The 56,236-nt window shown below is 70.6% G+C and carries 51 protein-coding genes (1 of these 51 cut by a window edge); 24 read left to right on the forward strand and 27 right to left on the reverse strand.

What is annotated here, in order from left to right:
* Positions 1-172: 172 nt before the first annotated feature.
* Positions 173-778 carry a mismatch-specific DNA-glycosylase gene (locus ACYQ1K_RS18685; RefSeq protein WP_459984765.1) on the forward strand — a complete coding sequence of 202 codons (606 nt, stop codon included), beginning with the start codon at positions 173-175 and terminating at the stop codon, positions 776-778.
* A gap of 72 nt (positions 779-850) precedes the next feature.
* Here the strand turns inward: ACYQ1K_RS18685 and glgC are convergent, their stop codons facing one another.
* Positions 851-2,074, reverse strand: coding sequence for a glucose-1-phosphate adenylyltransferase (gene glgC / locus ACYQ1K_RS18690; RefSeq protein ID WP_459984766.1), 1,224 nt, complete (start codon positions 2,072-2,074; stop codon positions 851-853).
* 56 nt (positions 2,075-2,130) lie between these two features.
* Between glgC and glgA the strand changes: the two genes are divergently transcribed.
* A complete protein-coding gene (glgA, locus tag ACYQ1K_RS18695; protein WP_459984767.1) occupies positions 2,131-3,321 on the forward strand; it encodes a glycogen synthase in 1,191 nt (396 codons plus the stop codon).
* 69 nt (positions 3,322-3,390) lie between these two features.
* Complete coding sequence (locus ACYQ1K_RS18700; RefSeq protein ID WP_459984768.1) at positions 3,391-3,756, forward strand: hypothetical protein; 366 nt, start codon at positions 3,391-3,393, stop codon at positions 3,754-3,756.
* A 17-nt stretch (positions 3,757-3,773) separates the two neighbouring features.
* Here the strand turns inward: ACYQ1K_RS18700 and ACYQ1K_RS18705 are convergent, their stop codons facing one another.
* Together ACYQ1K_RS18705 and ACYQ1K_RS18710 are read right to left on the reverse strand one after the other, a co-directional pair.
* Complete coding sequence (locus ACYQ1K_RS18705; protein WP_459984769.1) at positions 3,774-4,229, reverse strand: HNH endonuclease; 456 nt, start codon at positions 4,227-4,229, stop codon at positions 3,774-3,776.
* 122 nt (positions 4,230-4,351) lie between these two features.
* The gene (locus ACYQ1K_RS18710; protein WP_459984770.1) at positions 4,352-4,891 is read right to left on the reverse strand and encodes a hypothetical protein; all 540 of its coding nucleotides are present in this window, start codon (positions 4,889-4,891) and stop codon (positions 4,352-4,354) included.
* 133 nt (positions 4,892-5,024) lie between these two features.
* Between ACYQ1K_RS18710 and ACYQ1K_RS18715 the strand changes: the two genes are divergently transcribed.
* Entirely contained in the window at positions 5,025-5,969 is a 945-nt protein-coding gene (locus tag ACYQ1K_RS18715) for an alpha/beta hydrolase (protein ID WP_459984771.1), read from the forward strand.
* A gap of 174 nt (positions 5,970-6,143) precedes the next feature.
* Positions 6,144-8,447, forward strand: a complete 2,304-nt coding sequence (locus ACYQ1K_RS18720) for a putative bifunctional diguanylate cyclase/phosphodiesterase (RefSeq protein WP_459984772.1) — start codon at positions 6,144-6,146, stop codon at positions 8,445-8,447.
* Between the two features lie 44 nt (positions 8,448-8,491).
* On the opposite strand, the gene ACYQ1K_RS18725 is transcribed toward ACYQ1K_RS18720, so the two are convergent.
* Together ACYQ1K_RS18725 and ACYQ1K_RS18730 are read right to left on the reverse strand one after the other, a co-directional pair.
* Positions 8,492-8,770: an excalibur calcium-binding domain-containing protein gene (locus ACYQ1K_RS18725; RefSeq protein ID WP_459984773.1), complete on the reverse strand. Its 279-nt coding sequence runs from the start codon at positions 8,768-8,770 to the stop codon at positions 8,492-8,494.
* 303 nt (positions 8,771-9,073) lie between these two features.
* Positions 9,074-9,739, reverse strand: coding sequence for a SprT-like domain-containing protein (locus ACYQ1K_RS18730; protein ID WP_459984774.1), 666 nt, complete (start codon positions 9,737-9,739; stop codon positions 9,074-9,076).
* Positions 9,740-9,831: 92 nt separating this feature from the next.
* On the opposite strand from ACYQ1K_RS18730, the gene ACYQ1K_RS18735 reads away from it, so the two are divergent.
* Positions 9,832-11,193: an NAD(P)-binding protein gene (locus ACYQ1K_RS18735; protein ID WP_459984775.1), complete on the forward strand. Its 1,362-nt coding sequence runs from the start codon at positions 9,832-9,834 to the stop codon at positions 11,191-11,193.
* A 123-nt stretch (positions 11,194-11,316) separates the two neighbouring features.
* On the opposite strand, the gene ACYQ1K_RS18740 is transcribed toward ACYQ1K_RS18735, so the two are convergent.
* Entirely contained in the window at positions 11,317-12,144 is an 828-nt protein-coding gene (locus tag ACYQ1K_RS18740; RefSeq protein WP_459984776.1) for a class II glutamine amidotransferase, read from the reverse strand.
* Positions 12,145-12,371: 227 nt separating this feature from the next.
* On the opposite strand from ACYQ1K_RS18740, the gene ACYQ1K_RS18745 reads away from it, so the two are divergent.
* From ACYQ1K_RS18745 to ACYQ1K_RS18755, 3 genes are read left to right on the forward strand one after another with little or no spacing between them, the layout of a single operon-like run.
* On the forward strand, positions 12,372-12,521 hold the full coding sequence (locus tag ACYQ1K_RS18745) for a hypothetical protein (protein ID WP_459984777.1): 150 nt from the start codon (positions 12,372-12,374) through the stop codon (positions 12,519-12,521).
* On the forward strand, positions 12,518-13,156 hold the full coding sequence (locus ACYQ1K_RS18750) for a cytochrome b N-terminal domain-containing protein (protein ID WP_459984778.1): 639 nt from the start codon (positions 12,518-12,520) through the stop codon (positions 13,154-13,156). Before ACYQ1K_RS18745 ends, ACYQ1K_RS18750 begins: the two co-directional genes overlap by 4 nt.
* 5 nt (positions 13,157-13,161) lie before the next feature.
* Positions 13,162-14,127, forward strand: coding sequence for a hypothetical protein (locus ACYQ1K_RS18755; RefSeq protein WP_459984779.1), 966 nt, complete (start codon positions 13,162-13,164; stop codon positions 14,125-14,127).
* A gap of 117 nt (positions 14,128-14,244) precedes the next feature.
* On the opposite strand, the gene ACYQ1K_RS18760 is transcribed toward ACYQ1K_RS18755, so the two are convergent.
* From ACYQ1K_RS18760 to nrdR, 4 genes are all read right to left on the reverse strand, one after another.
* Complete coding sequence (locus ACYQ1K_RS18760) at positions 14,245-15,777, reverse strand: Ig-like domain-containing protein (protein ID WP_459984780.1); 1,533 nt, start codon at positions 15,775-15,777, stop codon at positions 14,245-14,247.
* Positions 15,778-15,788: 11 nt separating this feature from the next.
* On the reverse strand, positions 15,789-17,411 hold the full coding sequence (locus ACYQ1K_RS18765; protein WP_459984781.1) for an AfsR/SARP family transcriptional regulator: 1,623 nt from the start codon (positions 17,409-17,411) through the stop codon (positions 15,789-15,791).
* 409 nt (positions 17,412-17,820) lie between these two features.
* Positions 17,821-20,694, reverse strand: a complete 2,874-nt coding sequence (locus ACYQ1K_RS18770; RefSeq protein ID WP_459984782.1) for a vitamin B12-dependent ribonucleotide reductase — start codon at positions 20,692-20,694, stop codon at positions 17,821-17,823.
* 182 nt (positions 20,695-20,876) lie between these two features.
* The gene (gene nrdR, locus ACYQ1K_RS18775) at positions 20,877-21,383 is read right to left on the reverse strand and encodes a transcriptional regulator NrdR (RefSeq protein ID WP_459984783.1); all 507 of its coding nucleotides are present in this window, start codon (positions 21,381-21,383) and stop codon (positions 20,877-20,879) included.
* Positions 21,384-21,726: 343 nt separating this feature from the next.
* On the opposite strand from nrdR, the gene ACYQ1K_RS18780 reads away from it, so the two are divergent.
* Positions 21,727-22,083, forward strand: coding sequence for a hypothetical protein (locus tag ACYQ1K_RS18780; protein WP_459984784.1), 357 nt, complete (start codon positions 21,727-21,729; stop codon positions 22,081-22,083).
* 67 nt (positions 22,084-22,150) lie between these two features.
* On the forward strand, positions 22,151-22,744 hold the full coding sequence (locus ACYQ1K_RS18785) for a phage tail protein (RefSeq protein ID WP_459984785.1): 594 nt from the start codon (positions 22,151-22,153) through the stop codon (positions 22,742-22,744).
* Positions 22,745-22,811: 67 nt separating this feature from the next.
* Here ACYQ1K_RS18785 and ACYQ1K_RS18790 read toward each other — a convergent pair whose 3' ends face one another.
* Positions 22,812-23,636 carry a sigma-70 family RNA polymerase sigma factor gene (locus tag ACYQ1K_RS18790; RefSeq protein WP_459984786.1) on the reverse strand — a complete coding sequence of 275 codons (825 nt, stop codon included), beginning with the start codon at positions 23,634-23,636 and terminating at the stop codon, positions 22,812-22,814.
* 209 nt (positions 23,637-23,845) lie between these two features.
* On the opposite strand from ACYQ1K_RS18790, the gene ACYQ1K_RS18795 reads away from it, so the two are divergent.
* From ACYQ1K_RS18795 to ACYQ1K_RS18820, 6 genes are read left to right on the forward strand one after another with little or no spacing between them, the layout of a single operon-like run.
* Positions 23,846-24,703 carry an STAS domain-containing protein gene (locus tag ACYQ1K_RS18795; RefSeq protein WP_459984787.1) on the forward strand — a complete coding sequence of 286 codons (858 nt, stop codon included), beginning with the start codon at positions 23,846-23,848 and terminating at the stop codon, positions 24,701-24,703.
* Positions 24,703-25,098 (forward strand): STAS domain-containing protein, encoded by a 396-nt coding sequence (locus tag ACYQ1K_RS18800; RefSeq protein WP_459984788.1) that lies wholly within the window; start codon positions 24,703-24,705, stop codon positions 25,096-25,098. Before ACYQ1K_RS18795 ends, ACYQ1K_RS18800 begins: the two co-directional genes overlap by 1 nt.
* Positions 25,079-25,501, forward strand: coding sequence for an anti-sigma regulatory factor (locus ACYQ1K_RS18805; protein ID WP_459984789.1), 423 nt, complete (start codon positions 25,079-25,081; stop codon positions 25,499-25,501). Before ACYQ1K_RS18800 ends, ACYQ1K_RS18805 begins: the two co-directional genes overlap by 20 nt.
* A 3-nt stretch (positions 25,502-25,504) precedes the next feature.
* Positions 25,505-26,527 (forward strand): ATP-binding protein, encoded by a 1,023-nt coding sequence (locus ACYQ1K_RS18810; RefSeq protein ID WP_459984790.1) that lies wholly within the window; start codon positions 25,505-25,507, stop codon positions 26,525-26,527.
* Positions 26,524-27,843, forward strand: a complete 1,320-nt coding sequence (locus ACYQ1K_RS18815; protein WP_459984791.1) for an ATP-binding protein — start codon at positions 26,524-26,526, stop codon at positions 27,841-27,843. The genes ACYQ1K_RS18810 and ACYQ1K_RS18815 overlap by 4 nt, the downstream gene beginning before the upstream one ends.
* Complete coding sequence (locus ACYQ1K_RS18820) at positions 27,840-29,390, forward strand: SpoIIE family protein phosphatase (RefSeq protein WP_459984792.1); 1,551 nt, start codon at positions 27,840-27,842, stop codon at positions 29,388-29,390. The genes ACYQ1K_RS18815 and ACYQ1K_RS18820 overlap by 4 nt, the downstream gene beginning before the upstream one ends.
* A gap of 185 nt (positions 29,391-29,575) precedes the next feature.
* On the opposite strand, the gene ACYQ1K_RS18825 is transcribed toward ACYQ1K_RS18820, so the two are convergent.
* Positions 29,576-29,926, reverse strand: coding sequence for a LysM peptidoglycan-binding domain-containing protein (locus ACYQ1K_RS18825; protein ID WP_459984793.1), 351 nt, complete (start codon positions 29,924-29,926; stop codon positions 29,576-29,578).
* A gap of 226 nt (positions 29,927-30,152) precedes the next feature.
* Here ACYQ1K_RS18825 and lexA point away from each other — a divergent pair, with 226 nt between their 5' ends.
* From lexA to ACYQ1K_RS18840, 3 genes are all read left to right on the forward strand, one after another.
* Entirely contained in the window at positions 30,153-30,905 is a 753-nt protein-coding gene (gene lexA, locus ACYQ1K_RS18830) for a transcriptional repressor LexA (RefSeq protein WP_459984794.1), read from the forward strand.
* A gap of 138 nt (positions 30,906-31,043) precedes the next feature.
* Complete coding sequence (locus ACYQ1K_RS18835) at positions 31,044-31,901, forward strand: phosphatase PAP2 family protein (protein WP_459984795.1); 858 nt, start codon at positions 31,044-31,046, stop codon at positions 31,899-31,901.
* Positions 31,819-33,561, forward strand: coding sequence for an MXAN_6640 family putative metalloprotease (locus ACYQ1K_RS18840; protein ID WP_459984796.1), 1,743 nt, complete (start codon positions 31,819-31,821; stop codon positions 33,559-33,561). Before ACYQ1K_RS18835 ends, ACYQ1K_RS18840 begins: the two co-directional genes overlap by 83 nt.
* Before the next feature lie 60 nt (positions 33,562-33,621).
* On the opposite strand, the gene ACYQ1K_RS18845 is transcribed toward ACYQ1K_RS18840, so the two are convergent.
* From ACYQ1K_RS18845 to hflX, 3 genes are all read right to left on the reverse strand, one after another.
* Positions 33,622-35,604 carry an ATP-dependent DNA helicase gene (locus ACYQ1K_RS18845; protein ID WP_459984797.1) on the reverse strand — a complete coding sequence of 661 codons (1,983 nt, stop codon included), beginning with the start codon at positions 35,602-35,604 and terminating at the stop codon, positions 33,622-33,624.
* A 67-nt stretch (positions 35,605-35,671) separates the two neighbouring features.
* Positions 35,672-36,409 (reverse strand): SGNH/GDSL hydrolase family protein, encoded by a 738-nt coding sequence (locus ACYQ1K_RS18850; RefSeq protein ID WP_459984798.1) that lies wholly within the window; start codon positions 36,407-36,409, stop codon positions 35,672-35,674.
* A gap of 24 nt (positions 36,410-36,433) precedes the next feature.
* Positions 36,434-37,927, reverse strand: coding sequence for a GTPase HflX (gene hflX, locus ACYQ1K_RS18855; protein ID WP_459984799.1), 1,494 nt, complete (start codon positions 37,925-37,927; stop codon positions 36,434-36,436).
* A gap of 212 nt (positions 37,928-38,139) precedes the next feature.
* Between hflX and ACYQ1K_RS18860 the strand changes: the two genes are divergently transcribed.
* The gene (locus ACYQ1K_RS18860; protein ID WP_459984800.1) at positions 38,140-41,331 is read left to right on the forward strand and encodes a patatin-like phospholipase family protein; all 3,192 of its coding nucleotides are present in this window, start codon (positions 38,140-38,142) and stop codon (positions 41,329-41,331) included.
* Positions 41,332-41,358: 27 nt separating this feature from the next.
* Here the strand turns inward: ACYQ1K_RS18860 and ACYQ1K_RS18865 are convergent, their stop codons facing one another.
* Positions 41,359-42,135 (reverse strand): SDR family oxidoreductase, encoded by a 777-nt coding sequence (locus ACYQ1K_RS18865; protein WP_459984801.1) that lies wholly within the window; start codon positions 42,133-42,135, stop codon positions 41,359-41,361.
* Positions 42,136-42,213: 78 nt separating this feature from the next.
* On the opposite strand from ACYQ1K_RS18865, the gene ACYQ1K_RS18870 reads away from it, so the two are divergent.
* Complete coding sequence (locus ACYQ1K_RS18870; RefSeq protein ID WP_459984802.1) at positions 42,214-43,329, forward strand: alkaline phosphatase family protein; 1,116 nt, start codon at positions 42,214-42,216, stop codon at positions 43,327-43,329.
* Between the two features lie 79 nt (positions 43,330-43,408).
* Here ACYQ1K_RS18870 and ACYQ1K_RS18875 read toward each other — a convergent pair whose 3' ends face one another.
* From ACYQ1K_RS18875 to miaA, 5 genes are all read right to left on the reverse strand, one after another.
* Positions 43,409-45,610: an EAL domain-containing protein gene (locus ACYQ1K_RS18875; protein ID WP_459984803.1), complete on the reverse strand. Its 2,202-nt coding sequence runs from the start codon at positions 45,608-45,610 to the stop codon at positions 43,409-43,411.
* A gap of 154 nt (positions 45,611-45,764) precedes the next feature.
* Positions 45,765-46,586 carry a diaminopimelate epimerase gene (gene dapF / locus ACYQ1K_RS18880; RefSeq protein WP_459984804.1) on the reverse strand — a complete coding sequence of 274 codons (822 nt, stop codon included), beginning with the start codon at positions 46,584-46,586 and terminating at the stop codon, positions 45,765-45,767.
* Entirely contained in the window at positions 46,586-47,218 is a 633-nt protein-coding gene (locus tag ACYQ1K_RS18885) for a pyridoxamine 5'-phosphate oxidase family protein (protein ID WP_459984805.1), read from the reverse strand. The genes dapF and ACYQ1K_RS18885 overlap by 1 nt, the downstream gene beginning before the upstream one ends.
* Before the next feature lie 23 nt (positions 47,219-47,241).
* Positions 47,242-47,775 (reverse strand): dihydrofolate reductase family protein, encoded by a 534-nt coding sequence (locus ACYQ1K_RS18890; protein ID WP_459984806.1) that lies wholly within the window; start codon positions 47,773-47,775, stop codon positions 47,242-47,244.
* Between the two features lie 40 nt (positions 47,776-47,815).
* Positions 47,816-48,772: a tRNA (adenosine(37)-N6)-dimethylallyltransferase MiaA gene (gene miaA, locus ACYQ1K_RS18895; protein ID WP_459984807.1), complete on the reverse strand. Its 957-nt coding sequence runs from the start codon at positions 48,770-48,772 to the stop codon at positions 47,816-47,818.
* 65 nt (positions 48,773-48,837) lie between these two features.
* On the opposite strand from miaA, the gene ACYQ1K_RS18900 reads away from it, so the two are divergent.
* Positions 48,838-49,041: an antitoxin gene (locus tag ACYQ1K_RS18900; protein ID WP_459984808.1), complete on the forward strand. Its 204-nt coding sequence runs from the start codon at positions 48,838-48,840 to the stop codon at positions 49,039-49,041.
* Positions 49,042-49,105: 64 nt separating this feature from the next.
* Complete coding sequence (locus tag ACYQ1K_RS18905) at positions 49,106-49,465, forward strand: hypothetical protein (RefSeq protein WP_459984809.1); 360 nt, start codon at positions 49,106-49,108, stop codon at positions 49,463-49,465.
* 1 nt (position 49,466) lies between these two features.
* Here ACYQ1K_RS18905 and miaB read toward each other — a convergent pair whose 3' ends face one another.
* From miaB to ACYQ1K_RS18935, 6 genes are all read right to left on the reverse strand, one after another.
* Positions 49,467-50,966: a tRNA (N6-isopentenyl adenosine(37)-C2)-methylthiotransferase MiaB gene (gene miaB, locus ACYQ1K_RS18910; protein WP_459984810.1), complete on the reverse strand. Its 1,500-nt coding sequence runs from the start codon at positions 50,964-50,966 to the stop codon at positions 49,467-49,469.
* 103 nt (positions 50,967-51,069) lie between these two features.
* Positions 51,070-52,005 (reverse strand): phosphate ABC transporter ATP-binding protein, encoded by a 936-nt coding sequence (locus ACYQ1K_RS18915; RefSeq protein ID WP_459984811.1) that lies wholly within the window; start codon positions 52,003-52,005, stop codon positions 51,070-51,072.
* Positions 52,006-52,084: 79 nt separating this feature from the next.
* On the reverse strand, positions 52,085-53,551 hold the full coding sequence (locus ACYQ1K_RS18920) for an Ig-like domain repeat protein (RefSeq protein WP_459984812.1): 1,467 nt from the start codon (positions 53,549-53,551) through the stop codon (positions 52,085-52,087).
* A gap of 47 nt (positions 53,552-53,598) precedes the next feature.
* Positions 53,599-54,198, reverse strand: a complete 600-nt coding sequence (locus ACYQ1K_RS18925) for a hypothetical protein (RefSeq protein WP_459984813.1) — start codon at positions 54,196-54,198, stop codon at positions 53,599-53,601.
* A gap of 104 nt (positions 54,199-54,302) precedes the next feature.
* On the reverse strand, positions 54,303-55,586 hold the full coding sequence (locus tag ACYQ1K_RS18930) for a substrate-binding domain-containing protein (RefSeq protein WP_459984814.1): 1,284 nt from the start codon (positions 55,584-55,586) through the stop codon (positions 54,303-54,305).
* Between the two features lie 109 nt (positions 55,587-55,695).
* Positions 55,696-56,236, reverse strand: partial view of a class E sortase gene (locus ACYQ1K_RS18935; protein WP_459984815.1) — the 3' portion only. It continues 353 nt past the right edge of the window; the window shows 541 of its 894 coding nt (coding positions 354-894); the start codon falls outside the window, past its right edge — the gene reads right to left on this strand; it ends in the stop codon at positions 55,696-55,698.

The raw sequence follows: 56,236 nt of genomic DNA on the forward strand, positions 1-56,236 counted from the left end.
CCCGAGACGACGAGAGCAGTCAGCCGGATCATGACGATGAGACGGTAACCCAGCATGTCTGGTTCCCGGTTGCTCCTGGCGGCCGGTCCCGACGCCTGATCCCGAGGCCCGGTTCCCGCCCGGTTCCCGCCCGGTCTCCGGGCCGCCGGGGCACGCGTGGCAGGGTGGCGCCGTGACCGCCCGTCGACGCACCTTCACCCGCGCCGAGCTGGAGTCGTTCCGCGATGCCACCGTGCCCGACCTGATCGGCCCCGGTCTGCGGCTGCTCTTCGTCGGCATCAACCCGGGCCTGTGGACGGCCGCGACCCAGACGCACTTCGCGCACCCGGTCAACCGGTTCTACCCCGCGCTGTATGCCGCCGGCATCATCACGCAGCCCATCGACCCAGCGGCCGGGATGACCGACGACGACCGCGCGCACCTGGTCGCCCGGGGCGTCGGGATCTCCAACGTCGTGCATCGCGCCACCGCCCGCGCCGACGAGCTGTCCAAGGCGGAGCTCATCGAGGGTGGTCTCCGCCTGCAGGAGCTGGTCCGCCGCGAGCGCCCGCGCGTCGTGGCGGTGGCCGGCATCACGGCGTACCGCTCCGCCTTCGGTCGGCCCCGCTCAGTCGCCGGGCGGCAGCCGCGCGACGATGCCGCGGCGTCGGCGTGGGGAGACGCCGAGGTCTGGGTCGTGCCCAATCCCAGCGGGCTCAACGCGCACGAGACGGTCGCCTCACTCGCCGTCGCCTACGCGGAGCCGGCCCGGGCCGCAGGAGTCCTCCCCGAGGCGTGAGTGCCGCCGGAGGCGTGCGTGTCTCGACCACTGATGGGTGGTCGAGACACTCACGGCTGGAAGGAGGCGCGCCTAGTCATACGGCTGGTCCTTGCCGGCCACGGTGAGCCCGTCCTGCACGACGAACCCGCGGGCAAGGTCCTCCTCGGGGTCGACTCCGACGCGAGCGCCGGGCGGGATGATGACGTTCTTGTCGATGATGGCGTTGCGGACCACGGCGCCCTCACCGATCCGGACGTCGTTCATGAGGACCGAGCCGGTCACCTCCGCCCCTTGGACGTAGACGCCGGGCGAGAACACCGAGCGGACCGCCTCTCCGCCGCTGACCACGACGCCGGGCGAGAGCAGCACCTCATCGACGTTGGAGTGGACCACCTTGGCCGGCGGGTAGGGCCCGTGCGAGGTGAAGATGGGCCACTCGTAGTTGTAGAGGTTGAAGACGGGGAGCGGCGAGACGACGTCCATGTGAGCGTCGTAGTAGGACTGCAGCGTCCCGACGTCGCGCCAGTAGCCGCGGTCACGGGTGGTCGACCCCGGGACGTCGTTGTCCTTGTAGTCGTAGACGGCGGCCTGGTTGCGGCGTACGAAGGCGGGCACGATGTCCCCGCCCATGTCGTGCTTGGACCCGATCTCGTCCGCGTCCCGCGTGACCGCCTCGACGAGCGCCTCGGCGTCGAAGACGTAGTTGCCCATGGAGGCGAGGACCTCGCCGGGGCTGTCGGGCAGGCCGACCGGGTTCTTGGGCTTCTCGAGAAACTCGCGGATCCGCCGCGGGTCGTCGGGGTCGACGTCGATGACGCCGAACTGGTCGGCGAGCTCGATCGGCTGTCGGATGGCCGCCACCGTGCACGGCGCCCCGGAGGAGCAGTGAGCGTCGATCATCTGGGAGAAGTCCATGCGGTAGACGTGGTCGGCGCCGACCACGACGACGATCTCGGGCTTCTCGTCGCCGATGAGGTTGAGGGACTGGTAGATCGCGTCGGCACTGCCGAGATACCAGTTCTTGCCCACACGCTGCTGCGCCGGCACGGAGGCCACATAGTTGCCGAGCATCGTCGACATCCGCCACGTCTGGCTGATGTGCCGGTCGAGGGAGTGGGACTTGTACTGCGTCAGCACGACCACCTGCCGGTAGCCCGAGTTGACGACGTTGGACAGCGCGTAGTCGATCAGCCGGTAGATCCCGGCGAACGGCACGGCCGGCTTGGCCCGGTCGGCGGTGAGGGGCATGAGCCTCTTCCCCTCCCCGCCGGCGAGCACGATCGCGAGCACCTTCGTGCGAGGAGGAACCGCCATGCTCGGAGACTAGCGCTGCACACCCGATCGTGGCGGCGACGCAGTAGGTTGCCTGTGTGCGCGTCGACATCCTCAGCAAGGAGTACCCACCCGAGGTCTACGGCGGCGCGGGCGTCCACGTCGCCGAGCTGGTGAGAGCGCTGCGCGCCACCGGCGATGTCGAGACCGTCGTCCGGGCCTTCGGCGCGCCGCGCGAGGAGAAGGACACCTTCTCCTACGCGGACCTCGAACCGCTCGCCGGCACCAACCCGGCCCTCCGCACCTTCGGGGTCGACCTCGCCATCGCCGACGACTGCGCCGGCGCGGACCTGGTCCACTCCCACACCTGGTACGCCAACATGGCCGGCCACCTGGCCTCCCTGCTGCACGGCGTCCCGCATGTTCTGACGGCCCACTCGCTCGAGCCGCTGCGCCCTTGGAAGGCCGAGCAGCTGGGCGGCGGCTATGCACTGAGCAGCTGGGCCGAGCGTACGGCGTACGAGGCCGCTGCCGCCGTCATCGCCGTCTCGAGCGCGATGCGAGATGACGTCCTGCGTGCCTACCCGGCCGTCGACCCGGCCCGCGTCCACACCGTGCACAACGGCATCGACACCGACCTGTGGCACCCGGGGGAGGACCCCGACCGGGTGCGCGTGCTCGGCGTCGACCCCGACCGGCCGTCGGTGGTCTTCGTCGGCCGGATCACGCGCCAGAAGGGGCTGCCGTACTTCCTGCGCGCGGTCGCCTCGCTTCCCGACGACGTGCAGATCGTGCTGTGTGCCGGCGCACCGGACACCAAGGAGATCGAGGCCGAGGTCGTCGGCCTCGTCGAGGACCTGCGCCGGCAGCGGGGAGCCGGCGTCGTCTGGATCGCCGAGATGCTGCCACGCCCCGATGTCGTCGCGCTGCTCTCGGCCGCCACCGTCTTCGCGTGTCCTTCGGTCTACGAGCCGCTCGGCATCGTCAACCTCGAGGCGATGGCGTGCGAGGCGGCAGTCGTGGCCACCGCCACGGGCGGCATCCCGGAGGTCGTCCAGCATGGGTCGACGGGCCTGCTCGTGCCGATCGAGCAGCTGACCGACGGCTCCGGCACCCCGGTGGACCCCGATGGCTACGTGGCGGACTTCGCGGCCGCACTCAACGAGCTCGTCGCCGAGCCAGCTCGCGCGGCCGAGATGGGGCGAGCGGGTCGCAAGCGGGCGATCGAGGCCTTCAGCTGGGAGGCGATCGCCGGGAAGACGGTGGAGATCTACCGCTCGCTGGTCTGAGCTCCGGCCCACCTGGGTACCGTCCGGCTTGCCGGCAAGACCGGCAGAGCCTCACGAAGGGGAGGAGCCATGACGGTCACGACGTTCCAGGACCTGCCGCTGGCCTCTCGCGACCGCGAGTGGGACGGTGCCGCGGCCGAGAAGCGCGTCCGGGCGTGGACGGGAGCCGAGGAGGAGCCGAACGAGAGGTATCGCGACGCCCACCTGTGGTACGACTCCGACCGCGCCGGCAACTTCACGGCCTACAAGCTGCTCTACGCCGACGTCGTCGATGGGAAGCTCCAGGCCGTGCCCCGCGGGATCATGGCAGCCGCCGGCGTGCTCGACGGCGCTCGCGGCGGCGTCGACATCCCGAAGGGCGACATCGACCGCGTCAAGAGCCACGTGAAGCGCTACTACCGCAAGATGGGCGACGAGGTGCCCTGGGAGGAATAGCCCGACCAGCGGGGGCGCTAGGCGTGATCGAGGGCGGCGAGCTGCGCCCGGGTCGGCACGTACGGCTGGAACCGCAGCGTCATGCCGGCCTCCGGCGGCGTGCGGTTCGCCTTGCGCCCGTTGCACAGACGGCAGGCGGCCACGGTGTTGAGCCACGTCCAACCGCCGCCGCGTGACGCCGGGAGCACGTGGTCGACCGTGCTGGCGTGATGACCGCAGTAGGCGCAGCGCCGTCCGTCGCGGCGCAGCACGGCCTCGCGGCTGTAGGCGGCAGGCCGGTACATCCACTGCATGCGTATGTAGCGCACGAGACGGATGACACGCGGCCACGGGTGCGGCCCGATCATCCTGTCGTCGTGCGCCTCCTCGACGGTCGCGACCTGGCGGAACAGCATGCGAACGGCATGCTGGAACGTCACCTTGCCCAGCGGCTCGTAGGAGGCGTTGAGAAGCGCCACGCTCGTCGCGGCCATGGCACACACCTCCCTCACCCCTCACGGTAGGTGCGTGCCGTCCGAACAGACAAGCGATTTGGTCGAGGCGTCACACGGAGTTCACAAGCGTCGGGACCGCCTCGACCGCTCTCGCTGTGCGCCTACCCGCGCAGCCAGCGTCGCCGCGGGGGCGTCGAGCGCCGCGACGAGCGCATGGAGACGTCGAGGTCGAGGGTGACGAGCTGGCGGAGCCCGGCGTCGAGAACGGGCAAGCCGCTGGTCAGGATCGCGAGCAGGTTGCGGCTGGAGCAGATGACGACGTCGCCGGCGACGACCGGCGCGACCTCGCGTCCGACGAAGCACACGACCGCCACGACATGCCTGGCCTCGACGAGCCCGGTGCGAGCCGCGACCGCCCCGGCGGCCCGGGCCGCTCCGACGACGACGTCCTGACGGACCCCACCGGGGCGCAGCTCGTCACGGGCGCTGACCCACGGACGCTGGCGAGACTCGACCACGAACACGCCCTGCGGTCCGACGGCGACCTGGACCGGCGTACGCCGCCCGGAGAGCCGCACCGGCTCGAAGACCGTCCACTCGCTGCTCGGCAACGCGCCGAGGATCGCAGACGTGGCTCCCTCACCGTTGGTGCGTGGGCCTGCGAGGGCCTTGGTCGGCCACTCGCGCGAGTCGTTCGTCATGTGCGTGTCCCTGCTTCCGCGTGAGGGATGACCGTAAGCCGGGACGGTCCCGGACGGGAGCCCTTTCGGCGAAATGTCCTCCCATCGGACTACGGGTCACCGGCGCATCCGGGTCATACGGCAGGCTTCACCCATGAGCCCCCGCCTCGCGCCGCGCACACGCGCCTTCGGAGCGATCCTCCGGCTGATGGGGTCGGAGCCGGCGACCCCGGAGCGGATGGTCGAGCTGCGGGCGAAGCGCGAGCAGCTGCGTCGTACCGCGGTGGGGCGGTTCGTGTTCGGCCGCCCGGCGTCGGGCGTCGCGACGACCGACGTCGAGATCGAGACCGGCTCTCGGCTCCACGTCCACCGGCCGACGGGCGTCGCCGGACCGCTGCCGATCGTCGTCAACTTCCACGGCGGCGGGTGGTGTCAGGGCACACCCGAGCAGTCGGACTGGCTGGCCAGCCACGTCGCCGAGCAGGCACGCTGCCTGGTCGTCTCGCCGACCTACCGCCTGGCGCCGGAGCACCCCTATCCCGCCGCCGTCAAGGACGCCTGGGCCGTGCTGGAGTGGATCGAGAAGCACGCCGGCGAGCTCGACGGCGACCCCGCCCGGATCGCGGTCATGGGGGACAGCGCCGGCGGCAACCTGGCGGCGGTCACCGCCCTCATGGCACGCGACAGGGGCGGCCCGGACCTCCGGGCACAGGTGCTGGTCTACCCGGCCGTCGAGATGTATGAGCGCTATCCGTCCGAGGACGCGAACGCCGACGCGCTCGTGCTGACCTCGCGGGGAATGCATGCCTTCGCCCACCTGTACATGGGTGAGGCCTACGGGGTCGAGGACTGGGAGGCCTCCCCCGTCCGCGCGACCTCGCACGCAGACCTCCCACCGGCGCTGATCCTCACCGCGTTCCACGACCCCCTGCGCGACCACGGCAGGACGTACGCCGAGAGGCTGCGGGCCGCGGGCTCGGCGGCTGAGCTGCGCGACTACGGCCCCGGCATCCACGGGTTCGTGTCACTGCCGGGCGTGGTGCCGGTGGCCCGAGAGGCGCTGCGCGACGTGGTGAGGTTCCTGCGGGAGGCGCTGTGACGAGGCCGTGACTCGGACGTGTCAGGACCGACCAGGACCGACCAGGACCAGATGACCAGGGACCCTAGTCCCGTCCTCAGCCGATCTCGTGTGTGCCGAGGATCGGTCGGGGATATTGGGCGGAGCGGTCGACCATCGAGCGGGGGGGGCTCGTGCATGTCCAGCGTGACCAGTGTGGGTGAGAGGTGGAGGTGGCGATACCACCTCGCCCTCCTCGCCATCGGCCTCGGCGTGTTCGCCGTGGCCGCGGTCGACGTGGTCCGCGACGGGATCGACTGGCAGCCCGCCCTCGCGATCGTCGTCAGCATGCCGCTCATCGCGGTCGTCGCCCGATTCCCCATGCTGCTCGACAGCGGGTCGGGCGCCATCGAGGTGGGCTTCGACTCCAGCATCCTGATGTTCCTGCTGTGCACCCTCGACCCCTCGGACGCGCTCGTCACCTGGTCGCTCGGCGTCGTCGTCACCCAGGTGACGACGCACAAGCCCCGTGACGTCAAGTGCTTCAACATCGGCCTGGGCATCGTGGCGGGCGGGCTGGCGGCTGCGGTCTACGCCATCGGGACCGACGGAGCCGTCGGCACGCCCCGCGAGCTGGTCGCCGTCGCACTCGCCGCGGCGACGTACTTCGTCACCGACTATGTGCTCTCTGCTCTGTCGGTCGCGATCGGCGCGGGCTCCCGGCTCCGTCACGAGCTGATGCAGCGCGGAACGCTGCTGGCGATCGCCTGCTTCGTGCCGTTGGACTCGCTCGGCTACCTCGGTGCCGTCGTGCAGCGCGCGACCCCGTGGTGGACCCTCAGCCTGCTGGCCGTGCCGCTGGTGACCCTGCTGATCGCCACCCGCGCCGTCACGCGAGGCCAGGAGAACGCTCGTCGTCTGACGGTGCTCTTCTCGGCCGCCGTGCGGGCGCAGGCGTTGGTGGACCGCGAGGCCGTGGTCGACGCTCTGCTGCGCGATGCGCGCCAGCTGCTCAAGCTGAGCGACGTCCTGCTCCGCGACACTCCCCCGCTCGACGGCACCATCGCGGTGCCCGTGCAGCTCGGCGAGGACAGCCGCTGGCTGGTGGCGCGGGCGCAGAACCGGGCCCGCGCCACCATCGCCGGCGACGAGCAGGCGCTGCGGGCACTCGCCGCCGTCGCCTCGGACGCGGTCTCACGGCTGGAGCTGACCGACGAGATGGTGCACGTCGCGCGGCACGACCCGCTGACCGACCTGCCCAACCGCGGCATCCTGCTGGACCGGCTCACGCAGGCGCTGGCCCGACAGAGGACCGACCCCGTCGCACTGCTGTTCATCGACCTCGACGGCTTCAAGCCGGTCAACGACCGCTATGGGCACGCAGTCGGCGACGACGTGCTCGTCAGGCTCGCAACCCGGCTGCGCACCTGCGTCCGCTCGACCGACACGGTGGCCCGGCTGGGCGGGGACGAGTTCGCGATCCTCTTCGAGGACGTCGACCGCATCCTCATGCCGTTGATGTGCGACCGGATCCTCCATGCCGTGGGCGAGAGCATCGACATCGGCGGCCAGCCGGTGCGGCTGGGAGCGAGCGTCGGCCTGGCGTACGGCGTCGCCGGAGACAGCGCCGCCGCTCTGCTCCGCAATGCCGACCTGGCGATGTATGAGGCGAAGACCCGCGGCAAGGGCCGGTATGTCGAGTACCAGCCGTCGATGGGCGCGGTGCGACTGGAGCGCCTGGAGCTGGTCGACGACCTCCGGCACGCGGTCGACGACCGGGCGATCGACGTGGTCTATCAGCCTGTCGTCGAGGTCGCGACCGGGCGGATCGTCGGCGCCGAGGCCCTCGCCCGCTGGCGACGCAACGGCGCGCCCGTGGCGCCCGACGTCTTCATCAGCGTCGCGGAGGAGACGGGCCTCATCATGGCGCTCGGCGACGTCGTCCTCGACAAGGTCGCCGCCGACGCACCCGCGCTTCTGGCCGCCTCCGACGGCGAGTCACTCTCGATCAACGTCAACATCTCCGCTGCCCAGCTGCGGGAGCCGCCGTTCATCGCGAGCGTCGCGCGCACGGTCTCGGCGATGCGGGGCACCTCGCTCGTCCTGGAGATCACCGAGCGGCAGGGCGTCGACCTCGACGACGGCATCCTCGAGGCGATGCGCGCGATCGAGAGCATGGGCGTGGTCTTCGCGATCGACGACTTCGGCGTCGGCTTCTCCTCGATCAGCTACCTGCACGACCTGCCCGCGCAGATCATCAAGGCCGACGCCGCGCTGTCGGAGGACATCGACGAGGATCCGCGCTCGCGCGCCCTGCTGCGCTCGGTGGTGCTGATGGGCCGCTCGCTCGGCTTCGGCGTGGTCGTCGAGGGCATCGAGCGGGAGACCCAGCTGGCCGTCCTCGGCGAGGACGCGCCGGAGGCGCTCGCGCAGGGCTACCTGATGCACCGTCCGATGCCGCTCGCGGACCTGCTCAACGTCATGCAGCGCGACCGCGCCGAGCGCCGGGTGCGAGGCTGAGGACGCTGCCCGGGCGGCCGCTTCGCGATCGTGAGCTGAGGCGCTCAGTGCTTCTCGCAGGCGACCTTGTCGTGGTCGCGGTCGAGGCCCTTGTTGTAGCGCATGGCCTCGTTGTAGAGGGTCGTCGAGTGCTTGAAGTTCGTCACCGGCGTGCCGCTCGTCACGTGGTCGTGGGCGTTGGTCCGACCGACGCCGTGGGGGAACTTCTTGTGCAGCGCGGTGCAGTTCGTGGTCCACGCCGGCCTCGCATCGGCCGCGGGGCTGGCCACCAGAAGCAGTCCGGCGGCCGCGACGGCGGCCGCACCGAGACGAAGAGTCCTCATGGGACCAAGGTAAAGCGATGTGCGTCGCCGGCCACATGGTTCCGGCCGGATCGGGACCTTTGTCCCCCGGCGTGCCGGAGTGTCGGCGGCATCCGTCATCGTGGGGCCGTGCTGAAGCGGATGCTGCCCGGGGTCGTCGCCCTGCTGGCTCTCTCGGCATGCGCGTGAGCCGACCCCGCCTCGCCACCGCGGTGGCATCTCGGCGTCGACGCCAGTGAGCGCACGGCGTTGACGCAGATGCTCGGCTACTGCTGACCCCGATCTGTCCGGTGGTCGTGCCCGACCACAGCGGCTCGGCGGGCATCACGCCGGCTCGACTCCGGCGTGGAGCACCATCAGCACGCCTTCGCGGACCTTCACGTGATATCTCGTCCGCCCCGTCTTGACGACCGTCCCGACCCGACCCTTGAAGTCGCCGGGCGCAATGATCCGAGCCCGGGACCCGACCGCGAGCCGCACAAGCCGACGGCCCTCCAGGATGCCGCGGAGCTCCGCGACGTAGTTGGGATGCAGCGGCGCCGGCCGGCCGCGGTGGAACCACTCGAAGACGCGCTCGCCGGTCGGCCGCGTGCTGCACCGCGCGCAGAGCAGGACCCGCTCGGGCCGACGGTGGCGGTCGACCTCGTGGCCCTCCTGGCAGATCCCGACCCAGGCGCCGGGCACGGCAGGAGCATCCTCCGACACGCACCGCTCGGCCGAGCAGCCGATCCGGCGGGCCGTCGCCACCCAGGTGGGCCCGTGCCCCGCCCGCGGCCCGGCGAGGGCATGCGCGATCTCGTGCAGGATGGTGTCGCGCACCTCGGTCTCCGGATGGAGCTTGGTGATCGGCGCCGACAGTCCGATCACCTTGTCGCGGTGCCGACAGATCCCGGCACGTCGCTTGGCACGGTCGAGCTCGAGGCGCCAGCCGCTCAGTCCGTGCTGGTCCATCAGCTGGCGAGCCAGGGTGCTGGCGTCCTCGAGATCCACGTGGAAGAGGCTAAGTCCCGGCTCCGACATTCACGGGGCGGGCGCTCCGAGGTTGTGGACGCGCGGGCCACACCGGTGTCACCGTTGTCTCCGTGACGCGCACGATCGAGGCCGACTACCTGGTCGTGGGCGCCGGTGCCACCGGGATGGCGTTCGCCGACGCCCTGACCGACCACGCCGAGGTACGCGTCGCGCTCGTGGACCGTCGCCACGCCGCCGGCGGCCACTGGCTCGAGGCCTATCCATTCGTGCGCCTCCACCAGTCATCGGTCTTCTACGGCGTCGCGTCCACCGTGCTCGGTGGCCACGTCCAGCAGGAGGGGCCGGAGAAGGGCCTGCACGAGAGAGCGTCGCAGCCCGAGATCTGCGAGTACTACGAGCACGTGCTCGACCGGATGGTGCGGTCGGGGAAGGCGGAGCTGTTCGGCAACAGCGAGTTCGTCGACGGCAGCGTCGTCTCGCATGTGTCGGGCGAGCGGATGGCCGTCCGGGACGGCTGCCGGATCGTGGATGCCCATCACCTCTCCCCGACGATCCCCGCAGAGACGCCACCACCGTTCGAGGTCGGCTCCGACGTGGCCGTCATCCCCGTCAACGACCTCGTGCGTCTCGAGGATGCCCCGAGCCAGTACGTCGTCGTCGGCTCGGGCAAGACCGCGACCGACGCGATCGTCTGGCTGATGGGTCGCGGCGTGGATCCCGACGCCGTCTGCTGGGTGCGGCCGCGCGACCCGTGGATGCTCAACCGCGCGGTCGTGCAGCCCGACCCCGTCGTCTTCCTCGGCATGGCGGCCGCGATCATGGAGTCCGCGGCCGCCGCGGCGTCGCTGGACGACCTCTTCCTCCGGCTGGAGGACGCCGGCGTCATGATGCGGATCGACCGTGGCGTCACACCCACCATGGCGAAGGCGCCGACGCTCGGCGCGTGGGAGCTCGACCTGTTGCGCAATGTCGAGAACGTCGTACGGCGGGGTCACCTCGAGTCCGTCTCGCGTGGCAAGCTCGCCTTCGCCGACGGGATCGTGTCCGTCGCCGACGACGCCGTCGTCGTGCACTGTGCGGCCGACGGCCTTCCCCGAGCACCGCGCGTCCCGGTGTGGCGGCCGGACGCCATCACGCTGCAGCCGATCCGCGCCGGCTTCCCCTGTTTCGGCGCCGCACTGGTGGGCTACGTCGAGGCGACCCGCTCCGACGACGACGTCAAGAACCGCCTGTGCCCGCCGTCGAGCTATGGCAACACGCTGGCCGACTGGGCGCGGATGAACCTCCTCGGCACGCGGGCGTCGCAGTCGTTCCTCGCCGAGCCCGACATCAAGGAGTGGGCCGACGGGGTCGCGCTCAATCCGGCTCGAGTGCCGGCGGGCTACCCGCCGTCCGACTCTCTCGATGCCGTGCGCGAGCGGCTCGCGACCGCCACACCTCTCGCGCTCGTGCGGCTGGCGGAGCTCACGTGAGCGTCACACCCGCCACACTTCACGGTCCTCGATGGCCAAGTCAGCGGCCGACTGCTCGGGACGTCATGCGGACAGTGCAAGCGCTTGCTCCGTCCGCATGACGTCTTCTGCAGACGACGCCGATCAGGCGACGGGGCGGAAGGGCAGCAGCTCGTCGGCGCCGGGCTGGATGATGCCCACCGAGGACTCGGGGACCTCGTTCCAGGCTCCTGGTAGATCCCGGATCGGCTCGGAGACCACCAGCCGGGTCTCCTCGCCGGCGCGTGCGACGGCCTCGATGTCGGGGTAGAGCGCCTTGAGCCTGCTCACCTCTGAGGAGTAGAACAGCGTGCGCGACTTCCCTTCGCTCGAGTAGCGGAAGATCCAGATCGACTGCCCGTTGGCCGTGGCCACGGTCATCTGGACGGGATGGATGATCCCGTGGTCGGCCGCCACCTTCTCCACGAGCCCGACGGCACGCTCGACCGCCGCCACCGGCTCGTCGGTGAGACCGAAGGAGAGGGCGAGGAAGAACAGCATCTCCGAGTCAGTCGACCCCTCCATGTCGGCATAGATCGTCGGGTCGACGTGGAGCATGAGGTCGCGCTTGATGTCGTGGAACCCGTTGAGGACACCGTTGTGCATCCACAGCCACCGGCCCCACCGGAACGGGTGGCAGTTGCTGCGCTGCACGGCGGTCCCCGTCGAGGCGCGGACATGGGCGAACAACAGAGGTGACCGGACCTGCCGAGCGATCTCGTGGAGGTTCGCATCGTTCCAGGCCGGGTTGATGTTCTTGTAGATCGCCGGCTCGGGTCCCTCGCCGTACCACCCGATCCCGAAGCCGTCGCCGTTCGTCGTCGTCGCTCCCATCTGGGAGTGGAGACTCTGGTCGATGATCGAGTGCATCGGGCGGAAGAGAAGGTCATCCGCCAGGATCGGGTCGCCGTAGTACGCCATCCACCTACACATGCCGGCCAGCGAATCACTGCCCCGCGGCTCGGCGTCTCACCTAGAAGGGGTGAGAAGGGCGATCGCAGGAGCGGACAGGTCTCGGCCCTCGCAGCGTGAGTGAGACGAAGTGCCCTAGCCGCACGGGCACTTCGGCTCTCGCGCCGGCACCTGCGTCGGGCTGACCGTCGAGGAGTCGATGACGAACGTGGCGGTGTCCATCCGCCTCGCACATCGAGGGGGTGCCCATGTCGACACTGTTCACGAGCCCTCACCCGGGCTCGTATCTGCACTGGGGCGTCATCAGCGTCAGCTATACGAACCTCGCGATCATCGCGGTGATGGTGATCGTGTTCGTGCTGGCGCTGCTCGTGCCGTTCGGACGGTCCCGGCGATGACCGCCGACACGCCGGCCACCCGCCTGCCGGAACGCAACTGGACGACTCGCCTGCGCGAGTCGCTCTCGAGGATGGTGCCGCCGGGCCAGCTTCTGCCCGACCGCCAGCCTGTGTACGTCGCCTCGTGGATCTACATCTTCGGCGTGCTGACAGTCACCGCCCTCATCGTCGTCGTGGCGTCGGGGGTCGTCCTGGCGATCGGCGGCGTGGCCTGGTGGCACGTCTCCGAGGTCGGCCACTTCGTCAACTCGGTCCACCTCTGGAGCGTGCAGCTGTTCTTCATGTTCATGGTGCTGCACCTGTGGGGGCAGTTCTGGATGGCTGCCTGGCGTGGACGCAGGGTGCTGACGTGGGTCACCGGCGTGGTGTCCTTCCTGGCCTCCATCGGCACAGCGTTCACGGGCTATTTGGCACAGTCGAACTTCGACTCGCAGTGGATCAGCGCGGAGGCCAAGGACGGTCTCAACTCGATCGGGCTGGGGGCCTGGTTCAACGTGCTCAACCCCGGCCAGATGCTGCTGTGGCACGTGGTCCTGATGCCGGCCGTCGTGGGCATGCTCGTCGTCGTCCACGTCATCCTGGTTCGCCGGCGCGGCGTCGTGCCTCCCATCGATGCGGAGGGCCGGGAACGATGAACGCCGTGACCTATCACCGCCGGCAGCCCCGGGGCCGGACGAAGCGCATCATCCGTGAGTCGACCGACTTCCCAACCCGCAGCTATGACCTCGTCAAGGAGTTCGTGTTCGCGCTGATCTTCGTCACCGTGCTGACGCTCCTCCTGGCCGGAGTGTTCTCCTCCCCGGACATGCGACCGATCACCATGGCGCGATGGGCGCAGGCCGCGCCCAACGACGTCGTAGCCACAGCTGCCAGCGAGCTGGGCGGCACCTCCGCGAGCGCGACGTACGGGGCGCCGTACAACCACGCGGCCGAGGGGCAGACGCTGCTCGGAGTCCCGCTGCAGAAATGGGGAGGCGTCCGGCTGCCGGTCGACTCTGCCCGCCTCGTCCTGGACCCGTTGAGCAGTGGCCAGCCGACACCTGCACTCACGGCCGCGCTCGCGGCGTGGAAGGCGGCGACGCCCGAGCAGCGGACCGCGTGGGCGAACAGCTACGCCGACGCGCTGGCGAAGGCACCTGACGGCAGTCCTGCGTCTGTGGCGGCTGGCGACTACGGGCCGGTTCCGGCCCTGTCCACTGCCTTCCTGTCACTCGCCCGCTCCGGTGGACTCGAAGGCGCGCTGACGTCGTCCGGCGACTTCTACGGCGGCGACCAGACCCGCAGCCTCCTGCTGCTCTCCGACGGCGCCTACCTCGAGGACCAGGCGCGAGCGCTCAACCTCGGCGGAGACCAGTGGGGCATGATGAACGAGACAGGCAACTATCCCGGGCAGCCGTGGATGTGGCTCTACACCTTCTGGTATCAGGTCAAGCCGTTCTCGACCTCGGCCAATGCGGATGCGCAGGTCTGGGCGCTCATGATGGTGCTGACGCTGGGACTCATCCTGCTTCCGCTCATCCCGGGGCTGCGCGACATCCCGCGCTGGATCCCCGTGCACCGGCTCATCTGGAAGGACTACTACCGCAACGACACGCATCGCACGTGAGTAACGCCGCGATTCCGAGTCATCACACGTGACTCAGAAGTTCGACACAACGGGCCGAGGCCATCGAGCCAGCAGACGCCCGTTGCGTCCGTAGCGCGTCCGCCTTTCGGACGTGTCTCAGGAGACGTGCAGCTCGGTGCCGGGGTCCGCACAGGTGGACTGCGCACCGAAGCTGAGATCTGTCGATGAGACCGTCGCCTGCAGCGCGTACCAACCTCCCTGCTCGATGTAGGAGCTGAAGGGCAGTGTGGTGCCGCCGTTCATCTTGTGGCTCGGCGAGTCGAGGATCGTCCCCTTGCAGGCTGCGTCCCTCAAAGCCTGCTCCGTGGCGTACGGACCGTACACATTCAGCGTCACGTCGGCAGCCGGTGTCCCGGACCACCCGGAGAGAGTGACGTCGGCCGTGGCGTTGTCGGGCGCCTTCAGCGTCGTCGGTTTCTGCGCGGTCACGGAAACCGACGCCACCGCCTTGACCGTGGTGGCCGCGTCACACGCCGAGACGGGAAGTGCCGTGGGAGTGCCGGCGACGGCCACACGCCAGATGTAGTAACCGGGGGCGTCGGGCTTCAGGGACGGGAAGGTGTAGTCACCGTTGGCCTTCACCGTCGTGCTCACGGTCCCGACCGCCGGACCCGAGCAGTGCGCCGCTGACTGCGACGTGAACGGTCCGTAGAGGGTCCCCGTGGCGGACCGCGTCGCACCGTCACCGGTCACGCGGGCGATGACCTGGGCCGCCGAACCAACGCGGAGGGGGGTCAGGGTGGCCGTCAGGACCAGCGTCTGTGGACCCCGTACGGCGGCCCGGGTGCTGACCACGAGCGTCCGCCGAACACCTCCTTCGGCCGCTGCCGCCTGAGTGGATCGGATCGGCAGTCTCAGCAGAAGGCGGTGCTCGGGCACCTGCCGCACGGTGGCGGTGATGCTGTGCCAGCCGGGCTGGGAGGCCGCGAAGCGCGCGACCGCCCTGCCGTTGTCACCGGTCACGGCCGGAACCGCCGTGGCGCCCGTCGCGGCGACGCTGACCGGCAGCCCGCCGACCGGCCGGCCATGGCCGTCGGTGACGGTGACCGTCGCCTCGATCGTGCCCCCCGCGTCGGCGTTCGTGGCCGTCACCCGTGCGCGATACGCCCCTGCCTGCCGGCGCGACTGGTCCAGCATGATCCGCGCGAACCGACGGACTGTCGCCGAGTCGGGCGTCTGGTTGATGCGACGCCCACCCTGAGCGCCGTTGGTGCTCCATCGGCCACCGACCAGAAGCGCATCGACGCTCGCATCGACGGCGGCCGCCTGGGTGGCGTCGCGATATCCGCCGTACTTGGACAGGATCCAGGCCGCGCGCTCCGTCTCCACGCGCGTCGCCCCGCGCGGACCACCGAGGTCCTCGACGACCCGAGCGGGTTGGTAGCCCCGGCGGTTCGGCTGCCGGCTCGGGGTGACCAGGAAGACAGGCGTGCTGCCGATTCTGTAGCCGCCGATCCAGCCGCCGGCCGCACGGCCGGTGCGAGGGATCTCGTAGCCGGCCCACCGCTTGGCGGAGTGCGACGCCGAGCCGGCCACCGCAGTGGGCACAGCGACCAGCGGCACGACGCTGAGGAGGAAGGCGACCAGCAGAAGACTGCCGCGCCGGAGAGCCGTCGTGAACGGGAACATGCCTGGCCTCCTCAGCCCACGGGCGCCACTGGCCGGATGCCGGGGTCCTTCGGCTGGCCGGTCGGGCGAGGCCGGGACGTGGGGCGTGGTTGAGTGACGCTGGTGGGATGTGAGCCCGGCGACGCGCTGACGGCCGATCCTGCGGCCGACTGGGCGGTGGGCTGGACGCTCGACGGTGCTGTCGTCGCTGGTGCGGCTGCCTCGATGGTCGTGCCGGCATGGGTGTCCGCGACCACGGGCACAACGGCTGGCTCCTCGGGGATGCGCAGCCGTCCGCTGACAGCGGACGCCACGGGTGAGGTCGCCCACCAGCGGTAGATCCCGGGTCGGAGACCGCTCAGCTTCAGGCGGCGACCCTGGGGACTGCGCACGAGCACGCTGCGCACGATGTTGCTGCCGGCGTCCCCGCGGAGCTCGAGGCGGACCAGCGCGGGCTGCGTGGTCGTCCGGACCAGGAAGGCTGCTCGTCCGGCGACGGCATCAACGAGACGGACCAGCAGGCTGCTCTGGCGCACGTCGCGGTCGGCCGGAAGCACTCCTGTCTGCGGGAGACCCGCGCCCGTCACAGCGGTATCGCCACGACCGGTCGCAGGGCTGCCCGCATGATCAGCGACGGGCGTGAGGCCGACGCCGAGCACGGCGAGCGAGGCGGCGAGCAGCATCGCGGCGACGCCGAGGAGCCGCAGCAGCGCCCGTCGGCGGCGAGCAGGCACGACCGGCTCCTCGGGTCGACCCGGGATCGTCACTATCCTGCGCACGGTCGAGGTAGCAGCAGTGGGGTCGATGAGGGCGGCGAACTCCTGCAGCTCCCTCCCGGCACTGTCGACGCCGACGGCCGGCGCCACGGCCTCAGAACGGGCGGCGCGGACCCCGTCCAGGAGATCGGCGGCCTCGCTCTCCGCTGGATTGCGTGACTCCGCGAGGGCCGGCTTGATCAGCTCCCGGATCGCACGCGACGGCGGGACGCCGAGCTCCTCTCTCACGGCGTGGCGGTAGCGGTCGAACTCGAGGAGGGCGCTGCCGAGGTCGCCGCGACCGAGGTGAGCGCGGATCGCGAGCTCGCCTGCCGACTCCAGGAGCGGGTTGACGTCGCTGGCCGCACGCGCCGCATCGATGCAGAGCTCCAGATCGCCGCCTTCCAGCGCCTGCCGGGCTATCCGCTCCAACGCCTTGACCCGGAGCTGCTCGACGCGCTCGCGCTCGGGGACCACCCACTCGTCGTACCAGCCGGGAAGCAGCTCCTCCCCCACCAGCCGGCCCAGCAGCGCCCCCGCCTCGCCGTCGACGACAGCGTCCTCAGCCGCCGCCGCGGCCCGTCTGAGCTCCTCGACGTCGACCCGGACCTCAGGGTCGAGGCCGATGGTGAGCCGGTCCGCCTGGAGGAGGCCGGGACAGCTCTTCTGCGTCTGGAGAACGGCACGGCGCAGGCTCGCCAGCGCTCGGTCGTCCGTGCTGTCGGGCCACAGCAGGCCGGCGACGTGCAGGCGGCTGCTTCGCCCGATGAGGCCCAGCACGGCGGTGAGCCGCTCCTCGCGGTGGCTGAGACCGATGTCCTCGCCGTCGGCCAACAGCTGCCAGCGACCGAGCAGACGCAGGGTGCAGCGCCGCGCCCGCGCTTCCCTGTGCTGTGTCACCTCTGCCTCCCGAGACCTTGAGGACCTCGTGGTGGCGTCGTGATTCGCGGCGCCACAGTCCGCCAAGACGGCAGATCGATCATGGCAACACGCGCTCGACCGACCGCGGAAGGCAGGGCGGCCATACCCGACATTGGGGACGACACGCGAGCTCGTCTCCGCCCCAGGTCGTCGGGCACACCGCGCCAACCGGGTCGCCTCCACATGCCGCCCAGCGAATCACCGACTGCGGCGGCGGGTCTCACTCAGAAGGGGTGACAAGGCTTGTGCCGTGCTTCCGAGTCATCTGGTGACTCGGAATCACGGCACAAGCCGAGGACCCCGCCCGGATCACTCCGGACGAGGCCCTCGGACTCGATGCGCTCCCGATACGCCGCTGGCGCTCGCTATTCGATCAGCGGACTGTCGATCAGCTGCAGCCGCTCGTGCTGCCGCAGCCCTCGCAGACGTAGCAGGAGCCGGCGGGACGCATCTTCGTGCCGCAGGTGAAGCAGAGCGGGCTGTCGACCGCGGTGCCACTGATGAGCTCGAGGAGCTCGGCGGTGGTGTGCGCGGTCTTGCCAGCGGCCTGCGGCTCGTCGGCGATGACGGCCTCAATGACCTCGGCCTCGGCGACGGCCTCGATCACCGGCTCGGGAGCGGCGATGAGCTCCGCGGCGCCGCCCGTCTCCTCGACGGGCTCATACGAGCCCGTCTCGAGGTAGCGCTGACGCTCGTCGGCGGTGTAGATGCCGAGGGCGGAGCGCTGCTCGAACGGCATGTAGTCGAGCGCCAGACGGCGGAAGATGTAGTCCATGATCGACTGGCTCATCCGCACGTCGGGGTCGTCGGTCAGCCCGGCGGGCTCGAAGCGCAGGTTGGTGAACTTCGAGACGTAGGTCTCCAGCGGGACGCCGTACTGAAGGCCGATCGACACCGCGATCGAGAAGGCGTCCATGACACCGGCCAGGGTCGAGCCCTGCTTGCCGAGCTTGAGGAAGATCTCACCGAGCGTGCCGTCCTCGTGAGCACCGGAGGTCATGTAGCCCTCGGCGCCACCGACGGTGAACGAGGTGGTGCGCGAGACGCGCGACTTCGGCAACCGCTTGCGGGTCGGGGCGTAGACGACCTTCTCGACGACCTGCGTGGCCGCCTCGCCGGCGGCCGTCGTGGAGGAGGCGTTGTCCTTCACGTCGGACTTGGCGTCGGAGAGCGGCTGGCCGACCTTGCAGTTGTCGCGGTAGATCGCGGTGGCCTTGAGGCCGAGCTTCCACGACTCCATGTAGACGTCCTCGATCTCCTCGACCGTCGCCGACTCCGGCAGGTTGACGGTCTTGGAGATCGCGCCGGACAGGAACGGCTGCACCGCCGCCATCATGCGCACGTGGCCCATGGGCGCCAGGGCGCGCTTGCCCATGGCGGTGTCGAAGACCTCGTAGTGCTCGAGCTTGAGGCCGGGCGCGTCGACGACGTGACCGTTCTCGGCGATGTAGTCGACGATCGCCTCGATCTGCTCCGGCTGGTAGCCGAGCTTCTTCAGCGCCCGCGGGATCGTCAGGTTGACGATCTGCATCGAGCCGCCGCCGACGAGCTTCTTGAACTTCACCAGCGAGAAGTCGGGCTCGATGCCGGTGGTGTCGCAGTCCATCATGAAGCCGATCGTGCCGGTGGGCGCGAGCAGCGACGCCTGGGCGTTGCGGTAGCCGTTGGCCTTGCCCGTCTCGACGACGTCGGCCCACGCGTTGGCTGCAGCCCGGATGACCGGGGCGTCGACCGGGTTGACCGTGCGCAGGTCGTCGGAGGCGGCCTGGTGCTTGCGCATGACGCGCTGGTGCGCCTCGGCGTTGCGGGCGTAGCCGGCGTAGGGGCCGACGACACCGGCGAGCTCGGCGGAGCGCTTGTAGCCAGCACCGGTCATCAATGAGGTGATGGCCGCGGCCAGCGTGCGGCCGCCCTCAGTGTCATAGCCGAGGCCGAGCGCCATCAGCAGCGCGCCGAGGTTGGCGTAGCCGATGCCCAGCTGGCGGTAGTCACGCGTGGTCTGGCCGATCGCCTCGGTCGGGAAGTCCGCGAAGGAGATCGAGATGTCCATCGCGGTGAAGACCAGCTCGCAGGCCTGCTGGAAGCGCACGACGTCGAAGGTGTTGTCCTCGCTGAGGAACTTCAGCAGGTTCAGCGAGGCGAGGTTGCACGAGGAGTTGTCGAGAGACATGTACTCCGAGCACGGGTTGGACGCGGTGATCCGGCCGGTCTCGGGGTTGGTGTGCCAGTCGTTGATCGTGTCGTCGTACTGAAGGCCCGGGTCCGCGCACTCCCACGCGGCGACGGCGATCTTGTGGAACAGGTCGCGGGCGTCGATCTCCTCGATGACCTCGCCGGTCATGCGGGCGCGCAGACCGAACTTCCGGCCCTCCTCCACGGCGCGCATGAACTCGTCGGTGACGCGGACGGAGTTGTTGGCGTTCTGGTACTGCACGGAGTGGATGTCGGCACCGCCGAGGTCCATGTCGAACCCGGCGTCGCGCAGGGCGCGGATCTTGTCCTCCTCGCGCGCCTTGGTCTGCACGAACTCCTCGATGTCGGGGTGGTCGACGTCGAGCACGACCATCTTCGCGGCGCGACGGGTGGCGCCACCGGACTTGATCGTGCCGGCCGAGGCGTCGGCACCGCGCATGAAGGAGACCGGGCCGGAGGCGGTGCCGCCCGAGGAGAGCAGCTCCTTGGAGGAGCGGATGCGAGACAGGTTGAGACCGGCACCGGAGCCGCCCTTGAAGATGAAGCCCTCCTCCTTGTACCAGTTGAGGATCGAGTCCATCGAGTCGTCCACCGAGAGGATGAAGCACGCCGAGACCTGCTGCGGAGCCTCGGTGCCGACGTTGAACCAGACGGGGCTGTTGAACGAGAAGTGCTGGTGCACCAGCAGCCAGGTGAGGTCGTGCTCGAAGCGCTCGGCGTCGGCGGGAGAGGCGAAGTAGCCGTGCTCGACCCCGGCCTTGGTGTAGGTCTTCACGACGCGGTCGATGAGCTGCTTCAGGCTCCACTCGCGCTGGTCGGTGCCGACGGCGCCGCGGAAGTACTTCGTCGTGACGATCGTCGAGGCGTTCACCGACCAGAAGTCGGGGAACTCGACGCCACGCTGCTCGAAGACGGTCTCACCGGTCTTCCAGTTGGTCTGGACGACGTCGCGTCGCTCCCAGGTGATCTCGTCGTAAGGGTGCACCCCCTCGGTGCTGAACACCCGCTCGATGTGAAGCCCCGCCCCAGCCGCGCCCTTGCGGGTTGAGCCGCTCACCGTCTCCGTCATGCTTCTTCAGTCCCGTCTCGTGGAAGTGGTGTGGTGCATCTCGAGGAAGTCTTCCGGAGACCACCGACAATGCTGCACGAGCAGATTCCCCACTGTCGTACAACACCGCGGCCGCCCCCGGTATGCCGCTGTGAAAGGCCCGGGCAGGTCGCTTCCCCACCACCTGCCCGGGCCGTCTGTGGTCAGCCCGGCGGGGCTGAGGTGAGCAGCTCGGCGGCCGGGATCGCGGCCTCGTCGACGCTCGCGCGCTCGCTGCGGAGCACCGCGATCTCCTCCTCGAAGTCGTCGGCGCTCTCGAACTGCCGGTAGACGCTCGCGAACCGCAGGTAGGCGACCTCGTCGAGCCGCCGCAGCGGCCCCAGGATGGCCATGCCGACCTCGTGAGCGGGCACTTCGGCATACCCGCTCGCGCGCAGTGCGTCCTCGACCTCCTGGCCGAGACACTGCAGCTGGTCCTCGGTGACCGGCCGGCCCTTGCAGGCCTTCCGGACTCCCGCGATCGACTTCTCGCGTGCGAACGGCTCGGTCGCGCCCGAGCGCTTGAGCACCGTCAACTGCATGAGCTCCACCGTGGTGAAGCGCTTCTCGCAGCCCTGGCACTGTCGCCGGCGCCGGATCGAGCCGCCGTCCTCCGCGACACGGGAGTCGAGGACCTTGGTGTCGGTGTGCCGGCAGTACGGGCAGTGCATCAAGGCCCTCCTCTCGCGTGTCCTGGGGACGAATCTGTGGAGACGGTGTGCGAAACCGGCCCTCGGCTGTGCAGTGGACGCACTCGTTCTGTGCACTAGATGTGGAGAACTACATTCGTGTAACTACTAGATGTAGTGGAACCCTAGTCCGTCCATCGCAAGACGTGTCAAGCGCATCGGCGTGTCGCGCTGGCGTGTTGCGCATGTGACCGGTGGGACCGAAGTGGTCGCCGGTTCGACTCACGTCCGCGCGGGCTCGGTCGAGGGCCGACGCCTCCCCCGGACGGCGCGCCGATGGAGCGGCCTCGCCCCGGGCACCCTCGTGATCGGCGACAATGACGCCGTGACGGAGCAGGAGGGGGCGAGCCGGCCGGCCCGGACAGCCGGGAAACGGTCCGGGGCGCGCAAGGGCGCCCGGCCCCCTCGCCGCGTGAACAGCGCCGCTCTCAGCTATGGGCTCGCGATCGTGCTCGCGGTCGTCGCCTGGGGCTACCTGGTGTGGGCGGCCATCGACTTCGGATCACAGGCGCGGGACGGCGACGGGCGGGCGTGGTGGTTCCTGGCGCTCGCTGCGCTGGGCGCCGTCGCCTGTCTCTTCGTCGGCCTCATGCTGGCCGCCCGACTGCTGCGCGCATTCGGACAGCCGACCGGGCACACCCCGATCCCGCGGGCAGGCGGGGGCAAGCGCGCCGCCCGCTGATTTCTTTTACCAAGCAACCGTCCGAGTGGGTCATGCGTCGCCGACGTACCACCGGTTGGCTCGGGGCATGAGCTCATTCCTCGGAAACCGCGTCGTCGCCGTCATGGCCGGCGCGACCGTCCTCCTCGCCCTCGGGTACGGCGTCGGGCTGGCCACTGCCGCCGGCACGCCATCCTCGGTCGGTGTCTGCGTCACCGCGAAGAACGTCGTCGTGAGCGCGACCCGGAGGTCGAAGTGTCCCACCGGAAGCCACAAGCTGGTCGTCAACGTCCAGGGGCCACGTGGCGCGACCGGCGCGTCGGGCGTCCCCGGATCTCCAGGGCCGTCTGGCGAGCCGGGCGCGCCTGGCCCGTCGGGGCCGCCCGGACCCGCGGGCACGACAGCCTTCGGCACCGGCACCGACTGGAGTGGGGGCGGCAGCCAGGGCTCGGACTGCATCCTCGGCCAGATCACCCTGTCTGCGAACTCGTTCGCGATCGGAACGCCGGCCCGGGGTCAGATCCTCTCGATCGCGCAGAACACGGCGCTCTTCTCGCTCCTCGGGACGAACTACGGTGGCGACGGAGTGACCACCTTCGCACTGCCCGACCTGCGCTCGGCGGCGCCGAACAAGATGGTCTACGGGATCTGCACGCAGGGCATCTATCCGTCGCGCAACTGACAGCGCGCTAGACGTCATGCGCCTTGGCCGCTCTAGCGGCCGAGGCGCATGACGTCCGGTGGCCCCGCTACAGCGCCCAGCTCTCCCCACGCGCCATGGGGTCGTCCTCGAGCAGCTCGCGCAAGCGCCGTAGCACCTTGCCGAGCAGTCGGGACACCTGCATCTGGGTCACGCCGATGACCTCGCCGATCTCCTTCTGGCTCATCTCCTCGTTGAAGCGCAGCCGCACGATGAGGCGCTCGCGAGGCGTCAGGTTGGCCAAGGCCTGCTCGAGCATGAGCCGCACCTCGATGGTCGCCAGGTCGTCGTCGTACGTCGGCAGCAGGTCCGCCAGGCTGGCGCCCTCCTCGACGGCCTCGGTCGGCGCGTCGAGCGATGTCGGGGTGAAGCAACCACGGATCGCCAGCGCCTCGTCGACCTCCCGCTCGGTCACGCCGAGGACCTTGGCGATCTGGGTCGACCGCACCTCGTCGCCCTGAGCGGACGCCTCGTCACGCACCGCCATCGCCGCCGACTGCAGCTCCTGGAGCGACCGGGGCGGACGGACCATCCAGCCGTGGTCGCGGAACCAACGCTTCAGCTCGCCGCGGATCGTGGGGACCGCGAAGGTGAGGAAGTCGTCGGCGACCTCGGGATTGAACTTGTGGGCGGCTCGCACCAGGGCCGTGTAGGCGACCTGCTCGAGATCCTCCAGGGGGACGCCACGGTTCGCGTAGCGACGTGCGAGCGAGCGAGCGACCCCGGTGTTGACGAGGATCACCTGTGCGAGAAGCCTCTCGCGCTCGGCGCCGGCGGCCTTGTGAGCCTCGGCGATCAGTCGGTGGGTCTCGCGCTGGCGCTCCTCGCGGGGAAGCTCTTCGCGAAGACCCTGCCATGTGGGGTTGGCGGTCATGTCCTGAGCATTGCCCTGGCCCTCCCGGCCGAATCCTGACGGGAGGCGAAATGGCCCGGTGGGGTGACGGATCAGACCCCCAACCTCACCCCTGGGGGTGAGAATGACCCGGATCGACGTGCGCCAACATCTTCGCGCAGCCATCCCTCTGCCAAGATGCGCGGAGCCCACTTCCCCACCCGGCGGGCACCGCCTAGGAAGCTGACGACATGGACGACCTCCACGCCCCGACCGATCCCACCTGGGGCTCGCTCCTCCGCGACAACAAGGAGGATGTGCTCGAGAAGTGGACCGCGACGGCCGCTGCCAATGTGGCCGGCCGGATGACGGCCGCCGAGCTCCGTCGCGACATCGACGAGATCTATGCGGGACTCCTCCGCAGCGACGGCGGCGACCAGGCCGACATCCGCAGCAGCTCCTTCGCCGACCTGCGCAGTCTGCTGACCGAGCTCAGCCGCACCCGGGCGCGTCAGGGCTTCTCCCCGACCGAGACGGCGGTCGGCGTCTTCGCACTCAAGGACGCGGTGCTCGACCTGCTCGAGGAGCACGAGGACCTACGCGGCTATCGCGCGTTCGCCCGGCTGTCGCGGCTGGTCGACGACCTCGGCATGTTCATGCTGGAGGCCTACGCCGCCACGCGCGAGGCCGTGATCGCCGAGCAGGCCGAGACACTGCTGGAGCTCTCGACACCCGTGGTGAAGCTCTGGGACGGGATCGTCGCCCTGCCGCTCGTCGGCACCCTTGACTCGGCGCGCACCCAGGTCGTGATGGAGGCTCTGCTGCAGACGCTCGTCGAGACCGGGTCCGACCACGCGATCATCGACATCACCGGGGTCGCCGCGGTCGACACCCAGGTCGCGCAGCACCTGCTCAAGACCGTCCAGGCGGCCCGCCTGCTGGGCGCCGAGTGCATCATCTCCGGCATCCGCCCCCAGATCGCGCAGACCGTCGTCGCGCTCGGCATCGAGTTCGGCGACATCCACACCAAGGCAAGCCTCGCCGACGCGATGCTGCTCGCGATGCGACGCTCCGGGCTCGACGTGGTCACCACCGCCAAGGCCCGCTGATGGAGCGCATCCCGATCCTCCGCATCGGCGACGTGCTGCTGGTCTCGATCCAGATCGACCTGCAGGACCAGATCGCGCTGGCCCTCCAGGACGACCTCAGCAACAGGATCGTCGAGACCGGCGCCAAAGGCGTCCTCATTGACATCTCGGCGCTCGAGATCGTCGACAGCTTCATCGGCCGGATGATCTCCACGACCGCCGCCGTGTCGCGTGTGCTGGACGCGGAGACGGTCGTCGTCGGCATGCAACCGGCCGTCGCCATCACCCTCGTCGAGCTCGGCCTGACGCTCGACGGAGTCCGCACGGCGCTCGACGTGGACCGCGGGCTCGCACTGCTCTCCAGCGCCCTCGACGACAGCCGGGGGGCAGAAGTCGATGACCTCGCCCACGAGTGAGTCCCAGGCGACCCTCACGCTCCCCATCGTCAGCGACGGCGACGTCGTGCGCGGTCGCCAGGCCGTCCGCGACCTCGCCGTCGAGGCCAAGCTGACCCTCGTCGATCAGACCAAGCTCGTGACCGCCACGAGCGAGCTGGCGCGCAACACCCTCGTCTACGGCGGTGGCGGTGAGCTGCGAGCCTCGGTGGTGACCGAGTCCGGACGGACCGGCGTCGCGGTCGAGTTCGTCGACGACGGCCCCGGCATCCCCGACCTCGACCTGGCCCTCACCGACGGCTGGACCAGCGGGTCGGGACTGGGCCTGGGACTGTCGGGCGCCAAGCGGCTCGTCGAGGACTTCGACGTCGAGTCGACTCCCGGTCGCGGCACGCGGGTGCGCATCGTCAAGTGGAAGCGCTGAGACGTGGCAGACGGACTCGCCCCGAGCGAGACCGACGGTGACCTCTGGCTCACGCTCGACGACATCTCGGCCGTCTCCCGCGTACGCCGGCACGCCGCCGCGCTCGCCCAGCAGCTCGGCTTCGAAGAGACGCGGACCGGCGAGGTGGAGATCGTCGTCAGCGAGCTCGCGAGCAACGTCGTCAAGCACGCCCGCGGCGGTGACGTCGCGCTCGGCGTCGTCGTCCGCGACGGTGCGACCCTGCTGCGCGTGGTGACGATCGACTCCGGTCCCGGCAGTCGCGACATCGATGCCCTCATCACCGACGGCGTGTCCACGTCCGGGACGCTCGGCATCGGCCTGGGTGCCGCTCGCCGGCTCGCCACGACCCTCGACCTCTACTCGGTGCCCGCCGTCGGGACGATCGCCGAGGCACAGCTCGCCTCGACGCCGGGTGCCCGGTCGGCGCCGGAGATCGCCTGGCTGACGCGTCCGCTCGACAAGTCCGGCCCCTGCGGCGATGCGGTCGCTCACCGGGCCCTACCCGACGGCCACCTCGTGATGCTGGCCGACGGACTGGGCCACGGGCCGCTGGCGGCTGCCGCCTCGAGGCGTGCCGTCGAGGTGCTGCACACCTCGAGATCGACGGGTCCGGCGACGCTGCTGGCCGAGATCCACCGAGCTCTCGGCACCACCAGAGGAGCGGCCGTGGCCGTCGTACGTCTGGAGAAAGACACGCGACGGATCGTCCACGCGTCGGTAGGCAACGTCGCCGGGCGGCTCCTCGGTGAGGGGCGACCTCGTTCGCTGGTCGCGCAGCCCGGGATCGTCGGCCACCGGATGCCGCGGTTGCGCGAGGAGGTGCAGACCGTCGACGCGACGCTGGCCCTGGTGCTGCACAGCGACGGGCTCTCGGAGAAGTGGTCGCTCGACAGCATGCCCGGGGTGCTGGGGCACGGCGCCGGCGTGCTGGCGGCTGCTCTCCTGCGCGAGGCGGCCGTACGCCGCGACGACGCAAGCGTCCTCGCCCTGCGGATCGTGCCGTGAGCGAGACGATCGGCACGCTCGTGCTGTCCGAGCAGGACGACGTCTTCGCCGCTCGCCAGCTGGCGAGGGTCTGCGCGGAGGAGGTGGGGCTCGACCGGATCGACGCCATCCGCGTGGCCACCGCCATCTCGGAGCTCGGCCGGGAGACCGTGCTCCGCGGCGGAGGCCGGCTCGAGATCCTGTTCGAGCGTCACAGCCTTCTTCTCGACCTCGTCGTCGCGTCCTCTCCGGACTGGGCCACGCTCGCCGCACCGGTCGGACGTCTCGTCGACGACCTGGTGACGCGCGAGAATCGGATCATCCTGGTCAAGCGTCTCCCCCGTCCGGTCGCCTTCACCGCTCAGGAGGTCAGCACGATGCAGCATCGGATCCGAGCCCACTCCCCCGCCACTCCGATCGACGAGCTGCGCGAGCAGAACCACGAGCTCATCACCGCGCTGGAGGAGGTGCGCCGCCAGAAGGACGAGCTCGAGGTGGTGAACAAGGAGCTCGAGGAGACCAACCGCGGCGTCATGGCGCTCTACACCGAGCTCTCCGCCGAGCTGGACCGGACCAACCAGGGCGTCGTGGCCCTCTATGCCGAGATCGAGGACAAGAACGAGCAGCTGCGCGAGGCCAGCGAGGCGAAGAGCCGCTTCCTGCGCAGCATCAGCCACGAGCTGCGAACGCCGGCCAACTCGGTCCTCGGCCTCACCCGCCTCCTGACCGATCCCTCGGGAGCGCCCCTCAGCGCCGAGCAGCTGGAGCAGATCGAGTTCATCCGTGCGAGCGCACGTGACCTCCTCCGCCTCGTCAACGAGCTGCTCGACCTCTCCCGCGCAGAGGCGGGTGCCCTCCGGCCCGAGCTGGCGCCCGTCGACCTGGCTGAGCTGCTCCAGGAGCTGCGCGGGCCGGCCGAGTCGCTGCTGCGGCCCGGCGTACGCCTGATGGTCCCGGACTCCGCCCCCCCTCTGAGGACCGACGTCGACCTGCTGCGCCACGTGCTGCGCAACCTTCTGAGCAACGCCGCGAAGTTCACCGCCGTGGGCACCGTCGAGGTGAGCACCGAGCATCGGGGCGAGGCCGTCGCCATCTCGGTTCACGACTCCGGCGTCGGAGTGGAGCCCGAGGACCTGACGCGGATCTTCGAGGAGTTCTACCAGGTCCGCACCCCCCTCCACACCACTGCGAAGGGGACCGGCCTGGGGCTGCCGTTCGCCCAGCGTGTGGCCAGCGCGCTCGGGGGACGCATCGAGGTCGAGAGCACCCCGGGGATCGGCAGCACCTTCACGCTGCTGCTGCCCGCCGAGGGCACCATGCCCGAGGCAGAGGCATGAGATCCGACCTGCCCCGCATCCTGGTCTGTGACGACACACCTGCGAAGCGCTACGTGCTGACCAGCTGGCTGCGCCGCGCCGGCTACCTCGTGGTCCAGACGGAGTCGGTCGCGGAGGCACTCGAGGTCCTCCGCTCGGAGCCGATCGACCTCGCCGTGCTCGACGTCCACCTCCCCGATGGCAGCGGACTGGAGATCACCCGCAGCATCAAGAGTGACCCCGAGACGTCGTCGACGCCGGTCATCCACGTGTCCGCCGTCGCGATCGAGACGCACGACCGGGTCGCGGGACTCGACGAGGGCGGCGACGCCTACCTCATCGACCCCATCGAGCCCGACGAGATGCTCTCGACCGTGCGGGCGTTGCTGCGCTCCTCGGGCGCACGCCGGAGCGCGGAGGAGCTGGCCACGCGGACCAGTCGGCTCAACCGCGCCGCCGTGCGGCTCCATCTGGCCACCACGATGCCCCGTCTGGCCGAGGCAGCCGCTCGAGCGGCGGCCGAGGTCACCGACGCCTCCACGGCCGTCCTCCTCCGTCATGAGCGCGCCGTCCTGTGGGCCGCCACGTCACCCGGCGACGGGGAGACCACCAGCACCGTCCTCGACAGCTCGCGTGCGAGCGCACTCCTCGCCGCAGGGCGTCATCCACGCGCTCTCGCGTCGGCATCACCCTGGTCGGAAGTCCTCCCGCTGGCCGCCGGCGAGGAATGGTCTCTGTGGCCGGTGCAGTCGGGCGGAGAGCAGCTGGGCTTCGTGGCCGTGCCCTCCTCGAGTCTGAACCCGGCGCTCGAGAACCTGGTCGACCGGCTCGCCCAGCTCACCTCGGTGGCCGTGGACAACCTGCTGGCACTCGAGCGGGAGCATCAGACCGCCATGCTGCTCCAGCGCAGCCTGCTGCCCGCCGTGCTCCCGCAGCCCGTCGGGCTCAGCATCGCGGCGCGCTACCGCGCCTCGCAGCTCCACGCCGAGGTCGGCGGCGACTTCTTCGATGCCTTCACCGTCGACGACGACTGCCTCATCGTCATCGGCGACGTGCAGGGCCACTCCCTCGAGGCGGCCGTGGTCATGGCCGAGCTCCGCTACTCGCTGCGCGCCTATGCGTACGACGGCCATCGGCCCGCGGACGTGCTCGACCGGATCGACGTCCTGCTCGAGCGCAATGACGCCGAGCTCATCGCCACGGCCTGCCTGGGCCGTGTGAGCAGCGACCGTCGCGCGCTCGAGATCGTGAGCGCGGGCCACCTGCCTTTGCTCCTGTGTCGCGACGGCGAGACGACCTTCGTCGAGACCCAGGGCACGCTTCTGGGAGTCGGCATGCCGCACGAGCCGCAGACGATCGAGCTGCGGCGAGGCGACCGGATCGTCCTCGTCACCGATGGTCTGGTGGAGCGTCGTGGCGAGTTGATCGAGAAGGGCCTGGAGCGCCTGGCCGACGCCGTGCGAGCCGGCTCCGACCTCCACACCGAGGACCTGGCCCAGGATCTGGCCACGCTCGGCGGCGCGAGCGAGGACGACGTCGCCATCCTGGTCGTCGATGTGACCGACTGACCTGCCGAGGAAGGCATCAGGGGCGGTGCCGTCTTCCCAGCGGCACCGCCCCTCGCCCCGCGAGGGCCCAGGGCTCCTCGTCGATCCCGCCGGCTGGGGTCGAGGCAGCCGGCGGAAGTCATCTGTCCTGCGTTCCGCGCGTCAGGACGCGGGTGGTCATGGGTGTCCCCCGGGACCGCGGGTGCTCACGATGCCAGCGGGACCCGCAGTTCCTCGCCGGCCTGGAGCGCCGAGCCCTTGAGGCCGTTCAGCTCCTTGATGTGCTCGACCATGTCGGCGGTGTGGCCCTTGACCGCGACGCTCTGGGCGATGTCCCACAGCGTCTCACCGGGACCGACCTGGATGGTCGTGGTCGACTCGGAGTGCTCTGACGCGGTGGAGCCCCCGGCCAGCACGAAGCCCGCGACGAGGGCGACCATGAAGCCGACCAGGAAGACCACCATGCGTCCGCGACGGGTCAGACGGAGGGTCGATTGCCGCGCCATCGGGCGGCGCGGCTGGATCACGCGGGTCGGGGTGAGGATCACGGTGCTCATCGTCAGCTCCTGGGGAAGTAGGGCTTCTTCGTCGGTCGAGAGATGTCTAGCGGCGACCACCGACAGTCCTGCCGATCGCGCCGGTCGATCACCTGTTCGATCGAACACATGAGCGAGAGTAGAACATGCGTTCGACCAGATCAAGGGTCTCGAGCGTTTCTTCTCAGACACGCGGGTTCGAACAGATGTTTGAACTCGGGCACCCGCAAGGACTACGGTGAGCGCCATGAGCACCCAGACCCCCGGCAGGGGCACCCGTCAGGCCGGCGCGGGGCGCCCCGTGACCGAGTTGCCGGACGGCCCGCCCGACGCGACCGGCCTCACGCCGCGCCAGCAGCGGATCCTCGCCCACCTCAAGGACTGCATCGAGCTGCGCGGCTACCCCCCGAGCATGCGCGAGATCGGCGCCGCGGTCGGCCTCACCAGCACCAGCAGCGTCGCCCACCAGCTGAAGGTGCTCGAGGAGAAGGGCTTCCTCAAGCGCGACCCCCACCGCCCCCGCGCCCTCGAGGTCTTCCTGCCCGAGGTGCTCGCCGCGCGGAAGGCGATCAGTGCTGCGGAGGAGACCTCCTTCGACGAGACCGACATCGGGGACACGGCGCCGCCGGCGCAGTATGTGCCGCTCGTCGGCCGGATCGCCGCCGGCGGCCCGATCCTCGCCGAGCAGCACACGCAGGCGGTCTTCCCGCTCCCGAAGGAGCTCGTGGGAGACGGTGCGCTCTATCTCCTCGAGGTCTCCGGCGACTCGATGATCGAGGCCGCGATCTGCAGCGGCGACTACGTGGTCGTGCGGCAGCAGCCGACGGCCGAGAACGGCGAGATCGTGGCCGCGATGATCGACGGCGAGGCGACGGTGAAGACCTACAAGAAGAAGGACGGGAGGGTGTGGCTGCTCCCCCACAACCCGGCGTACGAGCCGATCGACGGCACGCACGCGACGATCCTCGGCAAGGTCACGGCGGTTCTCCGCAGCCTCTGACCTAGGTGCGGAGAGAGCCAGGGATCACCCTCACTTCTCCCCAGTCGGGAGCAAACGGGAAGAAACTGTCGGCGGGGTGGGGTTACGCTGGCGGACGAAATCTCGGATTCCACGCTTCACGCCCTGAGGGGGGATCGGATGGACTGGCGACGCCTGAGGACGCTGCATGCGCGGCGTTGTGGCGTCTACGCCGGTCTGCTCGAGATCCTGCTGATCGGTGCGCTGTACGTGTTCTACACGGCGTCCCGCATGCTCGCCTCCGGCGACCTCTCCGCGGCGACGGACCGGGCGCACGAGCTCGTCAGGTTCGAGAGCTACATCGGTCTCGGCTGGGAGCGGGCGATCAACGAGTTCTTCGTCGACCACGGGGCCGTCGGCCTGTTCGGGTCGTACTGGTACTCCACCGCCCACTACATCGTCACGCTCGTCGTCCTGGTCTGGCTCTACCTGCGCCACCGGTCGCAGTACGTGACGCTGAGGCGCGCACTGGTCGTCGCCACGGTGCTCGCGCTCGGTCTCTACCTGCTGCTCCCCACCGCACCGCCGCGCTTCATGCCGGGGTTCAGCGACGTGCTCAACCTGCACTCCGCCCAGGGCTGGTGGGGGGCGGACGCGTCGGCACCGCGGGGCCTCGGGCACCTGACCAACGAGCTGGCCGCCTTCCCGTCGCTCCACGCAGGGTGGTCCCTGTGGGTGGCCATCGCGATCTACGAGACCTGCCGGAGTCGCGTCCTGAGGACACTCGGGTGGACGCACGCCGTCATCACGGCCGTCGTCATCGTCGGCACGGCCAACCACTGGACCCTCGACGTCGTCGTTGGCTGGCTGGTGGTGCTGGTGGGATGTGTGGCCGTGGCACCGTTCACGCCTATAGTCGTGCCCCGTCCTACGTCACCCGTGTCTCGGAGACCACATGCGCCTGCGCCGCTCAGCCCTGTCCTTCCTCCTGTTGACGGGGCTCTCCCTCGGAGCGCTGAGCCCGGCGCGGGCGGCTGACGACCCGACACCGGGGCCCGCGGACGCCGGGCAGCAGCTCGTCGACGGTGTTGCCGGCGCCACCGACGCCAAGCCTGACCCCTCCCCGACCACGGAGCCGCTGAGCGAGCCGTCGACGCACGAGGAGGCGGTCGACGACCTCGACGCGGTCAAGGGCCTCTTCGTTCCGCACGTCTCCGCGGCGCCTGCGAGCGATGGCGGTGACGCCACGATGGCGCTGCGCGACCTCACGCTCCACATGGCGGCCCTCACACCGGCTCAACGACTCACCCTGTCGACGCGCGCCTACGACCGGCCGTGGTCGGAGGACTTCCCCCACTCGCCGGCCAAGTGCGACGACGTCGCCAAGGTCTGCGTCCACTGGATCTCCCAGACGGATGCGAACACCTACTGGCCGCAGGTCTACGCCGCCACTGACGGAGCGATCGACCTGCGGACCTGGGTGTCGACCGATGCCTGGGCGGCCACTGCGCTGAAGCGCGTCGCGGAGGTCTCGACGACCTACACGAGGGCGGGATATCGGCATCCGCGCGCCGACGGCTCGCTCGGCGGCTCGAGCGCGACCGACATCTACCTGACCGACCCGGGCAGCGAGGGCCTCTACGGCTACTGCACCGTCGACGGCACCGTCGGGGCCAATGGCGCCTTCCACCCGCACTTCTCGCCGTCCAACTCCCGGGCCTCCGACCTTCCGGCGTTCTGCGTCCTCGACAACGACTACGCCAACCGCGACAGCAGCGGTCGTCCGTTGTTCGGCAACCACACGCCGGAGGAGAACCTGGAGGTCACGGCCGCCCACGAGTACTTCCACGCCGTCCAGTTCGCCTACGACTACCTCGAGGACCGCTGGTTCATGGAGGCGACCGCGACGTGGGCCGAGGACGAGGTCTACACCGACATCAACGACAACGTGCAATATCTTCGGTTCAGCCAGCTGCGCTTCCCCCGCAAGTCGTTGGACGACAACCAGGCGCTGAACGGGTTCCTGCACTACGGCGACTGGATCTTCTTCCGCTATCTCACCGAGCGGATGCCCGCGAAGACGGGCAAGCTGCCCAACCTGATGCTGCAGATCTGGAACCGGGCAGACTCGGTCAAGGGCCCCGACCAGTACTCCATCCAGGCGGTCGCGCGCACGCTCGGAGCGCACGGGCTCGCCTTCCCCCGCCTCTTCGCGCAGTACGCCGCGGCGAACCGTCACCCGGCGACGGCCTACACGGAGGGGCGCGCCAACCACTACCCGGTCGGGCGCCCGGCGCGGACGGTGACCCTGAAGCCCAGCCGTCGGAGCACGTCCGGCACGCCATCGGTCGACCACCTGGCCTCAGCCACCATCCGCCTCGTCCCGGCCAGGCTGTCGGCGAGCAAGCGGCTCCGCCTGTCCGTCGACATGGCGGATCGCAGCGCCGGCTCCTCCGTGGTGGCCATCGTGTACTACAAGGACGGACGCATCTCCTCGCGCCCGATCCAGCTGACCCGCAGCGGCAGCGGCCACCTGCGCGTCCCGTTCGGCAGCCGCAGCATCAGGGCGGTGGAGCTCACCCTGGCCAACGGCAACATCCGCTACCGGCACTGCTCCACCGACGTCGACGGCTTCTCCTGCGGCGGCGTGCCGGCCAAGGACAACGTCGTCGAGAAGTACGCCGCCCGCGTCCTGTGACGCGATCGAGCCGGTCGCTCCCACGCCGTCGACGCGGGGACGTGACCGGCTCGAGGCGTCTCAGACGCCGGCAGGGGAGGCGGACTGGGCGAGCCGCTTGAGCGCCTGCCGGACGAGCGCCGGGTCGGTCGTCGCCCACATCGGCGGCAGGCTGGCCCTCAGGAAGCCGCCGTAGCGCGCCGTGGCCAGGCGCGGGTCGAGCACCGCGACGACTCCGCGGTCGGTCGTGGTCCTGATCAGCCTGCCCGCACCCTGCGCCATCAGGAGCGCGGCGTGCGTGGCGGCGACCTGCATGAACCCGTTCCCACCGGCCTTGTCGGCGGCGCGCTGACGGGCGCTCATCAGCGGGTCGTCGGGCCGCGGGAACGGGATGCGGTCGATGAGCACGAGCTGGCAGGTGTCGCCCGGCACATCGAGACCCTGCCACAGACTGAGCGTGCCGAAGAGCACGGTGTGAGGGTCGCTGACGAACTGGGCCGCGAGCTCGGGGAGCTGCGCATCACCCTGGGCGAGTGTCGTCAGGTGCGGGAGTCGCGTCCGAACGACCTCCGCAGCCGCCTCAGCGGCACGCCGTGAGCTGAACAGGCCGAGAGCTCGGCCGTCCGCCGCATCGACCAGCTCGACGATCTCGTCCTGCTGCGCCGCACCCAGACCGTCGCGACCCGGCGGGGGCAGGTGCCGTGCGACATACAGGATCCCCTGCTTGCTGTAGTCGAACGGACTGCCGACGTCGACACCGCGCCAGGGCAGGACGTCCTCGGTGCGCTGGCTGCCGTCCCTCTCCGTGGGCTTGAGGCCGAGACTGCCGGCAACGCTGTCGAACTCGCCGCCCAGCCGGAGTGTCGCACTCGTGAAGACAACGGTCTTCTCCGTGAGCAGCTTGTCGCGCATGGGCCCCCAGACCTGGAGCGGCGCCACGTGGAGTCGACTCGGCGCCCGGTCCCCTCCCTCGCTCAGCCACAGCACGTCCTGGTCCGATCCGGACGCCATCCGCTCGGCGATCGCGAAGACGTCCTGCACCGTCCCCTTCGCCTGCTGGAAGCCGGCGTCGGCGTCGTCGCCCTGCTTCTTCGGAAAGGACGACAGCGTGGCTCGGGCGGCGTCGCGGACGAGCGCGAGCGCATCGTGGAGGTCCGTCGGCAGCACCTCGAACCGTCCGGGGCTCGCCTCGATCATCGCGACGCGAAGCGCGTCGGCGGCATCGGCCAGGTCCTCGGCCGCGTCGCCCTCGACGTAGCGACGGCTGCGGCGGGCGGCACGCTCGACGTCGGAGGAGGCGAGCTCGTCGGTCGCCGCCTGGGTCACCCGGGCGACCAGCTCGTGCGCCTCGTCGATCACCACCGCGTCGTACTCAGGGATCATCGGGATGCCCTCGATGGCATCGATCGCGAGCAACGAGTGGTTGGTGACGATGAGGTGGCTGCGCTGCGCCTTCTCCCGGGCACGCTCGGCGAAGCACTCCTGACCGAAGGGGCACTTGGCGGCGCCCAGGCAGTCGCGATGGGAGACGCTGACCTGCCGCCACTCGCGGTCGTGGTGGCGCGGGGCGAAGTCGCGCTCGCCCGTGCCGTCGTCCTCGGCCTGCTGCTCGGCCCACGCCCGCAGCTCGAGCACCTTCGTCGCCAGGTCGCCCATCGGCATGTCCATCTGCAGCATGCCCTGGTCGTCGGGCACACCCTCTCGGATGCGATGCAGACAGGCGTAGTTGGAGCGGCCCTTGAGCACCGCGAAGCTGGTGTCGAGCCCACGACCCTTCACCGCCTCGACCAGACGCGGGATGTCGCGCTCGACCAGCTGATGCTGCAGGGCGAGCGTCGCCGTGGCGACCACGACCCGCTGGTCGTGGAGCAGGCTCGGCACCAGGTAGGCCAGCGACTTGCCGGTGCCCGTCCCAGCTTGGACCAGCAGGTGCTCCTCGTCGGCCAGCGCTCGTCCGACGGCCTCAGCCATCTCGATCTGGCCGGCCCGCTCGGAGCCGCCGAGCGTCGCGACGGCAGCCGCGAGCAGCTCGCGCACGGTGGAGGGCTGGGACTCGCTGGGCACCCGGTGAACACTAGTCGCCGGCGCCGACACCGCCGTCGACGCCTCTCCACAGGCACTCCGGCCGCCGTCAGGCCGGCAGGTGCCGCGCGACGAACGCGCCGTACTCGCGTTGGCCGGCGGGCGTGAGGTGGAGCCGGTCGGGGAGGTAGGGCAGGTGCGTGAGCCCGATCGAGGAGACGTAGTCGACGCCTTGGGCTCGGCTCAGCGCGGCGAGCCAGCCGTCGACTCGGCGCGCGCCGGTGAGCCGCAGCGGAGCCGGAGCCGGCCCGAAGACGACCACGTGCCGGCCCCGCAGCCGCGACAGCAGCAGGTCGAAGCCGGCCCGGACCGCGGCAAAGGACTGGTCGTAGTCGTTGAGGCCCCCTTCGACGACGACCAGATCGGCGCCGCGAGTCGTCCCCACGCGCATCGCGTACGAGACCGCGCCGCACGGCGAGGCGCCCGCGCTGAAGCCGGACCCCGAGAACCCGTCCACCCGGACCCGTCCCCGCAGCCGCGACGGCCACGCGCGGTCGGGATGGGTGAGCTTGTAGCCCACCGACCAGGAGTCGCCGATGACGGCGATGCTGCGGCCCGACCCGGTCACCTCACGGAGCCGGGCGGCGTGGTCCGCGGCGAAGCGGTGACACGTGCCGGCATGGGACGCCGAGGCACGGTCGCGCCGCACGACGACGCCGACGAGGACAAGTCCGACGGCGAGGGCGAGAGCGACGGAGACCGAGACGACGGCCCGGCTGTTGGCGCGCGGCACGGCGTCCATGATCCGCACGGATCGTGAGATCCGCATGAAATTCTGAAAAGCCACCCAAAGAGGTGAGGGATGCGGTGACTACACCGCGTAGGCCGCAAGCTCTCCGGCCAGCGCCTCGGTCGCGCGGCCCTTCACCAGCGTGCCGTCGGCGGTGTGCTCGAGGGCGTCGATCTCCCCCTGCTGATGGATCTTGTTCACCAGGTCCCCGCGGCTGTAGGGCAGCAGCGCCTCGAAGGAGACGGCCGGATGCGGCAGATCGGCCTCCACCGCCGCGAGCGCCGCCTCGATCCCCTCGCCGGTGTGGGCGGAGACCGCGATGCTGTGGGGCTCCTCGCGCAGCAGGCGCTGGACGACCAGCGGATCCGCTGCATCGATCTTGTTGATGACGACGAGCTCGGGCACGTCGGAGGCGCCGATCTCGGCGAAGACCTCCCGCACGGCGGAGAGCTGGCCCTCAGGGTCGGGGTGCGAGCCGTCGACGACGTGCAGGACCAGGTCGGCGTCGGCCACCTCCTCCAGCGTCGAGCGGAACGCCTCGACCAGCTGATGAGGCAGGTGGCGCACGAAGCCGACGGTGTCGGACATCGTGTAGACGCGGCCGTCCGAGGTCGTCGTCCGCCGCGTCGTCGGGTCCAGCGTCGCGAACAGGGCGTCCTCGACGAGCACGCCGGCGCCGGTCAGCCGGTTGAGCAGGGACGACTTGCCGGCGTTGGTGTAGCCGGCGATCGCGACCGCCGGGATCTCGTGACGCTGCCGGGAGGCGCGCTTCGTGTCGCGCGTCCCCTTCATCTCGGCCAGCTCGCGGCGCAGCTTGGCGATCCGGTTGTTGATCCGGCGGCGATCGGTCTCGATCTTGGTCTCACCGGGACCACGGCCGCCGATGCCGGCACCGCCGGCGACCCGGCCACCGACCTGACGCGAGAGGTTGCCGCCCCAGCCGCGCAGGCGCTGCTTCAGGTAGGTGAGCTGGGCGAGCTCGACCTGGGCCTGCCCTTCCTTCGACTTCGCGTGCTGGGCGAAGATGTCGAGGATCAGCGCGGTCCGGTCGACGACCTTGACCTTGAGCCGGTCCTCGAGGTTGCGCAGCTGCGAAGGGGCCAGCTCGCCGTCGCAGATGACGGTGTCGGCGCCGGTCACCTGGACGATCTCGGCGAGCGCCTCGGTCTTGCCGCGGCCGATGTAGGTCGCCGGATCAGGCGCCTGGCGCCGCTGGTAGATGGCCTCGAGCACCTCCGAGCCGGCCGTCTCGGCGAGCAGGGCCAGCTCGGCCATCGAGTTCTCGGCGTCCTCGACCGAACCGTCGGTCCAGACGCCGACGAGCACGACGCGCTCGAGGCGGAGCTGGCGATACTCGACCTCGGTGATGTCCTCGAGCTCGGTGCGCAGGCTCGCGACGCGCCGCAGCGCGTGCCTCTCGGCGAGCTCCATGGCGCCGACGGTGGGGTCGTCGAGCAGGTCTTCGGGGTCCTCCCCGGTCACACCGACGTCGCCGGCGTCCATGGCGTCGGGGTCGTCCCAGTCGGCGGTCTCCTCCAGCTCGTCCTGGAGGTCGAATTCGTGTGCGTTCGTCATACGGGACCAAGAGTACGGCGGCACGCCAGCGCCCGACGAATGCTTTCCACAGCCACCGCAACGCGCGCCGGGTCCCAGCGCTCGAGCGCGACACCGGCCTAGTCATTTCGGACTATGCACCCCAGCGCTCACTGAGGTCACACTGGAAACAGCCGCACGACACCGCGCCGCCCGGCACGCGTCGCCGTGACGAGCCTAGGGAGGTCCTGCTCGTGGCCAGGACAAGGTGGACACCGACGGGGCTCTACACCGCGCTCGGGGCCGAGCGCCGCCGACGCGCGGCGTACGTCGTCCTCGTGCTTCTGTTCGCGCTCGCGACCGCGCTCGCGATGGCCGGCAAGGCGGCCGACCCGGTCGGCGGGTTCCCGCAGCGGGTGCGGCTCTCGGTGGCCGGCTCGCAGGCGGTCGTCCAGGACTGGGTCGACGGCCGCTATGCCCTGACCGCCATGGACAAGGCGCTCTGGCTCGACATACCGTTCGCGCTCACCTGGGGCCTCATGCTCGCCCTGGCGGTGCCGCTCGCGGGGCGCAACTATCGCACCGTGTCGACCCGGCGATGGGTCGGCCCGCTCGTGCTGGCCGCGCTCTCGGCGGCCGGCCTCAATGTCGTCGCCGACCTCGCCATGCTGGCGCAGATCCACGACGTGATCGGCTTCGGCTGGCCGCTGGCCGCGGTGGCGGCGTGGGGCGGCTTCCTCATCCTGATCGGCCTGGTCGGCTACGTCGTCGGAGGCTTCGTCTCACGTCTCGTGGGCTCGACGGTCATCGAGGTCCTCCACGACGCCGACGACCCGGACGAGCAGCCGACGGCGTACTCCTCTCTGGACGCACCTCTCGGACTCGCCTTCTCGGGCGGCGGCATCCGTGCCGCCTCGATCAGCCTGGGCGCGCTCCAGGCGCTCGACGAGGGCGACGGCCGGCTCGGCTGGCGCGCGGCCGACCGGGTCACGGCCGTCTCGGGCGGGTCGTACATGACCGGTGCGTGGAGCCTGTCGCGCAGCATGGGTGCGCACCGTGACGACGAGCCGCTGCCGTGGTCCGACGAGGCCGACGGCGGCCCCGGACCCGAGGAGCGCCACCTGCGCGCCAACCTCGGCTACCTGCTGTCCAACACGCCGCGCCGGACGATCCGCGACACGATGACGTCGAAGTCCGACCGCGCGAAGCTCGACCAGGCGGAGCGCACGCCCGGCGTGCTGGCGACCGTCATCACGGGCATCGTCTTCAACTCCTTCGTCTTCCTCGCCCTGTTGTGGACGAGCGCCCAGCTGGCCGGGTGGGTCTACCGCTGGTACTACTCGCTCACCTGCCCCGACTGGCGCGACAAGGCGGCGCTGAGCTTCTCCGCCGACCACAGCTGCCTGGTCGACTCCGCACGACCGGGCTGGCCGGTGCTGGGGTGGGCCGCCACTGGCGTCGTCGCCGTCGTGCTGTGGATCCTGCTCGCGAAGGGGCTCGAGGTCCGCGGCAAGGCGCCGGCGGCGTGGCTGATGGTGCCCAAGTACGTCGCCTACAGCGGCCTCTTCCTCGCCGTCACCCTCGCCGTGCTGCTCGCACTCGTCCCGGCGCTGATGGATCTGCTCTGGGGACCGGTGAGCACCAACAGCGTGCTCACGCACCTGGTCGCCCTGGCCGCCGGGACCGGCTCGGGCGGGGCCGTCCTGCGCCTGCTGCGGCGGCCACTGGCCACCGTGGCGCCCATCGTCGGCGGCGTGCTCTTCGGCGCTGCTCTCGGCTACGTCGGCATCCTGTGGATGCTCGATGCGATGATCGCCGACCCCGACCACCGTCATCACGGCGTGATGGCGGCCTTCATCGTCGGCCTGCTCCTCCTGCACTTCCTGGGCACGATCGAGTTCTGGTCCCTGGCGGCGTTCTACCGCGGCAAGATCCGGGCGGCCTTCGCCACCTACCGGCGGCGGCTGGCCGGCACGCTCGACGCCCGCGCCTACGCCAACGGTGGTGCCGACCGCCCCGGCGTGGTGCCGGAGCCGCTGCTCAGCTCCCTCGACCAGCGCGGGCCGGGGGGCCGAGGCACCCCGCTGACCGTGTGCGCGTCGGCCACCGTCACCGGTCGCGGCGTGCGCACCCATGCCGGGATCCCGGCGCTGAGCGTGACGTTCGACCCCCGCCACGTGCGGGTCTTCGCACCCCTCGAGGGCGACGGCCAGTGGAAGCGATACGAGTGCTCGACGAGCGACATCGAGACGCTCATCCGCAAGCATCGCTGGCCCTGGACGGGATGGCGGCCGCGTCTCACGACGATGTACACGGTCGCGCTGTCCGGAGCGGCGGTGTCACCGGCCATGGGACGCTTCCGGATCGGGCCGATCAGCATGCTGCTGGCCTTCTTCAACGTGCGCCTCGGCCTGTGGATCCCGAACCCGCGGTACGCCAGCACCCTGGCCGCTCGCGGGGTCGCACTCCCTCGCCCCGGGCTCGGCTACCTGCTGAAGGAGTTCATCGGCTTCCACGACCCCAGCGACCTCTACCTCTACGTCACCGACGGCGGCCACTGGGAGAACACCGGCCTGGTCGAGCTGCTGCGCACACGGATGCTCGACGAGATCGTCTGCGTCGATGCCGACTCCGGGCCCGGCAACACGGCCAAGTCGATCTCGAAGGCCATCGACCTGGCGCAGCTCGAGTGCGCGGCGAGCGTCGTGGTCAACCTCGACGCTCTGCGCTCGGACCCGATGCCGACCCCGGGCCGCGACTACGCCACGCGGTCGGTCACCCTGGGTCTCGTCCGGCGCCGGGTGGAGGGACGGGAGCGACTCTCGCTGCTCTGGTACTGCAAGCCCGCCCTCACCACCGACATGCCACCCCAGCTGCTCGCCTACCGCGAGGTCGACCCGACGTTCCCGCGGGTCAGCACCGTCAACCAGTTCTTCCATGTCGCCCAGTTCGCCGCCTACCGCGAGCTGGGGCGCTACAACGCGCGCATGATCCAGCGGGCCCGGGACGTCCTGGCCGAGCGGGTGGGCGACCACCCGACGTACGAGTCGTTCCGGCTCTCCGGCGCCGCCCCAGCCGAAAGCGGCGACGCCGAGCCGGCGGACGTCGACTCCGTGCCCGGCTCCCCCGCCGCCCGATGGGTCCTCGACGAGATCATCGGCCTCATCGAGCAGCTCGGCAGGTCGCGCCCCCGAGACGACGACTACCGCGAGTGGGTGTACGCCGAGATCCGGCACATCCTCAGCGAGTCGACGACGACTCCGGGTGCTGAGGAGGTGCCGACCGCAGCGGTTCCTCGACAACGGCGTCGTCACGCGGCTCCGGCCCCGACTGCGGCCCCGACTGCGGCTGCGGCCCCGACTGCGGCTCCGGCTGCGGCCCCGACTGCCGCCTCGACTGCCGCCCCGACTGCCGCCGGCCTGGAGCCGGCCCCGCGGCGCCGGTGAGGCGCGCCCGGCCTCCCGTGGGCCGCGCTACTTGGGAGGCATCCGGATGCCGCCGTCGACGCGCACGGTCTCACCGTTCATGTAGTCGTTGGTGATCAGCTCGATCACCATGCTCGCCAGCTCGTCGGGCGAGCCCAGCCGCCTCGGGAACAGCACGCTCTCGCCGAGCTTGGCCTTGAACGCCTCCGGCTCGGGCACGAACTCATAGATCGGGGTGTCGATGAGTCCGGGTGCGACGGTGTTGACGCGGATGCCCGCCGCGGCCAGGTCGCGTGCGAGCGGCAGCGTCAGGCCGACGATGCCGCCCTTGGAGGCCGAGTACGCCGCTTGGCCGATCTGGCCGTCGAAGGCGGCCACGCTCGCCAGGTTGACGATGGCGCCACGCTGACCGTTCGCGTCGGGCTCGTTGCGGCTCATCACCGTCGCTGCCTGGCGGACCATGTCGAAGGTGCCGATCAGGTTGATGTCGATGACGCGCCGGAAGGAGTCGAGCGGGAAGGCGCTGTCGATCTGACCGTCGCGGCCGATCGTGCGGACCGCGCTGCCGATGCCGGCGGAGTTCACGCACGCCTTGAGCGGGGCGATCGAGGCGGCCTGCTCGACCGCCGCGGTGATCTGCTCGCTGTTGGTGACGTCGACCTGCGCGAAGACGCCCTTGATCTCCTCGGCGAGCGCCTCGCCCTTGTCGGCCTGCAGGTCGGCGATGACGACCGTCGCGCCGCGCGCGGCCAGCGCCCGTGCGCAGCCCGCACCGATCCCGCTGGCGCCGCCGGTGACGATCGCCGTGCTGTTGGTCAGATCCATGGGCGGGACTCTAGTGGCGGTCGCCACGCAGCCCGGGTGGGGGCAAGGGTTCTCAGGAGAGCCGGGTAGCGTCGCCGCGTGCGACGACTCGGTCTCCCCCACCGCGCCCTGCCCACCCTCGCTGGCCTCGCCGGCGTCGTCACGCTGGCGCCGATGCTCGCCGGGTGCGGCGGGAACGGATCCCACGAGGACGCGTCCCTGGCCGGCGGGTCGTCGTCGTCGTCCGCGGCGGCGTCGGCCGTGCCCTCGTCGGCGCCCGCCTCGTTCGCCCCTGCCTCGCCCACGTCTGCCTCCTCCGCGCCCGACTCGTCCGCACGCATGTCCTCCGCGGCCGCCTCTTCCGCGGCCTCCTCCGCGCCCACCTCTGCCGCCGGGTCCTCCGCAGCACGGGCGGTGAGCCGCGCGGCGCGCGCGGGCGTGACGAAGGTGCTCGTCTTCATGGTGGAGAACCACTCACTCGCCCAGATGCGGGCGGGCATGCCGAAGACGTACGCCTTCGCCTCCCAGCACGCCTATGCGACCGACTACAGCGCCATCCGGCACCCCTCGCTGCCGAACTACCTCGCGATCGCGGCAGGGTCGACGCTCGGGGTCGCGGACGACGCGAACCCGTCGGCGCACCGGCTGACCGGCAACAACATCTTCCGGCAGGCACGTCGGTCCGGTCATACGGCGGGCGTCTACGCCGATTCGATGCCCCGTCGCTGCGCGCTGAGCAACAGCGGGCGGTACGCCGTCCGCCACAACCCCTGGACCTACTTCTCAGCCACCTCGGACCGTGCCGCGTGCCGCAAGCACGACGTGCCCGCCACTCGGCTCGCCCACGACGCCGCAGCCGGCACCCTTCCGAATGTCGGCTTCGTCATCCCCGACCTCATCCACGACGCCCACGACGGCACCCTGGCTCAGGCCGACGGCTGGATCTCGCACCAGATCGGCGTCCTCACCGCGGGCCCTGACTGGAAGGCCGGCCGGCTCGCGATCGTCGTGACCGCCGACGAGGACGACAAGCACAGTGGCAACAGGGTACTGACCGTCGTCGCGACGAGGAGCCAGGCGCGTCGAGTCGTCGCCACGCCGCTGAACCACTACGCGCTGACCGGCTTCCTCGAGGACGTCCTGCATGTCCGCCACCTGCGCCACGCCCGGACCGCCCCGTCCCTGGCCAAGGCCTTCGGGATCAGGATCGGCTGACGGCGCCGCCTGCGGTGGCGGGGTAGTTCGGGACGTTTCCGACTATTACTGATCAGTAGACCGTGGGGAACGTCCCGACCTACCCCCGGCACGCATCCGCCGCGCCACGAGAGACGGTGTCGGCGAGCGGCCCGGGCCTGCCGAGCAGGTAGCCCTGGCCCAGCTGGACGCCCAGCTCGGCCACGCAGTCGCGCTCCTCGACCGTCTCGATCCCCTCCGCGACCAGCCTCGCCTCGGTGAGGTCGGCGAAGAGCACACACGACTTCACCACGGCCTGGAGCTCGGCACTGGCGTCGATGTTGCGGACCAACGACATGTCGATCTTGACGATGTCGGGCTGGATGGTCGCCACCCGGTAGACGTTCGAGAAGCCGGCACCGAAGTCGTCGATCGCGATGAGGGCGCCCCGCGACCGGATGTCGTCGAGCGCCAGCATGACCTCGGGCGAGTGCTCGCCCAGGTCGGCCTCCGTGAGCTCGAGCACCAGGCCGGTCATGTCGGCGGGAAGGACGGCCTGCACCGCGGGAGTGACGAGCGCCGAGGGGCTGATGTTGAGAGCGAGAAGGCCGTTGCCGCTCCAGCCGGCCAGTGCCCGCCCGATCGCCAGCGCCTCCATGGCGGGCCCCGTCCCGTCGCGCATGGCGGCGTCGAACACCTCCCGCGGATCCCGGCCGGCGAACCGGCTGAGCGCCTCGGCGCCGACGACCTCTTCGGTGCGGAGGTCGACGATCGGCTGGTAGACGGCCGTCAGCGACGCCATCTCGGGGCTCTCGTGCAACGGGCGTGTCACCACCGTCGTCACCCCGTCGCGATGCGCCGCGACGCGGTCGCGACCCGCCCGCTTCGCCCGGTAGAGCGCCTGGTCGGCACGGGACATCAGCTCGGCGGGCGCCTCGACGCCGTCCCACGTGGCGACGCCGATCGAGCACGTCTGGTCATGCGACACCTCTCGCCGGAGACGCTCGAGCACCTTCTCGGCATCGTCGGTGGCGAGCTGGGGCAGGAGCACCGTGAACTCCTCTCCGCCGTAGCGGGCCAGGAAGCCTCGACCCTCGAGGATGGAGGCCCAGGCGGCCGTCGTCTCCTTGAGCACGAGATCACCCGCGAGGTGGCCGCGCGTGTCGTTGAACTCCTTGAAGTGGTCCAGGTCCAGCACGGCAGCCGACAGGGGCGTGTCGGTCTCGCGAGCGAGCGCGCACGCACGGGACAGCTCGTGGTCCCAGGTGCGCCGGTTGGCAACGCCGGTGAGGCCGTCCTTCTCGGCGAGCGCGGCGAGCTGCACCGCCTTGGACTGGAGGTCCTGGACCAGGCCCCAGAGCCTCAGGACGACCAGGAGTGCCGCAACGCAACCGCCGACGAACACCACCCAGGAGCTGTGGCCGAAGCCGGTCAGCTGGGCCACCTGACCCGTGACGGGCACCAGGACGAGCGCGAGGCCGAGCAGGCTCACCCGCGTCAAGGTCACCCGGTCGGGCCGCTCCGGCGCCGGCTCGGAGAGTGCATGCGCTGACGGGTGCAGCGCGGCGAAGCCGAGGAGCACGTAGGAGAGCAGGTAGCCGCAGTCGATCCAGGCCGGGTACGGCGCGTCGTTCACCAGCGTGACGACGTAGGTGAGGTCCACGACGAGCAGCGCCGCGACCGAGCCGAGCATCGCCCACAGGGCGACGTTGCGCACCATGCCCACCGTCATGAGACGGAAGGCGACGGCGAGCAGGAGAAGGTCTCCCGCGGGGTAGGCGGCCCCCACGACCTGACTGACGAGCGTGGTCCCCCCGGCGCGTGCGGCGGGTCCGACGAAGAAGACGACCCCGATGACCGTGGCGCCGGTGGTCAGGATCGCGGCGTCGAGGAAGGCGGCGCGGTCACGGCCACGGCGCCTGCCCTGCACCAGCCACCACATCCCGAGGGCGAGGACCGGATACATGGCGAGGTAGAGGGCGTCCGCCGGCGACGGGTAGGGCTGGACATGCAGGACGTTGGCATAGAGCGTCCACAGCAGGTCAGCCGTCAGGAACAGCCCCTGGGAGACGGCGAACGCGACCCAGATCCTCCGCCGAGCGGGTGGCATGCGCCGCGCACCGACGATCGACAAGGCGGTGCCGTAGGCGCCGCCGATCAGATAGATCCACGGGTTGGCCGCGGTCCTGATCAGGGCGGTGAAGACGACGAGGATCGCCAGACCGAGGCCGAGGGCGACGTACGACTGGCGGTCACTGAGTGGCGGCACGCCGCGGCTCCTGACCGCGGACGGGTCTGCCTCGACTCCGATGGCGTCGGTCATGCCTTCTCCTGACACCCTTCCGAGACTCCCCGACGAGCATGGCTGCCGTGCCGTGCTCGCGTCGATGTCCGCGGCGCGTCCGCGGAACCGGTCCCACACCGACAGGTTCGGCCCCGCGCGTGGCGACCTGAGTGAGCGGCAGGCAAAGGAACGCTCAGAGCTCGGTCTCGCCGGCAGCCACGAGCTCGGCCGGACCGGTCAGCAGGACATGTCCGTCGTCCGTCCAGGTCACCCGCAGGCGCCCGCCGGGCACGTCGACGAGGTACGTCGACCCGCGAACCGCGCCGTCCGCGAGCATGACAGCCACTCCGACAGCGCCCGCCCCCGTGCCGCAGGACCTCGTCTCCCCCACCCCGCGCTCGTGCACGCGCATCGCGACGTGCTCGTCGCCCGCGCGCACCACGAACTCCACGTTGACGCCATGCGGGTAGGTCGCCTCGTCGTAGTCGGGGACGGTCACCAGCGGACCGACCGGACCGCCGAGGTCGAGCGAGTCGACGAACGCGACTGCGTGCGGGTTGCCCATGCTGATGTGCTGCGCCGGCCAGGTGTGGTCGCCCACGCCGACCTTGGTCTCGCCGAGGACGGCCGCCTCGCCGAGGTCCACGGTCCACTCCGCGCCGTCGTACGTCAGCGTCTTGTCGCCCCCGCGTGTGGCGATGGTGATCCGGTCGCCGGTGTCGGCGCCGCTCTCGCGCAGGAACTGCGCGAAGACCCGCGTGCCGTTGCCGCACATCTCGGCGACCGAGCCGTCGGCGTTGCGGTAGTCCATGAACCACTCAGCCTCGCTGGAGATGCCGGCCGCGGCCGACCGGATCACCCTCAGCACGCCGTCGCCACCGATGCCAGCGCGGCGGTCGCACAGCGCCCGCACGCGCTCGGCCGTCAGCTCGGCGTGCACCGTGCCGTCAGGGTCCGGCAGGAGGACGAAGTCGTTCTCGGTGCCGTGACCCTTGAGGAAGGGGTAGCTCGCCATCAGTAGAGCCCCTTCGCGTACGACGGCCCGTAGTAGGCGTCGAGCTCCTCGACGGTCCCGGGTGCGTGCTCGACCTCCTGGGCGATGACGGCGCGTCGCGGCACGCGGGCGTCGGGCGCCCAGGTCTCGGGCTGCCACAGGCCGCTTCGCAGGAAGGCCTTCGCGCAGTGGAAGAAGACCTCCTCGATGTCGACCACGAGCGCCAGCACGGGTCGCTTGCCGCGGACCGCCATGTCGTCGAAGAAAGGCGCGTCCGACACGAGCTGGGCTCGCCCGTTGATCCGCAGCGTGTCGCCGCGACCGGGGATGAGGAAGTCCAGTCCGACGTGCGGGTTGGCCAGCACGTTGCGATAGCCGTCGACCCGTCTGTTGCCGGGTCGCTCCGCGAGCGCGATCGTGACGTCGTCGAGGACGTGGACCAGCTGGCCGGCAGGGTCGCCCTTCGGGGAGGCGTCGCAGCGGCCCTCGGCGTCCGACGTCGCCAGCACGCAGAACGGGGTGGCCGCCAGCCAGTCGCGGTCCACGCCGAGCAGTCGGTCCCGCCCCTTGGTGCGGGCCCGCTCGTTCGGCTCGCCGACCAGCTCGACGAGCTCGTCGAGGGTCGCGATCTCGGTCCAGGTCGCTGCGGTCACGCCATGATGGTACGGGTGATCGCTCACGACACGACGCGATAGCGTCCGCAGAGGAACGCCTCATTTCGAGCCACGTCCAGCAGCTGCAGGTCGAGTCGGCGCGGCAGCAGCGGGGCACCGCCTCCGAGCGTCACCGGCGCGAACTGCACCCAGACCTCCTCGAGCAGGCCGGCGTCGGCGAACTGGCCGACGAGGTCGCCCCCGCCGACCAGCCACACGTCCCTGTCACCGGCCGCCGCCACCATCTCGGCGTGCACGGCCGCGACGTCTCCCCGCGCGAACCGCACGTCGGCCCCGGGAATCACCGGCAGGTCGCGGTGCGTCATCACCCAGGCCGGCTGGCAGTAGCCCCACTCCTCGCCGGCGTCGACGTGGTGCTCCTTGATCCACAGGTACGTCGTCGCGCCCATCACGAGCGCGCCGACACCGTCGACGAAGGGGCCGTAGTGCATCGGGCCGTCCGGATCGATCGGCTGCTTGAACAGCCAGCCGAGGTCGTTGTCCTGGTCGGCGATGTAGCCGTCGAGGCTGCTCGCCGTGAAGTACGCCGTGACCATGCAGCCCAGCCTGCACCCGACCACCGACAGGCCGGACCTCTCAGACCTGCGCGACGGCCTCCACCGCCTCGACCGCCCTCTCGACGCGGTCGGCGTCGTCGTAGCCCACCCACACCACGCGGGCGTCCTTGCGGAACCAGGCGTCCTGCCGCCGGGCGAACTGGCGGGTCTTCACCGCCGTGCGCAGCTTCGCCTCCGGGAGGGAGAGCACGCCCGCCAGGTGCTGAGCCACCTCCCGGTAGCCGATCGCGGTGGCGGCCGTGCGCGACTGGGCGAGACCCTCGTCGAGCAGCCGCTCGACCTCCTCGACGAAGCCCGCGTCGAACATCTCCTCGACCCGCTGCAGGATGCGGGCGTCCAGCGTCTCCCGGTCGATGTCGACGCCGATCTGGATCGAGTGGGGGTCGACGTAGGCCTGGACGGGCAGCCGCGCGCTGAACGGGGCGCCCGTGATCTCGACGACCTCCAGGGCGCGCACGATGCGCCGGCCGTTGTCGGGCTCGATCCGGCCGGCCGAGACGGGGTCCACCTCCTGGAGGCGCTCGAACAGGGGCCGAACGCCCCCCTCCTCCAGCTCGCGCTCGAGTCGCGCGCGCACGGCCGGGTCGGTCCCTGGGAAGTCGAACTGGTCCAGGACGGCTCGGGTGTACAGCGCGCTCCCGCCCACCAGCACGGGCGTGCGGCCGCGCTCGCGCAGATCGCTGATCGTCGCCCGCGCGAGTCCCTGGTACTCGGCCACCGTCGCCGGCTCGGTCACGTCGAGGATGTCGAGCAGATGATGCGGGATGCCGCGTCGCTCCGCCTCCGGGAGCTTCGCGGTCCCGATGTCCATGCCCCGGTAGAGCTGCATCGCGTCGGAGTTGACGATCTCGCCGCCCAGGCGCTCGGCCAGGTCGAGGCTGAGCCCGGTCTTCCCCGCCGCCGTGGCGCCGACGACGGCGACGGTCGGGCGAATGGTCGCGGTCGTCGCGTCACGTGCTGCCGCGGGCACCGTCATGGGGTTAGTGTTTCAAACCCGCTCGGCTCTGCTCGCCAGAGCCACCGATGTGACGGAGGTAGGACATGAGCTTCCTCGACAAGGCCAAGGACGCCCTCGAGAAGGCCGTCGACAGCCAGGGCGAGAAGATCGGCGAGGGCCTGGACAAGGCGGCCGACCTGGCCGACGAGAAGACCGGTGGGAAGTACGGCGACAAGATCGACCTCGGCGCCGACAAGGCGAAGGACGCCCTCGACGGGCTCGACGGCAAGGACGACGACATCCGCTGATACGCCGGCGGGCACTCTGGTTACCGGATCATCTTCAAGGGACCCGACCAGGGAGGAAGACGAGATGGACCTCGGTCCACAACCACAGCCCGCCGCCGAGCCCGCCGAGCTCGAGCCAGGGGGGCCCGACGCCCCCGGCCATGAGCCTTCCGGCGTCGTGCGTGACATCCGCGCCGCCTACGCGCCGACCCACAGCGACGACGCGGGCGGGATGGGCGTCAGCAGTGAGCGGATCGGCCACACCGGGCCCGGTCAGCGCGCGGCCAGTGGCGTGAAGGACACCTCCGTCGAGGAGGACCGGGGCTCCCGCGGCATGCCGCCGGAGCAGCGCCCGGGCCAGCGGGAGACGAACCCTGAGGGCCTCGAGCCGCGGGCGGGCTATCCGTCACTCGACCCTCGGTCGACGGACCGGGACCAGGCGTGAGCTAACCGCAGACCGGCGCGTCGGGCAGCGGTGCAGGCACCCCGACGCTCGGCATGCCGAGCGCGACGCCGGTGGACGCCGGCGGCATCGCCTGACGGGCCTCCCAGGCGTCACCGGAGCGGGTACGCCGCACGGACAGCACTGCTCCGTCCGCCTCGAGGTAGTGCGGCGCCCCGCGGGTGATCGCGACCCTGACCACGTCGCCGGGGCGGATCGCGACCGCGTCGGTCGTCGATGAGAGCTCCGCATTGAAGTGCACCAGCCGGTTGTCCGGGGCACGCCCGGAGAGCCGGCCGGTGGCCCCGTCGCGCTTGCCCTCGCCCTCCGCGACCATCACCTCGAGGACGCGCCCCTCGAGCTTCTGGTTCTCCTCCCAGGAGATCTGGTTCTGCAGCGCGGCGAGCCGCTGGTAGCGGTCGGCGACCACCGCCGGGTCGACCTGGTCCGGGAGCTCGGCCGCGGGCGTGCCGGGCCGCTTGGAGTACTGGAAGGTGAAGGCGCCCGAGAAGCGCGCCTCGCGCACCACCTTCAGCGTCTCGGCGAAGTCCTCCTCGGTCTCACCTGGGAAGCCGACGATGATGTCGGTGGTGATCGCGGCGTCGGGGATGGCGGCACGGACGCGCTCGATGATCCCGAGGAACTTCGACTGCCGGTAGGAGCGACGCATGTCCTTCAGCACCTTCGAGGACCCCGACTGCAGCGGCATGTGCAGGCTCGGCATCACGTTGGGCGTCTGCGCCATCGCCTCGATGACGTCGTCGGTGAACTCGGCCGGGTGAGGGCTGGTGAACCGGACACGCTCCAGCCCCTCGATCTCGCCGCAGGCGCGCAGCAGCTTCGAGAATGCCTGCCGGTCGCCGAACTCGACGCCGTAGGCGTTGACGTTCTGGCCCAGCAGTGTGATCTCGGAGACCCCCTCGGCGACCAGCGCCTCGATCTCGGCGAGGATCTCGCCGGGCCGGCGGTCCTTCTCCTTGCCGCGCAGCGACGGGACGATGCAGAACGTGCAGGTGTTGTTGCAGCCGACCGAGACCGACACCCAGGCGGCGTACGCCGACTCACGCTTGGTCGGCAGCGTCGACGGGAAGACGTCGAGGGACTCGAGGATCTCGACCTGCGCCTCCTCGGCGACACGGGCGCGCTCGAGGAGCACCGGCAGGGAGCCGATGTTGTGGGTCCCGAAGACGACGTCGACCCAGGGGGCCCTCTGGGTGATGGTCGAGCGGTCCTTCTGGGCGAGGCAGCCGCCGACCGCGATCTGCATGCCGGGGCGCCTCGCCTTCACCGGAGCGAGGTGGCCGAGGTTGCCGTAGAGCTTGTTGTCGGCGTTCTCGCGCACCGCGCAGGTGTTGAAGACGACGACGTCGGCGTGCTCGCCCTCGGGCGCACGCCCCCGGTCGAACGCCGTGTAGCCCGCGTCCTCGAGCAGCCCGGAGAGCCGCTCGGAGTCGTGGACGTTCATCTGGCACCCGTAGGTGCGGACCTCATACGTGCGCGTCATAGCAGTTCACAAGCCTACGGCGAGGCCGGGGCGCCGCCGGAATCTCCGAGCGCCCTTGTGAGTGTGAGAGTGACTCATGGGTCACTCTCACACTCACAAGGACTCAGCCGAAACGGCCGTTGACGTAGTCGGCGGTCCGGGGGTCGAGGGGCGAGGTGAACATCGCCTCGGTCTCGCCGTGCTCCACGATGACGCCGGGCGCGCCGTGCTCGGCCAGGAAGAACGCGCACTGCGAAGAGACCCGGCGCGCCTGCTGCATGTTGTGGGTGACGATGACGACGGTGACCGAGGAAGCGATCTCGAGGATCGTCTCCTCGACGACGCGGGTCGACGTCGGGTCGAGGGCGGAGCACGGCTCGTCCATGAGCAGCACCCGGGGCGAGACTGCGAGGGAGCGAGCGATGCAGAGCCGCTGCTGCTGGCCGCCGGAGAGGGCGGAGCCCGGCTGCGCGAGACGGTCCTTGACCTCGTTCCACAGGCCGGCGCGGCGCAGGGACTCCTCGACGAGCCGCTCCTTCTCCGCCTTGCCGGCGCGGGTGCCGGTCAGCGACAGCCCGGCCAGCACGTTGTCGCGGATCGACATCGCGGGGAACGGGTTCGGCTTCTGGAAGACCATGCCGATCGCCTTGCGGGCGTCGGTGAGCTGGCGCTCCGGGTCGTAGATGTCGGCGCCGTCGAGGCGGACCTCTCCGGCGAGCGCAGCGCCCGGCACGAGCTCGTGCATGCGGTTGAGGATGCGCAGGAACGTCGACTTGCCGCAGCCCGACGGCCCGATCAGAGCGGTGACCTCGCCCGCCGGCATCGTGAGCGAGATCCGGTCCAGCACCTTGCGGCGACCGAACCACGCGGAGATCGCCTCGGCCTCCAGCGCATACGGCTCCACCGCCTGACGTGCCGCCTGGGTCGAACCGGCCGCAGGACCGGTCGCCGCAGCGGAGGCCTCCGCGGAGTCGGCACCGGCTGCACCGGCTGCACCGGCTGCGCGCGCCGCGCCGTCGCCATCGGGCGCCGCAACGGGCGGCGTCTGGGTGATCGTCATCTCACGTCTCCTGCACGAGCGCCGACCGGAGCCGACGACGCCGTTGGCGTCGGCTCCGATCCAGCGGGACGGGTGCTGCCTACTTCGAGGTCACCTTCACCACGGAGCCCGTGGCGGGAGCGACGTTGGCGTTGCCGAGGAACGCGGCCCTGATGCTGTGCTTGCCCTTCTTCAGCTTGAGCGCGACGGTCGCCTTGCCGCCACGGAGCGCGACCGTGGCGACGACCTTGCTGCCGTCGTAGACCTTCGCCGTCCCGGTCACGGTGCCGCCCGCAGCGGTGACGGTGAAGACGAAGGTCGCCTTCTTGGTCGACCTGACCTTCGTCGGAGCGGTCGTGTTGGCGATCTTGGCGACGGCCTTGGCGACGCTGACCGTCTTCGCAGCCGAGTCCTTCGACGCGACCGACGACGGCGCGGAGCTGGTGAACCGGGCCAGGAGCGATCGAGCGCCGGCCGGCAGCGCCGTCGCGGGCACCTTCACGTTGGCGACGCCGCCTGAGACGGGCGCCGAGGCGATCACACGGCCGGCGTACACGATGCCGACGGTGCCGCTCGCAGCCGGCGTCGAGGACACCGCCACACGGACGGTCGAGGACGTGCCGTAACGGAACGCGGGCCAGGTCGGGCTGACGGTCGGGTTCGCCGCGACGGTGTACGTCGAGGCGCTGCTCTCGGAGGCGGCGTACGCCGTCGTGTCGGTCGGCGTGAAGTTCGCCGCGAGCTGGACGCTGCCGGTCGCGCTCGGCGTCCAGGTCGTCGTGGCCTTGCCGGTGACGGTGTTCACCGCCACGCTGCCGACCTCCGTGCCGTCGACCAGGAACTTCACCGTGCCCGCGGCCGCGGGCGAGACCGTCGCCGTGAGCGTCGTGGACGCTCCGACCTTGCCGACGGCCGGCGAGACGGCCAGCGTCGTCGTGGTCGCAGCGGTGCCGCCCTCGCCGTAGAGGTGCCAGGTGTCGCCGATGACCTTCAGGTCGAGGACGGCGTAGGTCGGCGAGACACCGTGACCGGCCGCACCGGTGCTCAGGCGGAGCTCGTAGACGCCCGCATAGGCGGCATCGGACTGCTTGTTCTCGTAGCCGCCGATGTACTGCCGCAGCGTCAGGCTGCCGGTGAGATCGGCGGCGGGACCGCCGGTGATCTTCGCCGGCACCTGGTCCTGCGTCGTGGGGGCGCTGACGGCGAGACCCGTCCACGAGTCAGGTCCCGTGGTCACGGCATCCGGCTGCGACGGGTAGACGCGCTCGGAGACGACCGACGTGGGCGTGTAGATCCCGAGGGTCGCGCTGGTGTGCGCCGCGGTGTCGCCCGCCGTGAGCGGGCCCGAGCCGACTGCGTACGCCGCCAAGGGCTGGTCGATCGACCCGCTCGTGACGGGCTGGTTGTCCGCGTCGACGAGCGTGATGGTGCCGACCGCATTCGGACTCTTGATGGTGGTGGCCTGCCACGGCGCGTCCGACGCCGCGTGGACCGCGACACCGGTGGTCACGCTCCCGACGGCAAGCGCCGCCCCTGCGACGATCGCGCCGATCGTGTGCTTCTTCACGGATGTTCCTCTCGAAAGTGTGGGTGCTTCTCGGCCCGGTGCAGGACTCAGGAAGGACAGCTCGCGGCGCCGGGCTCGGCGGCCTGCCAGCGGTCGCCTTCGACCTTCAGGTCGACGGCGTCGTACGTCGCCGAGGTGCCGTCGTCGGGGGTGCTCACCAGCAGACGCAGCTGCACCCAGCCGTCCCAGGAGGCGGGGTAGCCGCCCAGGAACTGGGCCAGCGTGATCGAGCCTGCCGGCAGCGCCAGGGTGGGCGTCGTCGCGGAGACGGCACCGGGTGCGGTCAGCGCCAGACCTGTCCACTCGGTGGTCTCGGCACCCTGCCGCGGCTGGTAGGCGAACAGCGTCGCCGTCGTGCCCTCGGTCCGGCCGACCGGCGACGCGCCGACCACCGCCGCCGCCAAGGGACCGCCCTTCACCGAGCCGGACGTGACGGCGTGTCGATTCGCGTCACAGAGCGTGAGCCTGCCCGTGGCGGACGCGTCGGTGTAGGGCGCCCTGTCCGGGCCGCGATGCGTCCACGCGACGACGCCGACCGCGACAGCGACAAGCACGAGCACCGCGACGACGGCAGCCCCGACCAGCAGCGGGGGCCGCCGCCGGCCCGGCGACGGGGCCGGGGTGAGCTCTGGTGTGGTCACGTTCATCGTCGTTCCTGCGATCATCGGTGTCGGTGTCGGTGTCGGTGTCGGATAGGACCGGCAGCCCGGGCGGGGGTGCACCGCCCGGGCGGCCGGCGTCTCGGGGCGGGTCAGCCGACGGTGTAGTTCTTGCCGAGGTCGACGTACTTCGGCGTGAGCCCGAGCGTGGTGAGGATCGCGACACCGTTCGGGCTCGCCACGAACGGCGGCGGCAGGGTGTTGGTCGCCTGCGGGTCCGGGTCCCAGCCGCCGGTCTGGGTGCCACTGCCGTCGAAGACGTTGTCGAGGAAGAGCGTCTGGACCCAGTTGAGCTTGCTGCCCGGCTGCCACGGCTTGGTCGACTTCAGGTCGGACTCACGGAAGACGATGTAGTAGGGAATCGTCGCCTTGAACGCCGACGCTGCGGTCTGCAGCACGATGCCGGTGGTGTCGAGCGGCGTGCCGAGGGCCTGCGAGTTGTAGTCGGCGCTGGGGTAGAAGTAACCCTTGCCGAGCAGTTCGAAGCGGCCCTTGGGGAACGGCACGATCGCGTTCGGCTTGTCCGTCGCGTTGAGCGTCGTGATGGTCGAGGGATCGTTCTGCTGGACCTGGCGGACCTGGCCGGCGCCGGTGCCGAACGGGATGGTGCTGGACGGGCCGTTGGCCGCGGAGTCCCACAGGCCGATCTGGGTGAGGAAGACCTTCTGCACGCCCGCGCCGGTCTGCGGGATGAGCGGCACGATCGTGGCACTGGGGGCTGGTGGCGTCCAGCTCGACAGCGCCGGGTCGCCGGCCTGGACCTGCGCCCACGTCGTCCAGGTGCCGTTGTAGATGTTCTTGAGGTCCGTGTCGGACAGCTGCGCCGGGGCGTTCGTCGTCTGCGCCGTGGCGATGTACTGGTAGTCCTCCGCGAACTGGATCGTGTGCGTGTCGCCGACACCGTTGTTCGTGGCGGCGGTCTGGTTCTTCGCCGTCAGCGCGTTCGGGGTGCGGACGAAGCTGATCCGGTTGCCGTTGGAGGCGTCGCCGTCCTGGATGAAGGCGCTGATGCCCTTGCCGCCGCCGTTGGGCCGTCGCACCGGCGAGGTGCCTGCGCGCAGGGTGACGGTCGGGTTGAGCGCGGCCGAGGCACCCAGCGCCGGGTCGGTGAAGGCGTTGCGCCCGTTGGCGTCGGCAGTCGCGTCGAAGTTGAAGACGCGGTTCTTGTTGCCCGCCGTGTTGTAGCCGGGCAGGGCGCCGTAGCCGTCGGCCAGGAAGTTGACCGAGCTCTGGATGATGTCCGATCCGACACCGACGACGTCGTCGTGCTGCGGGGCGGGATCCGCGTGGACGGGCCCGGTCTGCGAAAGCGCGAGACCGGCGATGGCGAGTGACCCGAGCACGGCCGCGCCGACGCGCGTGCGTCGCTGGAACATGTGGTGCCTCTTTCTTAGCATCAGCAGGTATTAAGTGAACCTTAGCGGTTAACTAGAGAAGATTTATCAACTTTAAAAAGTAGTCATGATGTGGACACCCCTCGATCTCTCAGATCAGGTTCGGGAGGAGTCGGCTGGCCGCCGACGAGGCCACCCAGAGCGCCGCAACGAGAAGCGGCACGCCGGTGGCCCAGGCCGCGTAGGGTGACCACCGGGCGCGCGCCCAGACGACCCAGCCGACGGCGACGAGGAGCAACTGCAGCCCGAGGGCGAGGAAGGCGAACGTCGGGCCGGTGGTGTCACGAGCGAGCGCAGCGCCGGCCGGGTCGGCGGCGCCGACAGGCCCCGCCGCCACAGGCTTCCCCGCCAGATCGGCGTCGACGTAGACGACGCCGGAGCGGGACAGTGGCCCGCCACCGGCCGCGGTGGCGAGCACCAGCCGACTGCCGCCGGCCGCCAGCGACGGCACGGGGTCACCGTCGTGACGCAGGTCGCGCACCCGGTAGTCGAAGCGGCCCTGCACGGTGCGCACGACGACCTGGTCACCGGGTCTCAGGCTCGCGACGCGGCCGAAGGGCGCGCCGAACGAGAGGGAGCGGCCCATCAGGACGCTCACGCCGGCTTGGCCCGGAAGCACCGTGCCGGACACG

Source organism: Nocardioides sp. AN3, from assembly GCF_054653495.1.

Excerpts from the sequence above, each read along its gene's own strand:
- glgC (WP_459984766.1), bottom strand. The coding sequence starts at position 2,074 with ATGGCGGTTCCTCCTCGCACGAAGGTGCTCGCGATCGTGCTCGCCGGC.
- ACYQ1K_RS18700 (WP_459984768.1), top strand. The coding sequence starts at position 3,391 with ATGACGGTCACGACGTTCCAGGACCTGCCGCTGGCCTCTCGCGACCGC.
- ACYQ1K_RS18705 (WP_459984769.1), bottom strand. The coding sequence starts at position 4,229 with ATGGCCGCGACGAGCGTGGCGCTTCTCAACGCCTCCTACGAGCCGCTG.
- ACYQ1K_RS18710 (WP_459984770.1), bottom strand. The coding sequence starts at position 4,891 with ATGACGAACGACTCGCGCGAGTGGCCGACCAAGGCCCTCGCAGGCCCA.
- ACYQ1K_RS18715 (WP_459984771.1), top strand. The coding sequence starts at position 5,025 with ATGAGCCCCCGCCTCGCGCCGCGCACACGCGCCTTCGGAGCGATCCTC.
- ACYQ1K_RS18725 (WP_459984773.1), bottom strand. The coding sequence starts at position 8,770 with ATGAGGACTCTTCGTCTCGGTGCGGCCGCCGTCGCGGCCGCCGGACTG.
- ACYQ1K_RS18740 (WP_459984776.1), bottom strand. The coding sequence starts at position 12,144 with ATGTGTAGGTGGATGGCGTACTACGGCGACCCGATCCTGGCGGATGAC.
- ACYQ1K_RS18745 (WP_459984777.1), top strand. The coding sequence starts at position 12,372 with ATGTCGACACTGTTCACGAGCCCTCACCCGGGCTCGTATCTGCACTGG.
- ACYQ1K_RS18750 (WP_459984778.1), top strand. The coding sequence starts at position 12,518 with ATGACCGCCGACACGCCGGCCACCCGCCTGCCGGAACGCAACTGGACG.
- ACYQ1K_RS18760 (WP_459984780.1), bottom strand. The coding sequence starts at position 15,777 with ATGTTCCCGTTCACGACGGCTCTCCGGCGCGGCAGTCTTCTGCTGGTC.
- ACYQ1K_RS18770 (WP_459984782.1), bottom strand. The coding sequence starts at position 20,694 with ATGACGGAGACGGTGAGCGGCTCAACCCGCAAGGGCGCGGCTGGGGCG.
- nrdR (WP_459984783.1), bottom strand. The coding sequence starts at position 21,383 with ATGCACTGCCCGTACTGCCGGCACACCGACACCAAGGTCCTCGACTCC.
- ACYQ1K_RS18785 (WP_459984785.1), top strand. The coding sequence starts at position 22,151 with ATGAGCTCATTCCTCGGAAACCGCGTCGTCGCCGTCATGGCCGGCGCG.
- ACYQ1K_RS18790 (WP_459984786.1), bottom strand. The coding sequence starts at position 23,636 with ATGACCGCCAACCCCACATGGCAGGGTCTTCGCGAAGAGCTTCCCCGC.
- ACYQ1K_RS18795 (WP_459984787.1), top strand. The coding sequence starts at position 23,846 with ATGGACGACCTCCACGCCCCGACCGATCCCACCTGGGGCTCGCTCCTC.
- ACYQ1K_RS18800 (WP_459984788.1), top strand. The coding sequence starts at position 24,703 with ATGGAGCGCATCCCGATCCTCCGCATCGGCGACGTGCTGCTGGTCTCG.
- ACYQ1K_RS18805 (WP_459984789.1), top strand. The coding sequence starts at position 25,079 with ATGACCTCGCCCACGAGTGAGTCCCAGGCGACCCTCACGCTCCCCATC.
- ACYQ1K_RS18820 (WP_459984792.1), top strand. The coding sequence starts at position 27,840 with ATGAGATCCGACCTGCCCCGCATCCTGGTCTGTGACGACACACCTGCG.
- ACYQ1K_RS18825 (WP_459984793.1), bottom strand. The coding sequence starts at position 29,926 with ATGAGCACCGTGATCCTCACCCCGACCCGCGTGATCCAGCCGCGCCGC.
- lexA (WP_459984794.1), top strand. The coding sequence starts at position 30,153 with ATGAGCACCCAGACCCCCGGCAGGGGCACCCGTCAGGCCGGCGCGGGG.
- ACYQ1K_RS18835 (WP_459984795.1), top strand. The coding sequence starts at position 31,044 with ATGGACTGGCGACGCCTGAGGACGCTGCATGCGCGGCGTTGTGGCGTC.
- ACYQ1K_RS18840 (WP_459984796.1), top strand. The coding sequence starts at position 31,819 with ATGCGCCTGCGCCGCTCAGCCCTGTCCTTCCTCCTGTTGACGGGGCTC.
- hflX (WP_459984799.1), bottom strand. The coding sequence starts at position 37,927 with ATGACGAACGCACACGAATTCGACCTCCAGGACGAGCTGGAGGAGACC.
- ACYQ1K_RS18865 (WP_459984801.1), bottom strand. The coding sequence starts at position 42,135 with ATGGATCTGACCAACAGCACGGCGATCGTCACCGGCGGCGCCAGCGGG.
- ACYQ1K_RS18875 (WP_459984803.1), bottom strand. The coding sequence starts at position 45,610 with ATGACCGACGCCATCGGAGTCGAGGCAGACCCGTCCGCGGTCAGGAGC.
- dapF (WP_459984804.1), bottom strand. The coding sequence starts at position 46,586 with ATGGCGAGCTACCCCTTCCTCAAGGGTCACGGCACCGAGAACGACTTC.
- ACYQ1K_RS18890 (WP_459984806.1), bottom strand. The coding sequence starts at position 47,775 with ATGGTCACGGCGTACTTCACGGCGAGCAGCCTCGACGGCTACATCGCC.
- miaA (WP_459984807.1), bottom strand. The coding sequence starts at position 48,772 with ATGACGGTGCCCGCGGCAGCACGTGACGCGACGACCGCGACCATTCGC.
- ACYQ1K_RS18900 (WP_459984808.1), top strand. The coding sequence starts at position 48,838 with ATGAGCTTCCTCGACAAGGCCAAGGACGCCCTCGAGAAGGCCGTCGAC.
- ACYQ1K_RS18905 (WP_459984809.1), top strand. The coding sequence starts at position 49,106 with ATGGACCTCGGTCCACAACCACAGCCCGCCGCCGAGCCCGCCGAGCTC.
- miaB (WP_459984810.1), bottom strand. The coding sequence starts at position 50,966 with ATGACGCGCACGTATGAGGTCCGCACCTACGGGTGCCAGATGAACGTC.
- ACYQ1K_RS18915 (WP_459984811.1), bottom strand. The coding sequence starts at position 52,005 with ATGACGATCACCCAGACGCCGCCCGTTGCGGCGCCCGATGGCGACGGC.
- ACYQ1K_RS18925 (WP_459984813.1), bottom strand. The coding sequence starts at position 54,198 with ATGAACGTGACCACACCAGAGCTCACCCCGGCCCCGTCGCCGGGCCGG.
- ACYQ1K_RS18930 (WP_459984814.1), bottom strand. The coding sequence starts at position 55,586 with ATGTTCCAGCGACGCACGCGCGTCGGCGCGGCCGTGCTCGGGTCACTC.